Source organism: Bradyrhizobium sp. OK095, assembly GCF_900109945.1.
In the GTDB taxonomy this organism is placed as follows: domain Bacteria; phylum Pseudomonadota; class Alphaproteobacteria; order Rhizobiales; family Xanthobacteraceae; genus Bradyrhizobium.
In genome coordinates, this window is the sequence record NZ_FOBX01000023.1 from 1 (window position 1) to 57671 (window position 57671).

At 64.2% G+C, this 57671-nt stretch carries 47 protein-coding genes and 1 pseudogene (1 of these 48 running past the window's edge); 20 read left to right on the forward strand and 28 right to left on the reverse strand.

What is annotated here, in order from left to right; all coding sequences use genetic code 11:
- Window positions 1–166: 166 nt before the first annotated feature.
- The 6 genes from BMW89_RS35700 to BMW89_RS35725 all read right to left on the reverse strand — a co-directional run bounded on the left by BMW89_RS35700 (window position 167) and on the right by BMW89_RS35725 (window position 7184).
- A complete protein-coding gene (locus BMW89_RS35700) occupies window positions 167–1039 on the reverse strand; it encodes an amino acid ABC transporter substrate-binding protein (protein ID WP_092035024.1) in 873 nt (290 codons plus the stop codon).
- 72 nt (window positions 1040–1111) lie between these two features.
- Complete coding sequence (locus BMW89_RS35705; RefSeq protein WP_092035025.1) at window positions 1112–2182, reverse strand: NAD/NADP octopine/nopaline dehydrogenase family protein; 1071 nt, start codon at window positions 2180–2182, stop codon at window positions 1112–1114.
- Between the two features lie 53 nt (window positions 2183–2235).
- Window positions 2236–2964: an amino acid ABC transporter ATP-binding protein gene (locus BMW89_RS35710; protein ID WP_092035026.1), complete on the reverse strand. Its 729-nt coding sequence runs from the start codon at window positions 2962–2964 to the stop codon at window positions 2236–2238.
- On the reverse strand, window positions 2961–3617 hold the full coding sequence (locus BMW89_RS35715; RefSeq protein ID WP_092035027.1) for an amino acid ABC transporter permease: 657 nt from the start codon (window positions 3615–3617) through the stop codon (window positions 2961–2963). Before BMW89_RS35715 ends, BMW89_RS35710 begins: the two co-directional genes overlap by 4 nt.
- Window positions 3614–4432: an amino acid ABC transporter permease gene (locus BMW89_RS35720; protein ID WP_244547770.1), complete on the reverse strand. Its 819-nt coding sequence runs from the start codon at window positions 4430–4432 to the stop codon at window positions 3614–3616. The genes BMW89_RS35715 and BMW89_RS35720 overlap by 4 nt, the downstream gene beginning before the upstream one ends.
- A 109-nt stretch (window positions 4433–4541) precedes the next feature.
- The gene (locus tag BMW89_RS35725; RefSeq protein ID WP_244547771.1) at window positions 4542–7184 is read right to left on the reverse strand and encodes a bifunctional diguanylate cyclase/phosphodiesterase; all 2643 of its coding nucleotides are present in this window, start codon (window positions 7182–7184) and stop codon (window positions 4542–4544) included.
- A 239-nt stretch (window positions 7185–7423) separates the two neighbouring features.
- On the opposite strand from BMW89_RS35725, the gene BMW89_RS35730 reads away from it, so the two are divergent.
- Complete coding sequence (locus BMW89_RS35730; protein ID WP_092035030.1) at window positions 7424–8227, forward strand: PstS family phosphate ABC transporter substrate-binding protein; 804 nt, start codon at window positions 7424–7426, stop codon at window positions 8225–8227.
- 47 nt (window positions 8228–8274) lie between these two features.
- Here BMW89_RS35730 and BMW89_RS35735 read toward each other — a convergent pair whose 3' ends face one another.
- From BMW89_RS35735 to BMW89_RS35745, 3 genes and pseudogenes are all read right to left on the reverse strand, one after another.
- A complete protein-coding gene (locus BMW89_RS35735; protein WP_092035031.1) occupies window positions 8275–9285 on the reverse strand; it encodes a 2Fe-2S iron-sulfur cluster-binding protein in 1011 nt (336 codons plus the stop codon).
- 147 nt (window positions 9286–9432) lie between these two features.
- Window positions 9433–11181 carry an ethylbenzene dehydrogenase-related protein gene (locus BMW89_RS35740; RefSeq protein WP_092035032.1) on the reverse strand — a complete coding sequence of 583 codons (1749 nt, stop codon included), beginning with the start codon at window positions 11179–11181 and terminating at the stop codon, window positions 9433–9435.
- A gap of 192 nt (window positions 11182–11373) precedes the next feature.
- Window positions 11374–11573 (reverse strand): annotated as a pseudogene (locus tag BMW89_RS35745) (transposase); the annotation flags it as partial.
- Between the two features lie 116 nt (window positions 11574–11689).
- On the opposite strand from BMW89_RS35745, the gene BMW89_RS35750 reads away from it, so the two are divergent.
- Window positions 11690–12592, forward strand: coding sequence for a hypothetical protein (locus tag BMW89_RS35750; protein WP_092035033.1), 903 nt, complete (start codon window positions 11690–11692; stop codon window positions 12590–12592).
- 294 nt (window positions 12593–12886) lie between these two features.
- On the forward strand, window positions 12887–15592 hold the full coding sequence (locus tag BMW89_RS35760) for a T6SS phospholipase effector Tle1-like catalytic domain-containing protein (RefSeq protein WP_092035034.1): 2706 nt from the start codon (window positions 12887–12889) through the stop codon (window positions 15590–15592).
- Between the two features lie 265 nt (window positions 15593–15857).
- Here BMW89_RS35760 and BMW89_RS35765 read toward each other — a convergent pair whose 3' ends face one another.
- Window positions 15858–16634 (reverse strand): IclR family transcriptional regulator, encoded by a 777-nt coding sequence (locus BMW89_RS35765; RefSeq protein ID WP_092035035.1) that lies wholly within the window; start codon window positions 16632–16634, stop codon window positions 15858–15860.
- 145 nt (window positions 16635–16779) lie between these two features.
- Between BMW89_RS35765 and BMW89_RS35770 the strand changes: the two genes are divergently transcribed.
- Genes BMW89_RS35770 through BMW89_RS35780 form a run of 3 tightly spaced genes read left to right on the forward strand, consistent with a single transcriptional unit; the run spans window position 16780 to window position 20719 of the window.
- Window positions 16780–17571 carry an enoyl-CoA hydratase/isomerase family protein gene (locus tag BMW89_RS35770; protein ID WP_092035036.1) on the forward strand — a complete coding sequence of 264 codons (792 nt, stop codon included), beginning with the start codon at window positions 16780–16782 and terminating at the stop codon, window positions 17569–17571.
- A gap of 3 nt (window positions 17572–17574) precedes the next feature.
- Window positions 17575–19662 carry an acetate--CoA ligase family protein gene (locus BMW89_RS35775; protein WP_092035037.1) on the forward strand — a complete coding sequence of 696 codons (2088 nt, stop codon included), beginning with the start codon at window positions 17575–17577 and terminating at the stop codon, window positions 19660–19662.
- A gap of 22 nt (window positions 19663–19684) precedes the next feature.
- The gene (locus tag BMW89_RS35780) at window positions 19685–20719 is read left to right on the forward strand and encodes a tripartite tricarboxylate transporter substrate binding protein (protein ID WP_092035038.1); all 1035 of its coding nucleotides are present in this window, start codon (window positions 19685–19687) and stop codon (window positions 20717–20719) included.
- Here the strand turns inward: BMW89_RS35780 and BMW89_RS35785 are convergent.
- Entirely contained in the window at window positions 20691–21635 is a 945-nt protein-coding gene (locus tag BMW89_RS35785; RefSeq protein WP_244547773.1) for a cobaltochelatase CobT-related protein, read from the reverse strand. The genes BMW89_RS35780 and BMW89_RS35785 overlap by 29 nt on opposite strands.
- 233 nt (window positions 21636–21868) lie before the next feature.
- Between BMW89_RS35785 and BMW89_RS35790 the strand changes: the two genes are divergently transcribed.
- Window positions 21869–22510 carry a hypothetical protein gene (locus BMW89_RS35790; RefSeq protein ID WP_143062885.1) on the forward strand — a complete coding sequence of 214 codons (642 nt, stop codon included), beginning with the start codon at window positions 21869–21871 and terminating at the stop codon, window positions 22508–22510.
- 117 nt (window positions 22511–22627) lie between these two features.
- Here BMW89_RS35790 and BMW89_RS35795 read toward each other — a convergent pair whose 3' ends face one another.
- Window positions 22628–24217, reverse strand: coding sequence for a winged helix-turn-helix domain-containing tetratricopeptide repeat protein (locus BMW89_RS35795; protein ID WP_092035040.1), 1590 nt, complete (start codon window positions 24215–24217; stop codon window positions 22628–22630).
- A 189-nt stretch (window positions 24218–24406) separates the two neighbouring features.
- Here BMW89_RS35795 and BMW89_RS38520 point away from each other — a divergent pair, with 189 nt between their 5' ends.
- Complete coding sequence (locus tag BMW89_RS38520) at window positions 24407–27664, forward strand: autotransporter outer membrane beta-barrel domain-containing protein (RefSeq protein WP_244547774.1); 3258 nt, start codon at window positions 24407–24409, stop codon at window positions 27662–27664.
- 6 nt (window positions 27665–27670) lie between these two features.
- On the opposite strand, the gene BMW89_RS35805 is transcribed toward BMW89_RS38520, so the two are convergent.
- Together BMW89_RS35805 and BMW89_RS35810 are read right to left on the reverse strand one after the other, a co-directional pair.
- Entirely contained in the window at window positions 27671–28747 is a 1077-nt protein-coding gene (locus tag BMW89_RS35805) for a M48 family metallopeptidase (protein WP_092035041.1), read from the reverse strand.
- A gap of 28 nt (window positions 28748–28775) precedes the next feature.
- Entirely contained in the window at window positions 28776–29237 is a 462-nt protein-coding gene (locus tag BMW89_RS35810) for a DUF2846 domain-containing protein (RefSeq protein ID WP_092035042.1), read from the reverse strand.
- A 208-nt stretch (window positions 29238–29445) separates the two neighbouring features.
- Here BMW89_RS35810 and BMW89_RS35815 point away from each other — a divergent pair, with 208 nt between their 5' ends.
- The gene (locus BMW89_RS35815; RefSeq protein WP_092035043.1) at window positions 29446–30765 is read left to right on the forward strand and encodes an aminotransferase class V-fold PLP-dependent enzyme; all 1320 of its coding nucleotides are present in this window, start codon (window positions 29446–29448) and stop codon (window positions 30763–30765) included.
- A 37-nt stretch (window positions 30766–30802) separates the two neighbouring features.
- Here BMW89_RS35815 and BMW89_RS35820 read toward each other — a convergent pair whose 3' ends face one another.
- Window positions 30803–32113 (reverse strand): MFS transporter, encoded by a 1311-nt coding sequence (locus tag BMW89_RS35820; protein ID WP_092035044.1) that lies wholly within the window; start codon window positions 32111–32113, stop codon window positions 30803–30805.
- Between the two features lie 86 nt (window positions 32114–32199).
- On the opposite strand from BMW89_RS35820, the gene BMW89_RS35825 reads away from it, so the two are divergent.
- Window positions 32200–32796 carry a TetR/AcrR family transcriptional regulator gene (locus BMW89_RS35825; protein ID WP_092035045.1) on the forward strand — a complete coding sequence of 199 codons (597 nt, stop codon included), beginning with the start codon at window positions 32200–32202 and terminating at the stop codon, window positions 32794–32796.
- A gap of 53 nt (window positions 32797–32849) precedes the next feature.
- Here the strand turns inward: BMW89_RS35825 and BMW89_RS35830 are convergent, their stop codons facing one another.
- From BMW89_RS35830 to BMW89_RS35845, 4 genes are all read right to left on the reverse strand, one after another.
- Window positions 32850–33200: a type II toxin-antitoxin system RelE/ParE family toxin gene (locus BMW89_RS35830; RefSeq protein WP_092035046.1), complete on the reverse strand. Its 351-nt coding sequence runs from the start codon at window positions 33198–33200 to the stop codon at window positions 32850–32852.
- A gap of 6 nt (window positions 33201–33206) precedes the next feature.
- Window positions 33207–33494 (reverse strand): type II toxin-antitoxin system ParD family antitoxin, encoded by a 288-nt coding sequence (locus BMW89_RS35835; RefSeq protein ID WP_092035047.1) that lies wholly within the window; start codon window positions 33492–33494, stop codon window positions 33207–33209.
- Window positions 33495–33754: 260 nt separating this feature from the next.
- On the reverse strand, window positions 33755–34777 hold the full coding sequence (locus BMW89_RS35840) for an LLM class flavin-dependent oxidoreductase (RefSeq protein WP_092035048.1): 1023 nt from the start codon (window positions 34775–34777) through the stop codon (window positions 33755–33757).
- 300 nt (window positions 34778–35077) lie between these two features.
- Window positions 35078–35455 carry a Rid family hydrolase gene (locus BMW89_RS35845; protein ID WP_244547776.1) on the reverse strand — a complete coding sequence of 126 codons (378 nt, stop codon included), beginning with the start codon at window positions 35453–35455 and terminating at the stop codon, window positions 35078–35080.
- Between the two features lie 174 nt (window positions 35456–35629).
- Between BMW89_RS35845 and BMW89_RS35850 the strand changes: the two genes are divergently transcribed.
- Window positions 35630–36217 carry an NAD(P)H-dependent oxidoreductase gene (locus BMW89_RS35850; RefSeq protein ID WP_092035050.1) on the forward strand — a complete coding sequence of 196 codons (588 nt, stop codon included), beginning with the start codon at window positions 35630–35632 and terminating at the stop codon, window positions 36215–36217.
- A 240-nt stretch (window positions 36218–36457) separates the two neighbouring features.
- Here BMW89_RS35850 and BMW89_RS35855 read toward each other — a convergent pair whose 3' ends face one another.
- Window positions 36458–40396 (reverse strand): ATP-binding protein, encoded by a 3939-nt coding sequence (locus BMW89_RS35855; RefSeq protein WP_244547777.1) that lies wholly within the window; start codon window positions 40394–40396, stop codon window positions 36458–36460.
- 55 nt (window positions 40397–40451) lie between these two features.
- On the opposite strand from BMW89_RS35855, the gene BMW89_RS35860 reads away from it, so the two are divergent.
- The 4 genes from BMW89_RS35860 to BMW89_RS37625 all read left to right on the forward strand — a co-directional run bounded on the left by BMW89_RS35860 (window position 40452) and on the right by BMW89_RS37625 (window position 44635).
- A complete protein-coding gene (locus BMW89_RS35860) occupies window positions 40452–41828 on the forward strand; it encodes a beta strand repeat-containing protein (protein WP_244547778.1) in 1377 nt (458 codons plus the stop codon).
- 19 nt (window positions 41829–41847) lie between these two features.
- Complete coding sequence (locus BMW89_RS35865; RefSeq protein WP_244547779.1) at window positions 41848–42402, forward strand: hypothetical protein; 555 nt, start codon at window positions 41848–41850, stop codon at window positions 42400–42402.
- A 473-nt stretch (window positions 42403–42875) separates the two neighbouring features.
- Complete coding sequence (locus BMW89_RS35875) at window positions 42876–44066, forward strand: hypothetical protein (RefSeq protein ID WP_092035053.1); 1191 nt, start codon at window positions 42876–42878, stop codon at window positions 44064–44066.
- The gene (locus BMW89_RS37625) at window positions 44063–44635 is read left to right on the forward strand and encodes a tail fiber domain-containing protein (protein ID WP_143062886.1); all 573 of its coding nucleotides are present in this window, start codon (window positions 44063–44065) and stop codon (window positions 44633–44635) included. The genes BMW89_RS35875 and BMW89_RS37625 overlap by 4 nt, the downstream gene beginning before the upstream one ends.
- Before the next feature lie 242 nt (window positions 44636–44877).
- Here the strand turns inward: BMW89_RS37625 and BMW89_RS35880 are convergent, their stop codons facing one another.
- A complete protein-coding gene (locus BMW89_RS35880) occupies window positions 44878–46899 on the reverse strand; it encodes a YgiQ family radical SAM protein (protein ID WP_092035054.1) in 2022 nt (673 codons plus the stop codon).
- 84 nt (window positions 46900–46983) lie between these two features.
- Window positions 46984–47850, reverse strand: a complete 867-nt coding sequence (locus BMW89_RS35885) for a beta-keto acid cleavage family enzyme (protein ID WP_092035055.1) — start codon at window positions 47848–47850, stop codon at window positions 46984–46986.
- 156 nt (window positions 47851–48006) lie between these two features.
- Here BMW89_RS35885 and BMW89_RS35890 point away from each other — a divergent pair, with 156 nt between their 5' ends.
- Window positions 48007–48297, forward strand: coding sequence for a hypothetical protein (locus BMW89_RS35890; RefSeq protein ID WP_092035056.1), 291 nt, complete (start codon window positions 48007–48009; stop codon window positions 48295–48297).
- 195 nt (window positions 48298–48492) lie between these two features.
- Window positions 48493–48657 carry a hypothetical protein gene (locus tag BMW89_RS38250; protein WP_177196556.1) on the forward strand — a complete coding sequence of 55 codons (165 nt, stop codon included), beginning with the start codon at window positions 48493–48495 and terminating at the stop codon, window positions 48655–48657.
- A gap of 6 nt (window positions 48658–48663) precedes the next feature.
- Here BMW89_RS38250 and BMW89_RS35895 read toward each other — a convergent pair whose 3' ends face one another.
- Both BMW89_RS35895 and BMW89_RS35900 read right to left on the reverse strand, forming a co-directional pair.
- Window positions 48664–49329 carry a GntR family transcriptional regulator gene (locus BMW89_RS35895; RefSeq protein WP_092035057.1) on the reverse strand — a complete coding sequence of 222 codons (666 nt, stop codon included), beginning with the start codon at window positions 49327–49329 and terminating at the stop codon, window positions 48664–48666.
- Between the two features lie 8 nt (window positions 49330–49337).
- Window positions 49338–50750, reverse strand: coding sequence for an FAD-binding oxidoreductase (locus tag BMW89_RS35900; RefSeq protein ID WP_092035058.1), 1413 nt, complete (start codon window positions 50748–50750; stop codon window positions 49338–49340).
- A gap of 178 nt (window positions 50751–50928) precedes the next feature.
- On the opposite strand from BMW89_RS35900, the gene BMW89_RS35905 reads away from it, so the two are divergent.
- Window positions 50929–51813 carry a dihydrodipicolinate synthase family protein gene (locus BMW89_RS35905; RefSeq protein WP_177196557.1) on the forward strand — a complete coding sequence of 295 codons (885 nt, stop codon included), beginning with the start codon at window positions 50929–50931 and terminating at the stop codon, window positions 51811–51813.
- A 7-nt stretch (window positions 51814–51820) separates the two neighbouring features.
- Here BMW89_RS35905 and BMW89_RS35910 read toward each other — a convergent pair whose 3' ends face one another.
- The 4 genes from BMW89_RS35910 to BMW89_RS35925 are packed head-to-tail and all read right to left on the reverse strand — an operon-like array spanning window position 51821 to window position 54453.
- The gene (locus tag BMW89_RS35910; protein ID WP_092035060.1) at window positions 51821–53041 is read right to left on the reverse strand and encodes an MFS transporter; all 1221 of its coding nucleotides are present in this window, start codon (window positions 53039–53041) and stop codon (window positions 51821–51823) included.
- Window positions 53038–53367, reverse strand: coding sequence for a hypothetical protein (locus BMW89_RS35915; protein WP_092035061.1), 330 nt, complete (start codon window positions 53365–53367; stop codon window positions 53038–53040). Before BMW89_RS35915 ends, BMW89_RS35910 begins: the two co-directional genes overlap by 4 nt.
- Window positions 53364–53945 (reverse strand): isochorismatase family protein, encoded by a 582-nt coding sequence (locus BMW89_RS35920; RefSeq protein WP_092035062.1) that lies wholly within the window; start codon window positions 53943–53945, stop codon window positions 53364–53366. The genes BMW89_RS35915 and BMW89_RS35920 overlap by 4 nt, the downstream gene beginning before the upstream one ends.
- A 55-nt stretch (window positions 53946–54000) precedes the next feature.
- A complete protein-coding gene (locus BMW89_RS35925) occupies window positions 54001–54453 on the reverse strand; it encodes a MarR family winged helix-turn-helix transcriptional regulator (protein ID WP_092035063.1) in 453 nt (150 codons plus the stop codon).
- Window positions 54454–54882: 429 nt separating this feature from the next.
- Here BMW89_RS35925 and BMW89_RS35930 point away from each other — a divergent pair, with 429 nt between their 5' ends.
- Together BMW89_RS35930 and BMW89_RS35935 are read left to right on the forward strand one after the other, a co-directional pair.
- Window positions 54883–57216, forward strand: a complete 2334-nt coding sequence (locus tag BMW89_RS35930) for a TonB-dependent siderophore receptor (protein WP_092035064.1) — start codon at window positions 54883–54885, stop codon at window positions 57214–57216.
- 2 nt (window positions 57217–57218) lie between these two features.
- Window positions 57219–57671: the start of an extracellular solute-binding protein gene (locus tag BMW89_RS35935; protein ID WP_092035065.1), read on the forward strand. It continues 570 nt past the right edge of the window; 453 of the gene's 1023 nt are visible here — the first part of the coding sequence; its start codon is at window positions 57219–57221; its stop codon lies beyond the right edge, outside the window.

Genomic DNA, 57671 nt, shown 5'->3' on the forward strand with positions numbered 1-57671 from the left:
CATCGGCCACCTCGTCAGAGGCGTTCTGCCCGGCGAATGCAGCAACTACTTTGTTAATGCCGGATACGCTTCCATCAAAAAATGAAACGCTCTAGCCGGCGCCCGTCAGGCTGGCGGATCCGCTCTGCGGAAGGCGAGGCGAAACCGGCGCGATGTCAGGCCGGGCTCATTCGGCGTAGGACTGGGTGGACCACGCCGCCCTTAGTTTCGGCGAGACGTGAGCACCGAACTGTCCGAACCATTTGTTGAACAGCGCCTCGGCCTCGCCCGATTTGAACATCTTCCCCATGGAGTGGTTGACGATCCAGAGGATCGTCGGGTTGAGCTTGGGCACCATGAAGCCCTGGGGCGCATAGCCAAATTCGTCGCCGACGATTTCAAGCGTGTCCGGCTTCTTCGACTGCCGTATCAGCCCGAAGAAGGCGCCATTGTCGCTGAAATAAGCGTCGGCGCGCCGGGTCTCGACGGTGATCAGCCCGGCCGCGTGGTCATCGACGTTCACGATGCGGATGTTCAGCTTCTTTTCGGCGACGAGGTTTTTGAGGTCGGGCTCGCTACTGCCGCCGGTTGCCACGGCGACGATCTTGCCGTTCAAATCGTCATAGCTCTTGATGCCGGTGCTCTTGAGAACGAGCATCTGGCTCGACGAAACATAAGAGACCGACGAGAAGTCGACCTGCTTGTTGCGGCCGAAGGTGTTGACTGTGCCTTCGCATTCGAGGTCGATCGTGCCATTGGCGACGAGCGCCTGACGGTTCTGGATCGTGACCGGGACGTATTTGATCTTGATCTCCGGCAGCTTTAACTCGCTCTTGATGTCGTCGACGATGCGCGTGCAGAACTCGACCGAATAGCCGGTGGGATTCTTTTGGTCGTCGAGATAGCTGTAGGGAAACAAGGCGTCCCGGACGCCCATGGTGATGGTCTGGGTGTCGCGCAACTTCTTTACAATGGAGTCCACTTCCTGCGCCTCGGCAGACGAAGCCGCGAGACTGATGGCCAGGAACGCACCTGCGGCGGCAGCAAAATTGAGTGTCATGGGTCTCTCTCGGTTGTCGCGATCGCTCGCATGGTGATGCGCCCCCGCTGAGGGCAAGTGTCTAGTATGTGTCTAGTATCCTCCGCGTGCTCGCGCCTGGAGTTCCTCCCTCGTCATCTGCTCGAAGCCTAGCGCGGGCAAAAGGTCGTTATCTCCTGCGAAGTGGCGGCCGTAGGCCGCCGAAAGCATGGTCATCCCAGCCTCGTGCAACGTCGCTGGCCGCGCGACGAGCTGCCCGAGCAGCACCGTCGGCAGCAATCCGAAGGGCACGTCCTCGAGGACATAGCGGCTGTCCAGCGTCGCGGGGCCGAAGCCACCGCGCCCGCGGCTGTGTAGTTCGGCATTCATCTCGGCGATGCTGGCGACCGGAAGTTGATAGGAGTAGGCGTAGTGTTCGTGGATGGTCCGGACCGAAACGCCGAAGGCTTCGGCGATCGCCAGCCGTTCGGCGTCGAGCGCTTCCATCACACGCCCGACGGCGGGCGTGACGTTCTCCGCCTGCCCCCAGCGCTCGCCGCGCTCCATGCGCGTCAGGTTGAACAGGGCGATGGCGAGGTGGTTCTGCGGGTTGAGGTTGCTGAGCGCGATGGCGAGCAGCCCCTCGCGCTCGACGAAGCGGTCGCCAAACAGCGCGGCGCAGAGCGCGAGACCTTCGGCGCTGCCGCTTTGCGGTACCGTCGCGAGATCGATCTTCGAGCGCACCGAGTTAACGGCGACCTCGGTCGGCGAAGTCTTACGGCCGGTCGTCAGCGTCGTGCCCCAGGTGACGATAGGTGAACGGACTCCACGCGCCGCGAGCTGCCGCGAAAGATAGAGCGCGCCAAAGGAAGCGTGCGAGCTGATGATGATCGGCTGTCCATCCCGCAGGTGCAGCGCCGCGACATCGAGGGCCATCCTGTGGGCATAGCCCGGCATCGCGAGCATCACGACGTCAGCGTCGGCGATGGCTTCGGCGGCACCTTCGGCGATGCGCGGATGGAAGCTGGTCTCGATCGCCATCGTTGCCTGCAGCGGCTCTCCTGCCGCGAGGGCTTCCGTGCTCCGGCCGGAAGGCGACCACAGCATCGGGTCATGCCCGGCCGTCTTGAGATAGGCGGCGGCGCCGCAGGCGGCGGAGCCAGCTCCAAGAATACTTACGCGCATCGTGCGAGCGCCTTTTCTGGGTCTGATTTGGGAAGGGCGATCATCTCAGCCGCTCAATGCGTCAGGACGTTGGCGAGGAACTGTCTGGCCCGCTCCGAGGCGGGGGCGGTGAAGAACTGGGCCTTGGGCGTGTCCTCCACGATCTGGCCGCGGTCCATGAACAGCACGCGATCGGCGACGCGCTGGGCAAAACCCATCTCATGGGTCACGACCATCATGGTCATGCCTTCGAGCGCCAGCTCCTGCATCACTTCCAGCACCTCGTTGATCATTTCGGGGTCGAGCGCCGAGGTCGGCTCGTCGAACAGCATGGCCTGCGGATCCATGGCCAGCGCGCGGGCGATCGAGACGCGCTGCTGCTGTCCGCCTGAAAGCTGGCTGGGTCGGCTGTCCCGCTTGTCGCCGAGCCCTACTCGCGCCAGAATTTTCTCCGAGCGCGCATCCGCCTCCGCGCGCGAGCGCTTCAGCACATGGATTTGGGCCAGGCTGACGTTCTGCAACGCCGTCATGTGTGGATAGAGTTCGAAGCTCTGGAAGACCATGCCAATGCGAGAGCGCAGGGCCGGCAGGTCGGTCTTGGGCGAGGCGACGGAGACACCGTCCACGGTGATCGTGCCGCGATCGAACGGCACGAGCCCGTTGATGCATTTGATTAGCGTGCTCTTGCCGGAGCCGGACGGCCCGCAAACCACCACGACCTCGCCGAGGCTGACGGTCGCGGAGCAGGCGCGCAGGATGAGCTGGTTGCCGTAGGATTTGTGCACGTCTTCGATGACGATCATGACGGAAGGCCCTTCCTGTAGAACTCGGCGGCCTTCGTCGTGCCAAGGCAAATCACCAGATAAACCACCGCGACCAGCGCATACATCTCCGTGGCGCGCCCGTCGCGGGATGCGACGACGCTGGCCGCGGTCAGGAAATCATGCAGCGAGACGACATAGACCAGCGACGTGTCCTGGAAGACGATGACGATCTGGTTCAGGATCAGCGGCATCATCGCCCGCAGCGCTTGCGGCAGGATGATGAGGCGCAGCACCTGGACGCGCCGCAGCCCGGTCGCCAACCCCGCATCACTCTGTCCATTGCGAACGTTTGAGATGCCGGCGCGGACGATCTCGCAGTAGAACGCCGCCTCGAACAGCACGAAGGCCAGCAGTGCCGAGGTGAGTGACCCGACCGGCCTGCCGATGACGAGTGGCACGAGGAAGTAGAACCAGAACAGCACGAGCACCAGCGGCAGCGTGCGCATCACAGTGACGTAGGTCGAGGCGGAGACGGAGAGCAGCCGGTGCGAGGACAGCCGCATCAGCGCAAGCCCGAAGCCCAGGATCAGCCCCCCGACGGTCGCGACCAGGACGAGCAGCGCGCTGAGCGCCATGCCTTCCGCCAGAAACGCCGAGGAGCGGGCGATGATGCCCCAGTCGAAATCGCTCATGCCGGCGTCTTTCGCAGGGCTGCGCCGCCGATCCTGATGTCGATGAAGCGCATCAGTCCAGTCACGCACAGGCCGATGACGAGGTAGCCGATCGTCGCGAAGGTGAAGGCCTCGAAACCCTGGAAGGTGTAGTTCTCGACATGGCGGCTCTGCGCGGTGAGTTCGAGGACGCCAATCGTGAGGCTGAGAGAGGAGAGCTTGACGGTGATCAGGAATTCCGAGGTCAGCGGCCCGACGATAGCGCGCAGGCCCAGCGGCAGCACGATCAGCCGGTAGGCCTGCGCCGGGCGCAGCCCCGTCGCCAGCGCTGCCGGCATCAGCGGGGCGCCCACCGCCTCGATTCCGGCGCGGACCTGCTCGGCGACGCGCGAACCTGCAAAGAGGCCGATCGCCACGACTGCAGTGACGACCTCCGGATAGGGCAGATCCCGCTTGAGCCAGAGCCCGAATGAATCGGGGACGACTTCAGGTAGCACGAAATACCAGAGAAAGAGCTGCACGAGTGGCGGAACGTTGCGGAAGACGTCGATATAGATTCCGGCCAGCAGCCGGGCACTTCGCGAAGGGGCGCTCCGGGCGGCTCCGGCCAGGAGGCCGATCGTGAGCGCGACGGCCCAGCTGGCAAGGCTGATAATCACGGTCCACAGCAGGCCGCTCCACAGCCAACCCATATAGGTATCTTTGAAGAGGATCGACCAGTCCCAACGGTAATTCATCTCGCGGGAGCCCTGTCGGGCAATATCTCCGCGCTGCAGCGCGGGTCTCGGTCGTCCATTGGCGCCCCTTGAATTCCACTCCCGGAATGATTCCGCCATCGATTGAATATTGTCAAACGTGCCGGTTACAGGCGGCGGGCCAATTGGCACCATTCTGGAAGGAGGCGCCTACGATCGGGAAGCCCAAGAACGTTCAGCGTGCGCACCGTCAGCGTCGCGCGTTCCAGCCGGCCGCAGTCTGCCGCTCCGCTCCGTTTCGCCTGGGCACGACTTCGACCGCCGAAGCCAAAAGGCTCGGCCGGAGCAGGACGGCGAACTCTTCGAGTGGTAGCGCCGGAGAAAAAATATAACCTTGCGCCATGGTCGCGCCGTTTTCGGCCGCGAACCGAAGGTCTTCGGCCGTTTCGACGCCTTCTACGACCGTTTCGAACCCCAATTCGTCCGCAAGTCCGAGCGCCAGGCGAAGGATCGTCTGCTTTTCGCGGTCTTCCGCGACACCCGCCACGAGCGTGCGATCGAGCTTCACGGCGTCGAAGGGGAGCCTCGCCAACGTCGAAAGATTCGAATAGCCGGCTCCGAAATCGTCCATTGCGAAGCGTATGCCCAATTGCCTGAGCAGGCTTATTCTCTCGCGCACGACATCAGGATTGCGCATCGCGACCGACTCCGTGACCTCGATCTCGAGGTGTCGCGGCGGGAAGTCGGCCTCGCGAACGGACGTGACGATATCCTTGATGAATAGCGGGTCCTCGATGTCCGACGCCGCGACATTGACGGCGAGCACGAGGTTCGAGCCGGCCCGGATCAAGCCCCCGATTTCGGCGAGCGCGCGCCTGAGCACGAAGCGGTCGAGCTCCATGATGAGGCCGATCTCTTCCGCGATCTTGATGAAGCGCTGAGGAGAAATGTTGCCCTCCTTCGGGTGATGCCAGCGCGCCAGCGCCTCCACCCCCAGGATGCGGCCATCCGCGCAGGACACCTTGGGCTGGTAGTGGACGACGAGCTCTTCATTGCGGATCGCCAAGGCGAGATCGGTTTCGAGCGCATGGCGGGAACGCGCGACCTCTGCGAGATCCGGAGTGAAGAACGCGTAGGTATTGCGTCCCGAGCTCTTCGCGACGTACATCGCAAGGTCGGCGCGGATCAGGAGATCGTCATAGATTGTGCCGTGGGTCGGATAGATCGCAATGCCGATGCTGACGCCGATGGTCGCATGGTTGTTCTGGAGCTTGAAGGAAACCTGCAGCGTCTCGATCATCTCGCGGGCCCCGAGGCTCGCTGCCTCGACCGTCTTCACCCCAGCGATGATGGCGACGAACTCGTCGCCCCCGACCCGGGCGAGCAGACATTTGCCGGGAGCGCCCTTGGACGTCAGAAAATTGCTCAAGCGCTCGGCCACCAACCTGAGCAGTTCGTCGCCAGCCTTGTGCCCGAAAGTGTCGTTGATGGATTTGAAGCCATCGAGGTCGAGGAAGAACAACGCTCCGCCCTCTTGCGCGTCGATGAGCGCCGGCGCATCGACGCGCATCTTCTCCCGATTGGGAAGGCAGCTCACCGTGTCGTAGAAAGCGAGCTGACGAATTCGTCGCGTGCTGGCCCGCAAATGCGTCAGCATTCGCTCGAACGCGAGGCCGAGGCCGAGAACCTCGCCGATGCCTGTTGCGCGGAACGGCACGTCGAGATTGCCACCAGCGATTTCCTGGGCGGTCTTGGCGAGCGCCGAAAGTCCTTTGGTGAGGTGCCTCACGGCGGCCAATAGTGCGACGACCAAGGCACCGAGCGCCAGCGCCGCAGATGCCAGGAACTGCCACATCAGCGAACGTGTATGGGCTGCGCCAATCTGGAACATCTGATCGCGTGTCGTCGTCACGAGCGATGCGCTCGCGAACGTACACACCTTGAGCGTCGCCTCGTAATCGACACAGCGCGCGACGTAGTTGCCGTCATCCGAGTGCTGCAGCCCGGTCAAACGCGTCCTGGCACCGCTGAATCTCGCCCCTTCAGGCCCCGCGGAAGACACGATCTCGTTGTCACCCGCAATGATGACCACGCCGGCATTGGCCAGCGACGTGAAGTTCTCGAGAGTCCGCTCCGTGCGCCCGAGTGGTCGGATGGCGGCAAGCGCGCCGATGAGGTCGCCGAAGTCGTCGAACACGGGCTCGATCGCGGTGTGGGCTATGGTGTGGCGCTGCGGCAGGCCGAGCGCTGACAATTCGCCCAATTTGAGCTCATAGGTGCCTTCCTCACCCTGCGGGTGCGAGCGGCTATTATTCTTGAGGATCGCGCCGAGATTGACAGAGAGGGCGGGACCCTCGAGCGCCCGGTTCAGCGCGAGGAGGTCGAGGGGCGTGTTGGCGCCGATCACACGACCGGTTTCGTCGAAGGCGATCAGCCTTTCGAAGCCGGAGGTCGAAGCAACGATGCTGAGCAGTTCGCGGATAGTCACATCGTTGTTCGAGGCGACCGCCTTGGCCACGTCGGCGCGCTGGGAGATCTGACGCAGGCGAGAGGCGGTTTCCGCGCCCAGGACCTCGATTCGCGCTCGCGCCAGCTGCGCCTCGCCGTCGAGGCGATGAGCGAGTTGGTCTTCCGAGAGATCACCCAGTGCTGCAGCCTGGTGCCTCAGTTGCTGCTGCAGGCGTAGCGCCGTCAAGCCACCGATAAGGCCGAGCCCGAGGACGCCGGTCGCGAGCACGACGGCAACAAGGCGCATGGCGATAGACGAGGGCAAACCCGGAACCCCGGACGGAACGGCCCAACGACGCCAGCGGGGTGGCGCCCTCGATGCCTTTGCAATATCCGCGTCAGTCGCCACCACCGCCAGCACCCTGAACTTGCGGGGGCCGGTCAATGTCGCTTACTGAGGCCCCCAACTAAGCGTTTTCGGGCCGACCCTAGACGCGTGAACCATTCAAAATCGTCTATTTCTCGTCTATTTGTGGCTGGTTAATTAGCAACCGGTTTTTCGAAACCATCGAATTTTATGCATTCTGTCCGTAACAGATAATTTCAGAAGGCACGGCATTGCGACAACAGATGGTTTAGGTTTCTTTGCCAGATTGCGCACCTCGTGGTTCGAAGGGATTTGCAATGGCATTTGCGAGGATCACGGCGGCAATTTTGGGCCTCTGCCTTGTGGGGGTGAATGCCGCTAGCGCCGAAACACGCAAACTCGACATCGTCGGGACCGGAGACGGCATCGATGTCCTGCGCGTCATCGCCGCGAGCTTCATGCAGCAGGAAGGATCGGCACGGGTCGAGGTCCCGCCGAGCATCGGTTCTGGCGGCGGCATCGCGGCCGTGGGGTCCGGCAAGGCGACCTTGGGGCGCGTCGCACGCCGCCTGACCGACGCTGAAGCGGCTTCCGGCATCGTCTACAAGGCGATCGCCCGCCTGCCCTCGGCTTTCATCGTCCATCCCGGCTGTGGAGTGAGTGCCGTCACAAGCGATCAGCTCGTTGGGATCTATTCGGGCCGCATCGCAAATTGGAAGGAGCTGGGCGGCGCCGATATACGCATCCGCGTCGTGCGGCGCGAGGACCAGGACAGCACTCTCACCGGGCTACGGGCCAGCATGCCCGGCTGGCGGGATCTCGAGATCACCGAGAAATCGAAGACGGCAACGACCACACAGGAAGCGATCGAGACGGTTCGCGATGTTCAAGGAGCGATCGGCTTCGGTCCCTTCTCGCGGCCGTTGGAACAGGGGCTCACGGTACTTCGCGTGGACGGCCACTACCCGACCGACGCGGATTATCCCTCGAGCGTGGTGCTGGCGCTGATCCATTTGAATACGTTGCAGGATCCGGACGCCTTGGCCTTTCTACGCTTCACCGATACGCAGAAGGCGGCCGACGTCGTCACCGGCCTCGGCAGTTTGCCCGTCAAGCCGTGAGCCGCCGGGGCTCGCTGGCCGCCGGCGCTGCCGAGCTCGGCATCGGCTCACAGACCGGGGCGATGAGGCTGCTCCCGGCCTCGCCATAGATGGGTGATTTTGTCCATCAGCGATGAGGTTTGAGAGCTCGGCAGGAAAGGATCGGCGTAGCATTGCGCATTGGCCGAGCGCGCCTTGTTCTTCACGATCTCGACGAGACCAACGGGGCCGGCGACGTAGACCGTATCCTCCAGCCCGAGCAGGGGCAGGTAGTGCGATGGGCGCCCGGGCCTGATCGGCAGGGTGGATCCGACCTCCGTCGTCGCGATGACGTCGCGGACACCGTCGTCGATCAGCCACTGCAACGAGGGAAGCATATAGAGGTTATCGGCATCCCGGCTGCCGGCGACGACCGCAATCTCGCGGTTGCGCTGGGTCGAGCGCGCCGAGCGGGCGAGTGCCCAGATCGGGGCCCAGCCTGCTCCGCCGGCGACCAGCACCAGCGGCCCCTGGCCCTGTCGCAGATAGGCTTGTCCGAAGGGGCCTTGCACATGCGCCGCATGGCCGGGCCTGATGGCCTTGCCGATCTGCCCCGACACGGTGCCGTCGGGCAGGCGCCGGATGTGGAAGACGAGTTCGACTTGCTTGGAGGAACCATCGAGCCTGAAGGTCGGGCTGAACTCGCGCGCGGGATAGCCGGAAAACTTGACGCGCACATATTGGCCCGGCCGAAACTCGAGCGGCGCCGAGGTCGTCAGCACGACCTCGACGATCTCCGGCGAGAGCTCGTTGATCTCGGTGACGGCGCATGCCCGCTTCATCGGGAGCGGCAATTCTTCGAATTCGATCTCCGCATCGCCCGCGACCGCGGCCTGGCAGGCGAGCACCGTGCGGCCATGGCCCGTGCCGCCGTCATCGACCGAGCCCGAAACGACCGTCACCCGGCAGCTCTGACATTGTCCCGATCTGCAGTCGTGTGGAATGAGGATCGAGCCGCCGAGCGCCGCGTCGATCAGGCTTTCGCCGGCGCGGGCTTCGACGGACTTGCCGTTGAGGACGAGCCGATAATGCCTCTTCATCGCGAGGCCTCTCGGCGCTGCGAATTTCGGCGAGCAGGCCGCTGCTCGCCGAGCCAGAATGCGTTGCGCGGATGAGGGCGAAGCCATGCTTCGGCGCAGCCGCGCCGTGGTGGCCTCCGGTCGCGCTCGTCGCCTCCCATGAGATGCCTATTTCTGCGTGACGACAAGCACCGGGCGGTTATGGGTCGCATGCCGCGTCTGCGTATGGTCGAAGACAGCGACCCACATGTAGAGATCGTGCCCTGGCACGAAGGCTTTGTCATATCTGCCATCGCTTTTCATGTTGCGCGTCAGCTCGAGCGTCCAATGTCCGTTGCTCCATTTTGAAACACCGGCGATATTGGCCCGCTCTCCGTCGTTGTCGCCAGCAATAATCACGCCGGGCAGGATCGTGCCGACGGGAATCCTCGCGTCGGCCTCTGGCGTGTAGGGTTCGCTCTCCCGGTCGAACATGTACCAGCGGCCGTTCTCGTCGTCGCTGCTGTTGGGATCGAGATTGAATTTGCCGAGGGCTGCGACCTGCGCCTTCCAGTCCTTGGGAAGCCGCTGAACCGTGACGGGCCCTTTGTCGTTGCTGCGGATGAACTTGAAGTTATACGAATAAAGAGAGCGACCGGGCTTGTTCCAATAGCCGCCCTGGTAGCGGGCATCGTAATTTTGCTCGTCCAGGGTCGGAGCGTAGGGCGGACCGATATATTGGCTGTCGACACGCCCGAGCAGGCCCCCGCGCGACGCCTTCCACTGCCACATGTCGATGTAGCTGCCATCCGTCGTGAAGTGGAAGCCCCGGCCGTTGATCGGCATCGGTTTGCCGGGCAGCGGGTTGACGCCGAGACTCGTCGCGCCTGCGCCGCCGAGCGATGGATTATCCGATAAAATGACCGACAGTTTATCCTCGTAGAAGTCGACGGCGTCTTGCAGGCCCGCACGCTCGTCGAGGACGTGCCAGCCATCCTCTTTCTTGATGATCGGAATGCGGCGCAGCGAGCGCGTGGGATCGTCCCAGCGGAAGGCGAAATAGATCTTCTGCCCGTCGTGCAGGGCGCGCACCTCCACGACCGATTCGCCCGATCCGTCGAGATTGGCACCCTGCTGCGTGCGGATGACGACGGGGCGCGCGCGCGACCAGGCGGGATCGCCCATGGCGCCGTCCAGCTTGGGCGCCTCGCTCACCCGTGCGACGACGAGCGTATCGCGCGTCGCCCAGTCGAGCCCGGCGACACCGCACGCGACTGCCACCCCGATTGCAGCGGCGACGAGAAGAGGCCTCGGCCGCACGGCCTTCGTGATCGCGAGCGGCTCCGGCCGAAACAGGCGGAAGATCTGCAGCCAGCCGCCATAGAGAAAATGCGCGGCGATATGCGCGAAGATATAGACGAGCCCGACGAAGGCGGCGGTCGAGTGGAGATAAGCCCACCAGCCGCCATAGCCGAGATACATCATGACGCCCGTCCCCGTGAGGAAGATCACGAGCGCATAGACGAACCAGTGCAGGATGACGTTGACGGCTCCCCATTTGAGGCGAGCCGGAGCGCGCATCGCGAGGATCCGCGTCTTCTTGGGGCTGTTGCGCTCGACGAGGCCGCTGCGCGCGAGGTAGGCGACGTAGGCCGCCCCGCAGAAGAAGACGGCGAGCCCTGCGAGCAAATGCCAGGAAAAGATTTCGCCTTGCGGCAGGACTGGAGCGAGCCATTTCGAGAACGGGGCGCTCATCGCGTCCGCTGCGATGCGTATGCCGGTCACGAGGCTTACGATGAACGCGATCGCGGTCGCCCAATGGAGCGTTATCGTCCCGACATCCGTGCGTGGCGGGCTTTCTCCAGTCTTTGTTTGAGCGAGGTTTCTTTCGGCCAAGGCGTCGGCGTTCTTTCGAGCGGTGACATCGTTCATTTGCATAAAGCTTACCCATGGTAAACCGGCAGAGCTACAGTGTCCGCTTTTCGCTTCTCCCCGGAAAGGCGGACAGCTGCGATCAAGCTACCTAGCGATATCTTAAGCAAGTTATCAACTCTGGCGAGATGGCTCGTTTCGCGACAACTCGTCCCGGGTCGGCCGTCCTTTGGACATTCGAGAGGGCGCGAGCATCACCTGGTCGAAGGCGATCAGGCGGCTGTTGGCGATGGCAACGCGGTGGGTGTAGCGCGACAGATAGGCGAGCACGGCCTCGGGCCCGCCGAGCGGGCGCTTTGCCTAGACGACCCACTCCGCTTGCGCAGGGCGCCAGAAAGGCTGCGAAGCATTTGGGATTTGGCGAGATGGGCGTGGTCGCCGAAGAAGCCAAGGCAGCCGGCAACGATCATGATCCCAATCAAAGCGGTAGCTTGAATTTATATAACAACTTCAATTATGTATGAGTTCGCGCGTTGTTTTGAATGGCGCGCCATTTGCGAGAGTAAGTCGTCCCATGCCTAGTATCGATCGTCTGCTCTCCTGCCTCCTTCTCTTCCTTGCATTCGCAGCCGTCCCGGCGCTTCCCGTGCGCGCGGCCGAAACCTGCCCGTTCATCAGCGCCCAGGATCTCGCCCGCGCCATGCCGGCGCTCAAATGGTCACTGATTTCAAATCAGGACGGCCGCGGCTGCATCTACCAGGGCGGGCGCGGCGACACGATGATGCTGACCGTGTTCCGCAATCCTGACAAGGACCGCGCCCGGGAATTGTACGCGACCTTCGTCAAGACGCTTGGCGAGCGCATGCCGCTCAACGCAGTCACGGGGACCGGCGAGGAAGGTCAGGGCGGAACGACCGCCGCCGGCGCGGAGCGCCAGGAGGCCTCGGTCGTCGCCTTGTCCGGCGACTACATCCTGCAGATCAGCATCTATCCGACCGGCCGGCGTGCCGACGGCGCGCTGCTCGGACCGATCACCGAAGCCGCGCGAATTGCCATCGCCAGCGTGGGCAAGAGCAGCGAGCGGTTCGGCAATTGCGAGTGGCTGACTGCCGCGGATGCCGACGGCTTTCTCGACAACGGCACGCTGACGGTTCAGCGGACCGGCGCCGGCAGCTGCATGATGTTCGATCGCGAGGCGAACACCATGACCGTCGCGGTGATCGCGACCTCGCGCGACACCGCCGTCGGCATGATGAAACGTCCGGGCCCGTGCAAACATGTGGCGATAGCCGAGCTCGGCAGTGAAGCGTTCGGCGAGCATTCCTGCACCAAGGGCAACGGCAACGCCGTCACCATCTATGTCTGGAAGAACGGCAGGCAGGCTTCGATCCTGTTCGCGCCCGTCAAGCCGCATCCCGAGTCCGGCTCGGTCGAGCGCCTCAAGGCGGTCGCCGGGCGCGTCTATGGAAAATTGTAACGGCGCCGGCGTGACATGGCCGGCGTCCGCCCGGAATTCAGCTGGATAGAACGTCAGACTGCGAATCCGAGGGGAGGACGTTCGATCGTTCCCGGAGAAGGTAATCGCGGTGTTATGGCGCACCCACGTCGTGCTTGACCAAAAAGCCAGCACAACCTAGAGTTTGGTGCAAGTAAGCCGGGGGGCTGGCGGGCAGCAGAGTGAGAGCGCATACGACGCCGGTCCGCCCGGCGATCTGGCTGCGCGCTGGACCGATCTTCCTGTGCGAAACGAACGTATTCGCGAGGGGACAGGATGGCTCAGGAGTCCGCTCTTACGTCACGTGAAGCTGTCGACGACAGACCAAGCGCGACCGGCGTCTCCGCGACGGCATCTTCCGAACGCAAGATCGTCATCTTCGCCGACGGAACGGGAAATGCGTTCTCGACGCAGGAGTCGAACATCTGGCGCCTTTACGAAGCGCTCGACCGCACGAAGCCCGATCAGGTCGCCTATTATATCAAAGGTGTCGGCACCGCCGGTTGGAAGCCGTTTGCGGTTCTCGACGGCATGACGGGTATCGGCGTTCCGTCGAATGTTCGCACGCTCTATCGCTTTCTGTGCTGGAACTGGAAGCCGGGCGACAAGATCTACATTTTCGGCTTCAGCCGGGGCGCCTTCACGGCACGCACGCTCGCAGGGTTGATCGCGTCGGAAGGTCTCGTTCCCACCGCGATAGGCGGTCAGGGCGTCTCGCAATCCGATATGGAACGCAATGCGATGTCGGCCTGGCGAGCTTATCGCAGCAAGAGCGTGAAGTCGTGGCAAGTGTGGCCGACCGTGTCGGCCGCCCGATGGTTTCGCGATGTGATTCTCTGCGCCAAGCAAAAGACGATCGGGAAGCTGCTCGGACATCGCTCGTATGACGAAGTCCAGGCAGAGATGAAAGAGGATGCGGAAATCGCCGAAAGGAGGCGGGACAACGTTCACGTCGAGTTCCTCGGCGTGTTCGATACGGTGGAAGCGTTCGGCGTGCCGATCGAGGAGCTCCGCGTCGCGATCGACTACGTGATATGGCCGATCTCTTTCCGCAACGGGAAGCCCAATCCGAAGATCAAACGCATTCGTCATGCGCTGGCCCTCGATGATGAGCGCACGACTTTTCATCCGATTCGCTTCGACCATAGCGACGAGACAGACGCGCAAAAGCAGGCTGGACGCATCAAGGAGGCCTGGTTCGCCGGCGTACATTCCGATGTCGGTGGCGGTTATCCGGATGGCAATCTGTCATATGTCCCGCTGACCTGGATGGCTGGCCAGGTCGAGAACGATTTGCGTTTCCAGCCCAACCGTATCGATCACTTCCGCGCGTATCAGTCGGTGATCGGGCCGGTGCACGACTCGAGGGCGGGTACCGCGATCATGTATCGCTACAGTCCGAGGCCCATAAAGGGCGGTGCTGACTACGGTGGATCACCGGTGGTTCACCACAGTGTCGTTAGCCGCATGTTGTACGGCTGCGACAATTACGCGCCGATCACCCTTCCGGCTGATGCTCGTGTCTGGCTGCCGGGTACGACCGGTGACACCGCAGATCTAGCGCAGCCTGCGCAGCAGCGTACTCAGACGGACTTGCAGCCGCTGGTCGACGCGAGCAAGGCTCGTCAGGAGAACGCAGCGGCAGGGAAGGAGGCAATTGGGCAGTTGCCGCCTCCCGAGTCAAAGATCGTGCAGCTTACCCTCGACATTGTCTGGTGGCGCCGCGTCTCCTATTTCGTGCTGCTGTTTCTGTTGGCCGTGGTGCTCGCATGGCCGAAGCTCACCTCGGAGATCGTCGCAGGCCTGAGATCCCTGGCTGAATTGGTGCGTCTTGGCTGGCTTTTTGGAAGGTTGGAGGAGGGCAACGACAGGATCGTTCGCGTGCTCGAACTTCCATTCGATGTCATCAAGACGTTTCTGCCCTCGGCAGCGGGCGTATGGGTCGATACGGCGCGGACATATCCGCTGCTGACCATCGTCCTCGCGCTCTTGATCTATTTCGCGCTGCGATGGGCGACATCGCTTCGCGATCAAATCCACGCCCGTGCACGCCTGGCATGGTTTCATCCGGGTCGGAAGGTCGCAGACGATGAACGCAAGGCGACGTTGAAAGAAGAACGGGATCCCTCGCTCAGCTTTGCCCGTAAAAGACGTCAGGGGTGGCTCTCCAACGGCCTGGCGAAGCTGTTCTCGACATGGATATTCCCGGGAGCGCTTCTGCTCAGCCTGTTCGCGGCGCTTGTGGTCGTCAGCGGCCGCTCGGCGTTCAACTGGTACGCGGGTCGCGGAACGCCCATGTGCGCGAGCGCAGGCGAAGATGTCGTAACCGAGCAGTTAGTGCAGGCAAAGGGTCTGTTCGCGACAAGCTCGATGTGCTGGGGAAGCGGCCTTTTCCTCGAGAAGGATCGCAAGTACCGCATACTCATCAAGGTGAAGGAGCCCTGGTTCGATCGCACGATCATGTCGGGCGCGAACGGCTTCCGGCGCTCGCTGTTCAGCGCGCACGGGCTCGCTCTGCCAGTTCGCCGGTGGTACGGAGCCGACTGGTTCCAACCAATCGCGCGTGTCGGCAAGTGGGGTACCGAAGAGCTTCCGCTTGTTGCCGTCAATCAAATGCCGGCGGATGAGTCGCCACGAAAGAGTCCTCCAAAGCTCGAGAACGATCTTCCGGATCACGTGGACTACAGTCCGACCGCCAAGATGACGGAGGACAATCGAAACCCGGGATGCCGCTTGCTCGCGTTCGATCGGATCGATCCGTCGGCCCTGCCCAAGGCGAGGGAGACCTGGAAGCAACAGGGATTTGCCGAGGAATTTGTGGCGGAGTTCATCGCGCCTGAATCGGGCGAGCTGTTCCTTTATCTGAACGACGCTATCCAGATCTTGCCCTTCCTCGGACCTTATGACTGCTATTACGGCAACAACAGTGGTTCTGCGGAGGTTTTCCTGAAGCGCGTGCCGATGCCGTCGATGTCGAATTGAGCTGGGTGGTCGGGGAATGAGCCAGCGGTAAGGTCTTGCTCGCGTGATGTCCCGTCCTTGGTCAGTTCGACGTCCATCGCCGGTGCGTGCCTTTCGCCGACATAGGCGTCCTTGTCCTCCGGCACCGGCTGTCCGCACGCCGCCAGCAATGGCAGGGCCGCAAGGAATAACCAAAGACGTTCGCTCTCTCATATGTCGCTCGACAGTAATTGGCGCCACTGAGATGCGGTCGCCTCCTTCTTCGTCGGCCATCGCGTCATTCGGGTTAACGGCCCGCAAGCACCTCCTTGCACTTGGCCGCGAAGGCGTTGAGGTACGCGCCCATCTCGCTCGCCAGCGCGTCGGACCGATCGACGTTTTGCAGGCTCATGTTGAGGACGTAGACCGGAAGCCCCTCAAGCACGATGGGCGTTGCGACGGCAAGAACGGCAGGTTGCCACGACACGGCACAATAGCCGTCGCGTTCGACGGAGCCGATCGATGTCCTGAGGTCCGCGAGCAGCGCCTTCGTGGCCGCAGCGCTGCGCCGTCTGAACAGTTTCAGCAATCGCTCGCGCTCGGCCGCGGTAATGCCGGCGAGATAGGCACGACCGAGCGACGTCAACTCCATCGGCACCTGCTGCCCGGCGACCACGTTGCGCAGCGCCGCGCGGGGGCTGTAGCGGATCGATTCGAGATACACCATCATGGTTCGATCCGCGGTCGCGAGCCCGACGTTGAGCCGGCGCTTCGCAGACTCGGCCCGCATCATCGCTCCGATCGCGTTGAGCACGGGTGATCCTGTCCGCATCGCGTGGCCGATGCTGATGACGGACGCGGCAAGGCGGTAGGTCCGCTCGGCGCGGACTTCGTCGAGCATCCCGGAATTGACCAGCGTTCGTGTCAGTCGGCTGACCGTCGATCGCGGCAATCCGGTTCGCTCCGCAATCTCGCCGTTGCCGAGCGTGTCGACGCCGGGACGGAAAGCGCGCAGGATTTCGACGCCCCTTTCGAGCGACCGGTTGCCATCGACCCCGCCCGCATATCTGCGCGCCTGCGCCACATTCTGCCTCCCAAATCATTCCCATGAAGTCATTTCCACTAAGTGGAATTAGGGGGATGTTCCGGAGGTTGCAAGCCGCTATAGGCACAGGGAAGAAAAATGCCCGGCCGCGCACGGCTCAACGACTCCAGCCACGGAGCTTGCCATGTCCTATCAGCTGATCGAATTTTCGGTCGAAGCCGGTATCGCGACGATTGCTTTCAACCGGCCGGAACGGCGCAACGCCATGAGCGACGACATGCGCGCCGAGTTCGTCAGTGCGCTCGAAACCGTGTCCCGCGATCAAGCGATCAAGGCCCTGGTGCTGACCGGGCGCGGCAACGCCTTCTGTGCCGGCGGTGATATCAGCGGCATGAAGCGCCGGCTCGCGGCGCCGCAGGGTGAAGTTGCATTCAACGGATGGAGCCGGCAGCAGGGCGTGCACCACGTGCAGTCGTTCCTGCTGGGCCTGCCGAAGCCGACCATCGCCGCCGTCAACGGCGCCGCGGCGGGCCTCGGTGCGGACACCGCGCTGGCCTGCGACTTCGTCATGGGGACGGAACGATCGAAATTCACCTGGTCCTACATCAAGCGCGGCTTGATACCCGACGGCGGCGGCCTGTATTTCCTGCCGCGCCGGGTGGGGCTTCCGAAGGCCAAGGAACTGATCTTCACCGGGCGCATGGTCGAGGCCGACGAAGCGCTCTCGCTCGGCATCGTCGATCGCAAGGTGGCCTCGACCGAGCTCCTGCCGGCCGCGCAGGCCTGGGCGGCCGAACTGGCTCAGGGGTCTCCCACCGCGCTGGCGCTGGGCAAGAAGATCCTGAATGAAACCTTTGAACATTCCGCGCACGACATTTTCAGTCTCGGCAGCCAGGCGCAGGCCATCTGCTATACGAGCGCGGAGCATCGGGACGCCGTGGCGGCGTTCCTCGCGCAATCCGCGTCGAAGGATTGAGCGATGGATGCGATCGAACGCCTGATCCGACCGCGCAGCGTCGCAATCATCGGCGCGTCAGGAGACCCGAGCAAGACGTCGGGGCGGCCTGTCTCTTATCTCAGGAAGCATGGCTTTGCGGGTGCGATCTATCCCGTCAATCCGAAGGTCGCAGACATCGGCGGTCTGGCCTGCTACCCCGACGTCGCTTCGCTGCCGGATGTGCCTGACGTCGGCATTGTCTTGCTTGGCGCGGAGCGCGCGCACATCGCGGTGCGCGAATTGTCCGAGCGGGGCGCTGCCGCGGCGATCGTTCTTGCCAGCGGCTACACCGAAACCGGAGCGGAAGGCGCCGAGCGTCAGAAGCAGCTGATGGAAGCCGCCGGATCCATGCGGCTTCTCGGGCCGAACACGATCGGCCTCGTCAATCTCACCGACAACATCGTGCTGTCGGCCTCCGGCGCGCTGGCGATGGATCACTTCCCGACAGGCGCGATCGGGCTGGTCTCGCAAAGCGGCGGCATTCTCGGCGCCTTGTTGTCGCGCGCGGCGGCGCGCGGGGTCGGGCTGTCAAAGCTGGTGTCGACCAGCAACGAAGCCGATCTCGAACTCGCCGACTTCATCGACTTTCTTGCCGACGACAGCGCGACCAGGGTCATCGCGCTCTATGTCGAGGCGATCCGCAACCCGGGTCGCTTTCGGGAAGCGGTCCTCAAGGCGCGAGCTGCCGGCAAACCCGTCGTCGCCTTCAAGATCGGGCGATCGGAAGCGGGTGCAAAGGCGGCCGTCTCGCACACAGGCGCGCTGGCGGGCTCCGACCGGATGTACGACGCCCTGTTCAGGCAGCTCGGCGTCATCCGCGCGAAAACGTTTGAAGACCTGCTCGACATTCCCGCAGCCCTGGCGGCGGGACGGAAGCTTTCCGGCCGGCGTGTGGCGATCCTTACCTCGACCGGCGGCGCCGGCACGATCGTGTCCGACAGTCTCGGCGTCGCCGGCTTTACGACACCCGCTCCCGACACCGAGACGGCTGCGCAATTGCGCAGCCTCCAGTCGGGATCGCACGCCACGCTCGATCGTAATCCGATCGACGTGACCTTGGCGGGTCTGCAGCCGGATCTGCTTCGCGCCGCCATCCGCATCCTGCTCGCAAGTCCATCCTACGATGCGCTGACCATTATTGTCGGCTCCTCAGCCGTGGGATCGCCGACCCTGATGGCCGACGCCATCCACGACTGCCTGCCGATGAGCGACAAGCCCGTCATTGCCTATGTGAGTCCCCACGCCCCCGACGTGGCCTCCGCCCTCACCCGGCGAGGCGTTCCGGCCTATACGTCCGCCGAGAGCTGCGCTGCTGCGCTCGACGGGCTTTTGCAGGCCGCAATGCCGAAGCAAATCCAGACATCCGGCGCGATCGCGCCGGCGGTCGATGTCAGCGACTTTCCGGCTGGATCGCTGGATGAGGCACAGGCCAAAACCTTGTTCGCCCGTTTCGGGGTTCCCGTCGTGGCGGAGAAGATGGTCGCAACATCGGCCGAAGCTGAACAGGCGGCGCGCCACTTTGGTGGCCGGGTCGTGCTCAAGATTCTTTCGCACGAGATCGCGCACAAGAGTGACGTCGGCGGCGTCGCGGTCAACCTGACCAGCGATGCGATTGGCGACCGCCTGACCGTGATGGCGGAGGAGGTCGAGGCCAGGACCGGAAAGCGATCCGAACGGTTTTTGGTTCAGGAGATGATCTCGGGTGGCGTCGAAATCATTCTCGGGATGCATCGCGATCCCCTGGGGACAGCGATCCTTCTCGGCATGGGCGGCGTCACCGCCGAGCTGTTCAAGGACACGACGATGCGTCTGCTCCCGCCGGAAGGCGGCCTCGATCTGTCCGAGGCTCAAGCGATGGCGCGCGATCTCGTCACATGGCCGTTGCTGGACGGTTTTCGAGGCCGGCCGAAATGCGATGTCGAAGCGCTCGCGAGAGCGATCGTCGCTTTCTCGCGCATGGTTGCGCAACTCGGCGACCGCCTCGCCGAGGCTGAAATCAATCCGGTGTTTGTGCTTCCGGCCGGCCAGGGCGTGAAGGCGGCAGACGGATTGGTTGTTCTCAATGTCTGAACGAAATCGGGTGGAGCTCCAGATGGCCATTGGCGAAATCATCAATTACGACGGCGCCCGCAAGAAGGGTTTCGCCATGCGGCGTTGGTTAGACCTCGTCATCCTCGCCTGCACCGTCTTGCCGCTCGTCGCAGGGCTGGGAATTGCGCCGGCGCGCGCCGAATATCCCGACAAGATCGTCAAGATCGTGGTGCCTTTCGCAGCCGGTGGCGGGACCGACATCATCGCGCGAACGACGGCGCAGGAAGTCCAGGCGGACCTGGGCAAACCCGTCATCATCGAGAACAAGCCGGGCGCCGGAACCATCATCGGAACCCAGACCGTGGCCACCAGCGAGCCCGACGGCTATTCGCTGCTGATGGCGACCTTCGCGCACGCGGTCAACCCGAGCCTGTACAACAAGCTGCCGTTCGATCCGCACAAGGATTTCGCGGCGGTCTCGCTGATCGCGCGGTCTTTCAATATCGTCGTCGTCAATCCGATATCGAAGATCAACTCGATCTCCGATTTGATCACTGAAGCCAAGGCCAATCCGGGCAAGCTCAATTTCGGGACGTTCGGCACCGGCACCTCGGCTCATCTCGCGGGCGAGCTGTTCAATGCGATGGCGAAGGTCAAGATGACGGCGGTGCCCTACAAGGGCGCGGCGCCAGCGATCAGCGATCTCCTGGGTGGACAGATCGACGTGATGTTCACCACCGTGGCAAGCGCAGCCTCGCTGGTGGCCGCAGGTCAGCTCCGGGCGCTGGCTGTCACATCCGCCGAGCGTTCGACGGCATTTCCGCAGTTGCCGACCGTCGCCGAGGCGGGGGTACCGGGCTATGCCGCGGAGTCGTGGTACGGATTGTACGCTCCGGCCAAGACACCCGCTGCCGTGATTGCGCGCTTGAATCAGGCGGTCGCAAAGGCGGTTCAGTCCGGTGGCTTCAAGCAACTCGAGGCAAACGAAGGCCTCATCATGGTTGGCGGCTCTCCGGAACAGCTCGATCGCTATGTCGGGCAGGAGGAGGACCGCTGGCGCAAGCTGGTCAAGGACGCGAACATCGAGGTGCAATAAGCAGCCGGTTGATGAGCTGAACCAGGGTGTTCTCCAGCTCTTCGGGAGAGCTGATGGTGATGCCTTCCTTGTAGCACTGCTCGACCGGGTGGCCGATGCCGATGGCCGCAAGCCTGATGTCGCCGGCCTGCTCGATCTCGCCGGTGACGCGACGCAAATGGCGGTCCAGATAGCCCGCGCCATTCGCGAGCAATGTGGAATCATCGACCGGCGCACCATCGGACAGCACGACCAGATATTTCCGCTGTTCTTCGCGCCGGCGCAGGCGCGACGCAGCCCATGCGATGGCTTCGCCGTCGATGTTCTCCTTGACGAGGTCGGGCCGCAGCATGGCGGCACAGGTTCGCGCGCTCAATTTCTCGCCCGCGCTGCAATAGATGACGTGCAGCAGGTCGTTCAGGCGCCCGGGATAGGGGGGCTGGCGGTCGCTCAGCCATTTTTCGCGGCTCCGGCCGCCCTTCCAGCGCGCGGTCGTGAAACCGAGCACTTCGTGCTTGGCTCCGATTCTGTCGAGCAGGTCGGAGGCGACCAGCGCAGCCCTGGCCGCGAACAGCATCGGTTGTCCGCGCATCGACCCGGAATGATCGATGAGCAATGACACGATCGTATCAGCAGCATCAGGAGCGGGGCTGTCTTGCGGCTGGGCCGTCGCCATGCGCGCACGCTGTGCAGCAAGGTCCGCTTCGAGGGCGTACAGCGGTCCGGGATCGACCGCAGGAAAGCGCTCGGCCCAGCGCCGGTCAGACTCGGGGAGCTCCGCCAGAACCGCATCCAAATCGTCGGCCTTGGTCTCCACGTCAAAGTCTCGGGTATAGACCTGATAAGGCCTATCGGGATCGAGCCGGACCGCGCGTTGCCGCGATCTCCGAAGCGATGGCAAAAAGCTCAACGCCATGAGAGCAACGAGCGCCGTCAAGAAAGCATTACGCCAAAACAACCCGGGCTCCAGTGATCTCGACTGGCCTGCATGATGGCCTCAGTGTGAGCCCGGTGCAATTGCGCTCGTCAGTGCCTGCAATTCGTCCCGCACCCGGCGCAAGCCTCACGCAAGCATGCGCGCCGCGTTCAAACGCGGATCGCGCAATTCCGGGTTGAGTTTGCGGCGGGCGCAATTATCATCCTGCTCCCGCTCCTCGCCAGAAAGCCCAGATGTCCGATCCTCGCACACGGTCCGCGGCCTGCAATTTGATCTGTGTCGTCGCCGCGATCCTGCTATCCGCCCTCGCCGCTCATGCCGGAGAAGCAAAATGGTCTCCATTGTGGGACGCCCTGGCGAAGCGACCCGATGCAAAGGTCATTGATGGCGTCAATGACAAGGGCGAGGCGACGCGGCGTATCGAGCTCGCATCGGGGGTGTCGTTCTCTTTGGAGCACCATGGAGATCGGATCTCGAGCGTGGGGACGGACACCAGCGGGCGCGGCGCTGTGCAATGCAGCTGGGAGATCTATGTCGGCGTTCGCGCCTACACCGAAGCCTGCTTCCCGGGCGAAGACCGGAGCTTTGAAGCCGATCTCGACGACGCGATCGATCGCATGAACGATTTTATCGTCGAGAACAGCCTCGTGCCCGTGACCAAGGCGCAGCTCCAGGACGCTGTCGGGCTGCGCAAACGGCAGGCCATAGAATCCGTGAGCGGGCCATCCGAGGATGATCGCCGCAAGCGATGCGAAGCCAATGCTGTCGGGCCCATGGCCAGTGCGTTCCGGTCGACTTCGCACGACAAGCGGGTTTCGACCTTGAACACGCTGTTGTCGGCCAAGCGGCCGCCGGTGATGAACCCCTGCCTCTGATTGCCGCCTCACCTCCTGGCCGAAAATTTCGGCATCCCGGAGCAGGAGCTGGCGCGCTTCGCGCTGAGGGGGACGATCATCACTGCGCCGGCGTGATGGCCGGCCGCTCCATGCGGATCACTCAGGCAATCCCGCGCGCCGCAATCCTTCGCCGTATCGCCACGCGTCGTCCTGGCGGCGATAGGGGCCGTAGATCGCCTCAAGGTTGGACACGCGCTCGCCGGGATTGATCTGGAGCAGGCGGGCCACGGCCTTCTGCGCCGGCGCAAGTTGTCCGGCGAACGCATCCGCGGATGCACCGATGCGTAGCGCCGGCAGCAAATTCGGAGTGCCGCGCAAGGCCGCATTGGCCCAGGATGAGGCCTCGGTGTAGCGGCCGGCGAAGAAGTGGGCGTGAGCGGTCGCCACCTGCATCAGCGGCATCAGCGGATCGACCGGGCTGAGGCGCATCGCATACATGAGGTGCGCGACGGCGGCTTCAGGCTCACCCATCCAGCTCTTGATGAAGCCGGCGAAATAGGACGCCCACATCATGTTGGGATTGACGGCAAGCGCCTGCTCGATGCAAGCCGCGCCCGCGTCGAGGTCGCGGACGACATAGGCCAGTGCACCGGCGCTCGTTGCCAGCGCCAGCGCGTCGTCGCTGCCGAGGCGAATCGCATGACGGGCCAGCCGGTCGGCTTCGGCGATGTCGCGCGCGAGATCGTCGGTCGGCCACCGGTTGGTTCTGTCCTTGACGTAGCAATACGCGGCCATGCCGTAGGCGGATGCGAATTCCGGATCGAGCTCGATCGCGCGCTTGAACATCTGCAGGGCCTCGACATTGGCTTCGCGGATGGTGAACCGGTAGATCGCAGCGATGCCGCGCAGATAATATTCGTAGGCACCGAGGCTTTCGGTCGGCTTGCGCTTGGCGCGCTCGATCGCGGAGTGCTCGAGCTTCGGCACCAGCAGTCCGACCACCTGCCGTGCGATCTGGTCCTGCAAGTCGAAGATATCCTCGAGCGCACCGTCGAACCGGTCGGCCCACAGATGCGCGCCGGTCGACGCATCGATCAGCTGCGCGGTGATGCGCACCCGGTCGGCCGATCTGCGCACGCTGCCCTCCAGAACGAAGCTGACACCCAGCTCGCGGCCGATCTGCTTCACGTCGACGGAGCGGCCCTTGTAGGTGAAGCTGGAATTGCGCGCGATCACGAACAGGGAGCGAAAGCGCGACAGCGTCGTGATGATCTCCTCGACGACGCCGTCGGCGAAATATTCCTGCTCCGGGTCGCCGCTCATGTTCTGGAACGGCAGCACCGCGACGGCGGGCTGAGCCGGAAGCGAAAGCGCATCAGTTGCCGCACCAAAAATCGGGGATGGCGGCTCCGCGATTACGGAATCGTGCGCGTCCGCGCTCAGCGGACCGGCAAACCGGTAGCCATATTTGGGCAAGGTCTCGATCCAGCGTTCGCCGCCCGGCTCCTCGCCGAACACCCGGCGCAATGCCGCAACCTGCACTGGGAGATTGCTCTCCTCGACGATGAGGCCGGCCCACGCCGATTTGATCAGCGCATCCTTGGAGACCGGAACCCCCGCCTGTTCCACCAACACGCGCAGCACGGCGATCGCACGCTGGCCGAGCGCGACGGGAGCACTGCCGCGAAACAGGATTGCGGCGTCCGCATCGAGACGGAACGGACCGATGAAGTAAGTCGTGGTCATCGCGCGATGCTTAAGAACTTTTTCAGAACGACACCATGACTTTGGGAGTAGCCGGGCGCAGATATCAACCACCCCGATTGCAGGGCACCCATCCGGTCGGATTCCGGCCGCAAAATCAAACAGGTGCGACGCATCGTCCCAGTCTCCTGCTGGAGACGTTCAAGCTCGCGCCGGCAGGCCGGACAAACAATGCAGCAGCAGATTCAACACTCGCGCCCGAGCCTCGGGCGCGCCCGTCTGGTCGCCATGGTTTTCGCCGGCGTTCTGTTCGCCGGCATCACCGGTCATTCCGGCAGCGCGCTGGCCGCGTGCACCGTATCGGGAGCGGCCACGTTCGGGCCGAATACCGTCACCTGCGACACCACGGTGACACTTCCCACGTTGAACATCGACGCGGTTACGACGCCGTCGACTGACTATCACCAGCAGTTCACCACTGGTGGAACCGTGACCGGCACGGTCAACGCCGGCCAGGTGGTCAGCGGAGAGGGGCTTTGGGTCGCGACGAGCGAGTCCGGAGCTGACCTCTCGTTCACCAACAATGGTTCGGCGACGGGGGCGAGCGACGGCCTTCATCTCACGGCCAGCGGCGGAAACGTCTTCTATTCGGGCAATGGCAGTGCCAGCGGCAGTGCCACAGGTACTGCGGGCCTCTTCGTTGAAACAAGTGGAAGCGGCACCATCGCTGTCGGCACGAGTGGCACGCCTGTCACGGCGAGCTTTTCCGGCGCCTCCGGCCTTCTCACTCAGTCGGGCTCCGGCGCGGTCAACGTCTTCCTGAACGGCGGCAGCTTGACGGCGATGGACACGGTTGGCGCCGGCTTGTCCATGCTGGGCAGCGGAAACCTCTCTGCCGCGCTGACCGGCACCACGACGGTCACGAATGCCAGCGGTGCTCCCAATGCCACGGTCGGCATCAAGGCTGCGTCGTTTGGCGGTGCCATCGACATCAGTTCGAATGCCAATATCGGCGGCGCTGGCGCAGCGTTCGGAGTCGGCATTCAAGGGGCCGGGACCGGCGCCGGGACGATCAGCCTGTCCCAGACCGGCGGGGCGATTTTCGCCGAGACGGGCGGCGTATTTGCATCAAGCACCGGCGCCGGCTCAGTCTCGATCAATACCAGCGCAGGCAGTTCCATCACCTTGTCCCGCGGCAGCGGTGTCTGGGCCTATGCTGGCGGCGCCGGCGCAGCCAGCATCACGACCGCAGGCACGATCAGCGGAGCGCTGGTCGGCGTCGATGCGAACATCAACAACGTCGCCAACACAAGCGACGTCACGGTCGCCGTGAACGGCAATGTCACCGCCACCTCGATCGGCATCAGGGCCTGGACCACGGGAACCGGAAATCTGGATATCTCGGTCGGCGCCGGCACCACGGTCCAGGGCACCACCGGTTTCGGCGCGCAGCTCCAGGGCCACGCCGTCATTACGGTCACCAATAACGGCGCGATCGTTGGCCTTACCGGCCTCGCGACGACGGGCGGCAGCACCACAATCACCAATACCGGCAGCATTGCCGGCACCGGCGGCACAGCGGTGAACCTCGGCGGCGCCAACAACCTCTTCATCATGAGCGGAGCGGCCGCCGCGCTGACCGGCCGGGCCGTCGGCAGCGGCACCGACACGTTCCGCTTTGCAGGCACGGGCAGCAACAGCTTCGACGCCAGCCAGATCGGTGCGGGCTGGGCGCTCGTCGACAAGGCCGGCGCGTCCATCTGGACGCTCACGGGCACGTCGACCTTCGCCGGGCCGGTCACAGTCAACGGCGGCACGCTGGCGGTGAACGGCGATCTCTCCGCAGCCGGCAGCCTCACGGTGAATGCCGGCGGCACGCTCGGCGGCAACGGCACCCTCGGTGCCGTCGTCGTCAATGGCGGCACGCTGGCGCCGGGCAATTCGATCGGCACGCTCACCACAGCGAGCCTGACCATGACCGCGGCCTCGACCTATCTGGTGCAGGTGTCGGGCGCGACCTCCGACAAGACCCTCGTCACCGGCATCGCCAACATTGGCGGCAAGGTGGTGGTGGATCCGCTGACGCGGCTGTCGGCGACGACGACCTATACGATCATGACGGCAGGCACGGTGAGCGGCACCTTCTCCGGTGCGGAATTCCTCACCGCGACCAGCTTTGCCCGCAACGCGCGGCTCGCCTATGTCGGCAACGACGTGCTGCTGACGCTCGATCCCGGCTCGCTGTCGTCCTCGCTGCCGGGCAACGCCAACATCAACCAGCGGAACGTCGCCGCGGGCATCGACAACGGACTGCTTGGCGGAGGCGCGCTGCCGGCCGGCTTCAACGCGCTGTTCGCGCTGTCGGGCACCCCGCTGCTCAATGCGCTGACGCAGGCCTCGGGCGAGACCGCGACCGGCACGCAGCAGACCACCTTCAATGCCATGAACATGTTCATGGGCCTCTTGACCGACCCGTTCGTGGCCGGCCGCGACGATCCGCGCTCGTCCTCCGTTGCTACGACGGGTTACGCCGCTGACGACAGCGACGCACTCGCTTTTGCCGATCGCAAGCGCACGGGCGCCGAGCGCGACGCCTATGCCGCGATCTCTCGCAAGGCGCCGCAGGCGCAGGGCTTTGAAGCGCGCTGGAGCGTGTGGACTGCTGGCTTCGGCGGTTCGCAGACCACCGATGGTAACGGTGCGCTCGGCTCCAACACCGTCACCAGCCGGATCGCAGGCGCTGTGGCCGGAGCCGATTACTGGTTCTCGCCCTCCACCGTGGCGGGCTTTGCGCTTGCCGGCGGCGGCACCAATTTCTCGGTGGCGAACGGCGGCACCGGCCGCTCCGACCTGTTCCAGGCGGGCGCCTTCGTGCGGCACAATGTTGGTCCGGCCTATGTCACCGGCGCGCTCGCCTATGGCTGGCAGGACATCACCACCGACCGCAATGTCACCATCGCCGGCACCGATCATCTCCAGGCGCGTTTCAGCGCGAATGCGTATTCCGGCCGGCTCGAAGGCGGCTACCGTTTTGTCGCGCCGTGGATCGTCGGCGTCGGCGTCACACCTTATGCGGCTGCCCAGTTCACGACGTTCGATCTGCCCGCCTATACGGAGCAGGTCATCACCGGCAACAACACCTTCGCTCTCGGCTACGCCTCCAAAAACGTCACCGACACGCGCAGCGAGCTCGGCCTGCGCACCGACAAGTCCTTCGCCGTGACCGATGGCATCGCCACGCTGCGCGGCCGCCTCGCCTGGGCGCATGATTTCAATCCCGACCGCGCGATCGGCGCGACCTTCCAGGCGCTGCCCGGCTCCAGCTTCGTCGTCAACGGCGCGGCGCAGGCCGCAGACGCCGCGCTCGTCACGGCGTCGGTGGAAAAGACATGGTGGAACGGCTGGTCTGCCTCAGGGACGTTTGAAGGCGAGTTCTCGAACGTGACGCGCAGCTACGCCGGCAAGGGCGTGGTGAAGTACCAGTGGTGACGCAGCTCACCTGCCGACGGTAACCCAGGCCTGTGCCTTCTTCCGCCATTCCTCGTCAAAGCGGGCGGCGATGTCCTTTGCCGCATCCGGCGAGAGAAGCCGGTCGATGGCTGATGCCTTGACCTCGTCGATATCAGGGACGCCGGCATATCCGAGATTGGCCAGCCGCTTGGCAAATGGCGGATGCGTCGCGTCCGCATCGTGCTCGCGGGTCAGACCGGCGAGCGCGGCTGCGGCCATCGGCTCCGGCGACCTGATGTCCCCAAGCTGCCTGAAGACACGCTCGAACGGCGGGCGTGGCGCATTGATGGCGCCCAGCATCTCTTTCTCGAGAGGGGCGAATACGAGATCGGTGAGACGGGTTCCGCACGCCTCCGTCAGCACCAGGGCGCGTGCCATCTCAGCGCGTCCAACCTGCTCGGCCGCGCCGAGATCGGCGTAAAGCTCGTTCTCCCGCGACAACGCGCGATATTCCTTATCGAGCCATTCGAGCATGGAATGGAGCACGGCCCTCGCGATGCGTCCGGTGATGGTCCAGTCCGGATTGGCGTAGAAGAGCACGTTCTCGGACGCTGCAATGAAATCCGCGAGGTTGATGCTTCCCGAGGTGTGCCGAAGCCGGGCATGGGCCACCTCATGGGCGATGATCGCGCGAAGCGCAGGCTCATCCAGGATGATCAGCAATGGCAGGCCGACGGTCATCGTGACGTGCCGCCCGAACAGCCCGGCATACCGGCTGACCTCGCCGATCGAGGCGTTGAAATCGGTGTTGATCAGCAAGCTGCGGTTCGACCGGACAAAGCCTGGATCAATCTCCTTCCACGCCGCCCAGAGCCCCGGGGCGGTCTCCTCGTTCACCTCAAAAGTCCGGTGCTTTCGCGTGGGCAGAAACAGAAGTCCGATCGCGAGCGCCATTGCGGCCGTGAAAATGGCGAACACGATCGGAGCCGTCGCCAGCGTCGTGATCGTGTAGCGATCGAGGGACGCCAGCCAGACGGCCAGGATCGCGCAGGCCAGCGCCACAACCGGAAGAACGGCGTAGCGGCCGAGACGCAGGATGATTTTCAGAACAAGGCGTCTCATCCGCGCTTTAGCAGCGGAATGATTCCAATCACGCCTTGCCGCATGAGCCGCTGCTCTGATGCAGGCTCGAGACGTCGGCGCGGCCCTGGCCTTCGGTCACCTGGATCAGCGTGATCGCGCCGGGCGTCAGGATTCCCATCTGCGGCTGGGCGGAGAGGTAGGTCGTGGTGCCGGCGCGCAGATCGACGCTGACCTTCTCGCTGCCCTGTCCGAACAGATTGCTGCTCAGCGGCAGATTGTTGACGGCGACCTCGTGACGGCCCGGAGGCAGATCGCACGACAAGAACCCCGCGGCCTGACTGCCGCCAATCACGCGCCCATCGAGGGCGTAGTTGGGCATGACCGCAAATCCCAGGGCCGACGAGCGATAGACCACCAGGCGCGCCGTATTCGACTTGACGCTATCAGTCAGTGCCGTGCTGCCCATTGGCCCCGATGCGCAGCCCGCAAGCAACGCGGCTACGACAACGACCCCCACACCCAAACGCATTCTCGCGCCCCACAATTCCAACTGTCCCCGCGGGCATCATTGGCCGGGGTGGTAGCTGAAGTCAATCTCGACCGCAGGTCGTGCAACGGCAGATCGGCTCAGGCGTCGAAGTCGCCGCCGAAGCATCGCCGATCATCGATCTGTCATCGCTCCGTCATTCGCGCTCTATTGATCGCTGCTCCTTATCCCACGCATCGTGGAGACTGATATGCACCTGACTGAGACACTATCGTCCGACCGCCGGTCGATCCTGAAGGGCCTCGCGGCCGCAGCCGTCGCGTCGCTGGCGTCGCCGGCCATGGCGGCCGAGGGCCTGCCGCCGCAACCGATTGGCCCCGCGGCCGCAATCGCCACCGACAACGCCTATTGGGCGGCCGTGAAGGGGCTCTATGCGGTGACGCCTGACATCGTCAATCTGGAGAACGGCTTTTGGGGCATCATGGCCGAGCCGGTGCGGCGTGAGTTCATCCGCCAGTCCGACATGGTCAACTTCCAGAATTCCTACTACGCGCGGCAGCGCGCGGGGGCGGATTTCGACGCCGTGCGCGCCAAGGTGGCGCAGGCGGTTGGCGCGGCGCCCGAAGAGATTGCGCTCACGCGTGGTGCGACCGAGGCGTTGCAGCTGCTGATCAGCGGCTACAACAGGCTGAAGCCCGGCGACAGCGTGCTCTACGCCGACCTCGATTACGATTCGATGCAGTATGCGATGAACGCGCTGAAGGGCCGCCGTGGCGTCGACGTCGTCAAGTTCGATATCCCGGAGCCGGCCACCCGTCAGGGCGTGCTCGACGCCTATGCCCGCGCCCTGGAGGCCAACCCGAAGACCAGGCTGCTGCTCCTCACCCATGTCAGCCATCGCACCGGCCTCGTCATGCCGGTCGCCGAGATCGCCCGCATGGCCAGGGCCAAGGGCATCGACACCATCCTCGACGCCGCCCATTCCTGGGGGCAGATGGAGTTCAGCGTGGGGGAGCTCGGCGTCGATTTCGTCGGCTTCAACCTGCACAAATGGATCGGTGCGCCGGTTGGCGTGGGCTTCCTCTACATCAAAAAGGACCGTCTCGCCGACATCGACCGCGACATGGGCGACGAGGATTTTTTGGAGACCGACATCCGCTCGCGTGTGCACACCGGCACGGCCAATTTTGCGACAGTGCTGGCGGTGCCGGCTGCGGTGGCGCTGCATCAGCAGATCGGCGCGTCGGCGAAGCAGGCCCGCCTGCGGTATCTGCGCGACTATTGGGTCAGCCGCGTGCGTGGCTTCAGGGACATCGAGATCCTGACGCCGGATGAGCCCGGTTCGTATGGGGCGCTCACGTCGTTCCGCCTCACCGGCAAAACCAGCAAGGCCGACAACGACGCCACCGTGGCGAAGCTCAGGGACGGCTACAAGATCCTGACGGTGCGCCGCGCGGGCGTCGCCAGGGGCCAATGCATCCGCGTGACGCCGGCGCTCTACACCGATGAGTCCGATCTCGATCGCTTCGTCGAGGCGCTCGCCGTCATCACGGGCACGAAGGCGGGGTGAGCCGCGCGCCGGCAGCGCGCGACATCGATGCATCCCCTCACGCCGCAGCGAGTGCGGGCTGCACGGGCCGCCGGCCGATCATCAGCGACAGCAGGGCTGCGACGAGGCCCGTTGCGCCTGCGATCATGAAGGCTTGCCGATAGTCGCCCTGTGACGAGCGCATGAAGCCGGCGAAGAAGGCGGCGCAGGCCGCTCCCAACTGATGGCCGGCGACGACCCATCCGAAGATCAGCGGCGCGTTCTTGTCACCGAACGTCTCGTTGGCGATGCGCACGGTCGGCGGCACGGTCGCGATCCAGTCGAGCCCGTAGAACGCGGCGAAGACCGTCAGGCTGACCAGGGAGAAATCCGAGTAGGGCAGATAGATCAGCGACAGCCCGCGCAGGCCGTAATAGAAGAACAAGAGCTTGCGCGGGTCGAAACGGTCGGTGAGCCAGCCCGACAGCGTGGTGCCGAACAGGTCGAAGAATCCCATCAATGCGAGCAGGCTCGCGGCCTGGACTTCGAAAATGCCGTGGTCGCCGCAGAACGCGATCAGATGGGTACCGACGAGGCCGTTGGTGGTGAAGCCGCAGATGAAGAAGGTCGCGAACAGGAACCAGAAGGTCGGCGTCTTCGCCGCGCGGACGAGGTTGCCGATCGCCGCGACGAACGGATTGCCCTGTGCAGGGCTTGCGGGCTGATCCTCATGCGCGCTGCCGTAGGAGCGCAGGCCGATCGACGCCGGCCGCTCCGGCACCAGAAAATACACCAGCGGAATCAGGGCCGCGCAGCACGCGGCGACCGTCAGCACCACCGGCTTCCAGCCGCCCCATTCGACCAGCGCTGCGAGGCCCGGCATGAAGATGAGCGTGCCGGTGGCCGTGCTCGCCGTCAAAAGTCCCATGACGAGACCGCGATTGCTGGTGAACCAGCGGTTGACGATGGTGGCGCCGAGCACGTTGGCGACGGCGCCCGAGCCGATGCCGGAGAGCAGCCCCCAGCTCATGAACAATTGCCACGGCGCGGTCATGAAATAGCTCGCAGCCGTCGAGACCGACATCAGCGCCAGCGCGCCCAGCACGGTGCGGCGGATGCCGAAGCGCTGCATCACGGCTGCGGCGAACGGGCCTGCGAGGCCATAGAGGAAGATGCCGACCGCAGCCGAGGACGAGACCAGGCTGACGTCCCAGCCGAACGCCTTTTGCAGGGGCAACATCAGCACGCCCGGCGTCGAGCGCAGGCCCGCGGACGCCAGCAGCGCCAGGAAGATCACGGCGACGACCACGAAGGCGTAGCTCTGGCCGAACGGCCGCTTGGAGACGGAGGCGGATTGAACGGAGGCAGATTGAATAAAGGGTTCGGGCATGTTACTTACCGGTACGTATTGCGATGCGGCATTAGTACGTACCGGTCAGTAACATTGTCAAGCCCATCTGGAAGGCATCGGAGCCGATGAGGAAAAAAGTCCAAACGTCCGCGCAGGTGCCCCTCCGGGCCGCCGACCGGATTCGCGCCTCCGCAAGCGAGCTGTTCTACCGCGAGGGCATCCGCGCCGTCGGCGTCGACGAGGTGGTGGACCGGGCCGGTGTGACCAAGCCGAGCCTCTATCGCAGCTTCGCCTCCAAGGACGATCTCGCCGCCGCCTATTTGCGTGATTACGATGTGAGCTTCTGGGAGAATTTCGAGCACCCCGGCGGCAAAACCTACAGCAACGCGCGCGACCATGTGCTCGCCTATATCAGCCAGCTGTCGGCGCGCGCTGTCGCTAAGGGCTATCGCGGCTGCGGGCTGAGCAACGCCGCGGTGGAATATCCGGCACGCGACAATCCGGCGCGCCAGGTCGCCGAAGCGCACAAGAAAGTGTTTCGCAAGCGCCTGCGCGAACTCGCAGCCGGCATGGGGGCGCGTCACCCGAACGTGCTGGGTGACGCTTTGCTGCTGCTGATCGAAGGCGTCTACGTCACCGGCCAGCAGTCGGAGGACGGCCCCGCGCAGTCGGCGCTGGCGGCGGCGAAGCTGCTGATTGAGGCGAGTGTGAAGGCGGGGTGAGGGGAGCATCCTGTCTGCGAAAATGCGGGCCCGTAGCTCGGCTGGGGAGGAGACTATGCGCCGCTCTCGTCGGTCGGAATGTGACGTCGAAAGTCCATCCTGTCATGGAGGATGCGCACGATTTCGATCGTGCTCTCCGGCGCGACGCGATACATGAGGAAGTGGCTTCCGCGCCGACCGCGTCGTGCAACGTGGAGGGTACGAAGACCCGGCGCGATCTCGTCTCGGGCTTTGGAGCCTGCAACCTCAGGGCCCTTGGCGAGCTCGCCAATCGCTTGAATCAGCACGTCCCGATAGATGCGCGCTTGTCGCGATCCGAAATTCTCAGTCGTCCATTTCAAGATATTCGCAAAATCGACTTCCGCGGCGGCGCCGAGGCGGACGCGCCATTGTTGCCGGGCCATGCGGCTTTATTCGGCTGTTCCGGAAATGACCTTCTCCGAGAGGTCAGTCAGATAGGTCTGCAGGTCCTCGATCGTCCCGAATTCCTTGAATTCGCCTTGCTCCAATGACCCAACGCCAAGGCGAGCCGCGGCGCGTAGCGCCTTGAGCTTGCCGGCATCCTCGGCTTCGCGTTGCTCGACCAGCCGCAGTCCTTCCCGCATTACCTCGCTGGCATTCTGATAGCGCCCGGACTCGACGAGGGTTTCAATGAATTCCTGTTGGCGTTTCGTCAGCACAACGTTTCTCGTCGGCATCGTCGTCCTCGCTGTTCGAGCCCTTATGGCATAATCTGCCACAAGGGGCTTGTCGCTTCAACCTCGTGCGCGGGCCGACGAAGTCGATCTGATCCTCGCGGTCGCGAGATCGGCGCGATGAACGCAGCGGACGACCAGGACGCGCGGCTGGCGAAGGATCTTGGCCGATATGCGAGCCACCCGCGTTTAGCGGTGTGGCTCGAGAAGATCAGGGGTCGGCAAGAGCTGGTCTGACTTGCGCAGCGAACAGGCCGATTGCCTCACCGCCACCCCAGCGCCGGTGCGACGTGCTTCAAGATCGCCTCGATCGCATGCGCGCAGTAATCGACGCCGAGCTGGTTCGGAATCGTTAGCAGCAGCGTATCCGCCTCCGCAATGGCCTCGTCCTGCCGCAACTGCTCGATCAGTGCATCCGGCTCTGCCGCGTAGCTCCGCCCGAAGATCGCGCGCGTGCGCGGGTCGATGAAGCCGATCTGGTCTTCGCCGCCGCGCTCGCCGCCGAAATAGGCGCGGTCGCGATCGTCCATCAGCGCAAAAATGCTGCGGCTGACCGACACGCGGGGCTCGCGGCTGTGGCCGGCCTCTTTCCAGGCAGCACGATAGCTACGGATCTGGGCGGCCTGCTGCACGTGAAAAGCCTCGCCGGTCTCGTCGTTCTTCAGCGTCGAGCTCTGCAAATTCATGCCGTGCATCGCCGCCCACACCGCGGTCGCGTTCGAGCCGGCGCCCCACCAGATCCGTTCACGCAGGCCCGGGGCATGCGGCTCGAGCCGCAACAGTCCCGGCGGGTTCGGAAACATCGGCTGCGGATTGGGTTTTGCAAAACCTTCGCCGCGAAGCAGGTCGAGGAAGACCTCGGCGTGGCGCCGGCCCATGTCGGCATCGCTCTGGCCCTCGGCCGGGCTATAACCAAAATAGCGCCAGCCGTCGATCACCTGTTCGGGCGAGCCGCGGCTGATGCCGAGCTGGAGCCGTCCGCCGGCGATGAGATCGGCGCTGCTTGCGTCCTCCAGCATGTAGAGCGGGTTCTCGTAGCGCATGTCGATCACGGCCGTGCCGATTTCGATTGTGCCGGTTCTTGCGCCGACGGCGGCCAGCAGCGGGAAGGGCGAGGCCAGCTGCCGCGCGAAATGATGGACGCGAAAATAGGCGCCGTCCGCCCCCAACTGCTCAGCCGCAACGGCAAGCTCGATGGATTGCAGCAGCGTATCCGCGGCCGAGCGGGTCTGCGATTGCGACGAGGGTGTCCAATGCCCGAAGGACAGAAATCCGATTTTCTTCATGGGCAACATTTAATGATCGCCGGGACGGCGTCAACCGTCCGCGCTTGCGCACGATGCACTGGCGCGGGGGCAGGTCTCTGCGCGTGAACTCGCAGACCGAGCCGATGTCGCGCGCATCGCCGATCCCAAACAGGCATTTCGCCGGGCGCGCGTTTGCCGGCGCAGCGAAAGCGAGAGCTGCGAGGAGCGCCGTAAGGAACGGGCCCAATGCTCGTCGCATCACCAGCTCCGTTGCTCCGGCGGGGCCGGCGCATCTGCGGTCCCATTTCGTAGGGAAGCTCAATTTCAGCGTAACCATGGTCAGTCGTGGATGATCGCCATTGCTTCGATCTCGACCCGTGCGGAAGCTGGCGTGAGGGCGCTGACCTGAACGAGCGTGCTCGCGGGACGGATTTGATCGAAGGCCTCGGAATGAGCGCGGGCAACATGTTCGGTGTCGGCCAAGTCCAAAACGTACACCACCGTGCGAACGACGTGGTGCATTCCTGCGCCGGTCTTGGCCAGTGCGTCGGCTATGATCACCAGCGCGGCCTTGGCTTGGGTGTACGCATCGCCGCCGAGTTGCAGCGTGCGGGCCGTCGTACCCGACACAAAGACCTGGTTTCCGACGCGGACGGCTCGCGAGTATCCGTATCTGTCTTCGAAGTCGTACCCCGACGAGACGTTCTGTCTTGGCAAGCGAGTGCTCCTGCATGGTTCGGTGGGCGCTCGACATTCATAGCCGAGGCGATGCGGAAAGTCGTCAAGGGCGCACCCAGTTGCCTGCCGTTGACCTTGGAGTGCTCTTCGGTACGATCGTCCCATCAGGCTGCCGGCCTTTTGCGGTGGTCCGTCGGAGGTTTCTGGTCTTTCATGCGGTGTTTGGTCGTCACGGCACACCCGCTAGCGAACAGTCTCTGCCAGGCGCTTGCGGATGCGGCGACCAGCACGCTGAGTGAAGCCGAACACGAGTGTCGACGCGTCGATTTATATCGGTCCCAATTCTCCCCACTGCTCACGTCAGACGAACGAGCGAGCTACTACGGCAGGTTCGTCGCATCCGGGGTCACCAAAGAGATAGAGGACCTGCTCTGGGCCGAGGTCATCGTGTTGGTCTTTCCGACGTGGTGGTTTGGGCCCCCAGCTATTTTGAAAGGCTGGTTCGACAGGGTTTGGGCGCCCGGCATTGCGTATGACCACGCTGCCGATCTCGGCGCCATCCAGCCGCGCCTGCGTCGGCTCCAGAAAGTGGTCGCGATAACGACCTTGGGTTCTCCCTGGTGGGTGGACTGGCTCGTGCTCCGACAACCCGTCCGGCGCATTCTCAAAACGGCGATACTTCGTACCTGCGCGCCTCAGGCCTCCCTCACTTTCCTTTCATTCTACAAGTGTGAAAGGCTCTCGTCGCAGTCTTTCGATGCTGCGTTGGTCCGCGTCAAAGCGGCACTCAAGGCTCTATAGACACTTCAGCAAGCGGGACTTCTGCGGGGGCCGCCGAGCGGGTCTGCCTCGTGATCCCGTGAGGCCGAGCGGAACAGCCTGCGCGCGGGACGCGGTGTGAAGCTGGAGGATATCGATACGGAGTAGCGGGAGGGACCACTCCACGGCCTCCCGACAATGCCACTATGCGCCTGTCCTGCCCGAGGGGGCGAGAACGGCCGAGGGTCCAACTCTTCTTTCGGACCTCAGGCGGTGGAGTGCTCACTCTTCAGACATTTGGGCGAGGTGCGGCACCCGGTTCAATTCCGCTTCGGCCTGCTCCAGCCAGAAGCGCATGTCCATCGTCCGGTACATTGTCGTTGCGGCGATGAGCTGGCCACGGGCTTGATCCGGCCGGCCGGCGTGCAGATAAAGTTTTCCGAGGCCGTGATGGCAGCGCGCCAAGAGCGGGCGCAGGTCGAGTTCGGCGGCGAGCGCGAGCGCCTCGCGGTAGTGGGCTTCGGCCAGGTCCGGGGAGCTGTCGCCGCTGGAAGCGTCGCCCAGAATGCGCAGGGCGGCTGCCTCGCCGCTGCGCTGGCCGTTTTCACGGGCCAGCGTCAGCGCCCGCTCGGCAGATTTGAGAGCATCCGCCTGCCGGCCGGCGAGCAGGTACGCTTCCCCCAAAGGCGACAGGAACAGCGCCTGGGCAAATCGATGTCCCATTTTCTCGAAGGCTCCCAGCGCCTGCTCCATCAGTAGCAGGCCTTCGGTGCTTCGCCCCAGCAGCGAATATGCGTGACCGAGGCTTCCGGAATTGCCTGCGACGAGAAGTGGGAGATTCCACTCTTGTGCCACCGTCAGTCCGCGCTTCAGCACGACGACGGCGCGGCTCAGCTCTCCCCGTGATGTCAGCAGATCGGCAAAACACCAGCTGACGATGCCGAGGCTGTAGGGGTGATCGACCATCCCCGCGAGACGGATGCCTTCCTCGCCATGAGCGCTCCCGCGCTCGAACTTGCCTTGGTCGGTATAGATGCGGGTGAGAAAGGCGTGGGCGGTGACCGCCGGAAACCCGGCAAGGGAAAATTGCTGCAGACTCAGCTCGCCTTGGAGCAGCTCGAGCACGTTGAGATAGTGAGATTCGGCCTCTCCGTAATGCAGCGTCGAGAAGCAGGCCAACCCGAGAAACAGCGACGCCGAGACACGGAGCGAAAGATCGCCGAGCTGCTCTGCAAGAAGATGGGCATCCCGCCCGAACGTGACGGCGTCCTGTGGGCTGCCGCTCAGGCTGAGCGTCTGGCACATGTGAACGGAAGCGAGGCAAAGCCGCCGGGGATCGTCGAGATGTCTGGCCAGCGCTTCAGCCTCGCGAAGATAGCCGATGATGCGTGCGAACTGGCCGAGCGGAAAGAGTGAGTTCTTCAGGTCGAAGCGAAGATCGATCGCCTGTTCCATCGTTTCCCGGGTTTGAGGCGGCGTCTCGAGACCATGCAGCGCCTGCTCGAAGAAACTGGCCGCCTCGCGATTGGCCCAGCGCGCTTGCGCGAGCCGCCCCGCCTTGACCCAGTGGCCGTTCGCCTCGCGGGCACGTCCGGCCTCGGCGAAATGATGTGCGACGATCTCGGGCTGGCTTTCGGCCAGCTGCGGGAAGTTGTCGATCAGGCGGCTTCCGATATCCGCATGCAATTGCTGCCTGCGGCTCCTCAGCATCGTGACATAGGCGGCATCCTGCACCAGCGCGTGCTTGAAAGTGTAGCTCGCTTGCGGTGGCGAGCCGCGGCGGCTGACGAGGCCGGAGGCCGTCAGCCGTTCAAGCGCGGCGTCCAGGTCCACTGGAGGCAGCGCCGATATTGCGGCGATCAGCTCGTAGGAGAATTCCCGCCCGATGGCCGCGCCGATCGAGGCGACATCCTTCGCCGCGCCGAGCAGATCGAGGCGAGCTGCCAGCGAGGCCTGCAACGTCGCTGGAATGGCGAGCGACGTCCGCGCTCCCTCCCGCTCCTGCTCGAGCAACGTGCGGGTCAGTTCCTCGATGAACAGCGGTATGCCGTCGGTGCGCGACAGGATCTGCTCGACGAGGGTCTCTGGGAGTGGCGTGTCCCCGGCAACGCCATCGATGATACCGGCGCTGTCGCTGCGGCCAAGACGGCTGAGGGGCAGCAACGTCACATGCGGCTGGCCGATCCAGGACGGCTGGAATTCCGGCCGGAGCGTGACGAGCAGCAGCAGCGGCAGATTTGCGGCGCGGGCCGCCATCGCGTCGAGCAGCTCGAGCGATGTCGGGTCGATCCAGTGCGCGTCCTCGATCACGATCAGCCTGGGCACGTGTGCCGCCCCGGCCGAAAGCTGATTGAGGAGCGTGTTGAGGGTCTTCTCCCGCTTCTCCTGCGGGCTGATCGTCAAGGCCGGATAGCGTCCGTCCATGGGTACGCCGACAAGCTCGGCGAGGAGCGCGACGTCGAGCGGCAGATTTGTCGTTGCCGGCGCGAGCACGGCTTCCAGCCTGTCGATCCGTGTGCCCGCGCTGCTGCCCGACTCGAAATTTGCCGCTCGCTCAATCTGGGTGATGAACGGGTAGAGCGCGCTGTGCGTATGATGTGGAGAGCAATAATAGCGCAAGCGGCTGTGTTGCTCGTCCTCGAGCCTTGCCAGGACACTCTCGACGATCCGCGATTTGCCGATGCCGGGCTCGCCCGAGATCAGCACCACGCGACCCGCGCCGGACTTCGCCTGATGCCAGCGGCGCAGCAGCAGCTCGATCTCTTCCTGGCGGCCGACGAGGGCGGACAATGGATCGGCGCGCCGCGCATCGAAACGGCTGACGCCTACGGCCTCGCCAAGCACCCGCCACGCGGACACCGGCTGTGGCAAGCCCTTGACTTCGAGATCCGGAAGCGCGCGCGTGTCGAACAATTGCCCGAGCAGCCGCCGCGTGCCGGCTGCGATCGCGATCTCGCCCGGCGCGGCCGCGGTCTGCAACCGCGTCGCCAGGTCAGGCGTGTCGCCGATCGCAACATGCTGCCGCATATCGCCGGGCCCGGGTTTTTCGCCGATCACGACAAGGCCCGTTGCGATCCCTACGCTTGCCTGCAGCGTAGCGCCGGCCGGCGCACTCAAGGTCGGGACAGCATCGACAAGGGCAAGGCCGGCCCGCACGGCACGCTCGGAATCGTGCTCGCGGGCTGCGGGATAGCCAAAATAGATCAGGACACCATTGCCCTGGTGCTGAGCAACGAAACCGTGAAATTGCGCTGCAATACCAGCGGCCAGTTGATGGAAGGCGACGATCTGATCATGGACGTCCTCGGGGTCGCGGGCTGCGGACAGCGGCATCGCGCCGACGAGATGGCAAGCCATGATCGTCAGCTGGCGCTGCTGACGGCCGCCCGGCTGGAGCGATAGCGGTGGCGCATCGACGTCGAGTGCTGCGTCAGCTACGGCTTCGGTCTCCCGCTCGGTCTCACGTGGGGGTGCCGTGCCGGATGGTTTGGCGTTGCGGAGTTGCGTGGCGAGCGACTGGGTCACCGCGTCGGGCTCGGTGTTCAGTTCGCGCCTGAGCAGCGTGACCAGGTCCTGGTAGTGCTTGAGCGCTTCGGCCTTGCGCCCGGTGGCGGCGAGCGCCTGGACCATCAATCGATGGGCGTCCTCGCGCAGGCCATTCACCGCGATGGCGCGGTTGGCATTCCTGAGCGCGGATTCCGCATTTCCTGATTGCAACGCATGCTGGCCGTGCCTGACCATGGAATCGACCGCAAGGCCTGCCAGTCGCTCTCGCTGCTGGTCGCGCCATTCCGACCATGCGTCTTCCTCGATGTTCAAATCCGTCAGCAGCGGATTGCGATGGAGATCGGCAGCCGCAGCCAGCGATGCGCGGCTTCCCTCGACAATCAAGCTCTCGAAGCGGACCGCATCGCAGTCGATCACGCCCGGCGCGAGCCAGACGTCGTTGTCGTCGCTGAAAAGGGAGTCCTGGCCCAAAATCCGGCGTAGTCGCACAAGGCTCTGGCGCAAATTCTGCCGGGCTTGGGTCTCGAAATGCGAGCCCCAGAGCAGGTTCGCCAGCCTTTCTCGCGGCTGGGGGTGGGGCGCTGTGCAGGCCAGGTAGGCCAGCAATCCAGCGAGCTTCCTGGCGGGCAACGGGATCACGCCGTCGTTTGTGGTCAGTTCAAAGCGCCCGAACAGCGAAAGACCAAATCTCGGAAGCTGCACGCTGTCTCTCATTCCATTAACATGCACGGCACGGCAATTGTGGCCCTGGAAACACACCTTACACGCTTTGACGTCGTTTGAATGTCGCGCAAAGCAAGAGTCACGCTGCTGTCACGCTCGACTGACGCCGGCATTGACGGCGCTCGACCTACAAACCCTCCGCGACGCGCGCTCTCCTATGGCGAATTGGGGAGATGGTGGGGGACTAAACATGAATATTTCAGTCGTATTCCGGACGCGAGCAGCCGCTTTCCTTGCAATCGGGCTCATCGCCGCGATCGCGACCGGTGCGGACGCTCCGCAAGCCCGGGCCCAGTTCGTGTGCGTCGATACCGCTGCCTCCGCCCAAGGCGCGACGGCAACCGGATCGAACGGCAATTTCGCCTGCGGACCCAACGCCGATGCGACCGGCACAGGCGGAAACAACAACGCAATCGGGACCGGCGCCAACGCCAGCGGCAACATCAGCGGCAACCTCGCCGTCGGCCTCGGCGATGCGAGCGGGAACAGCAGCTCCAATACCGCAACCGGAAACAATACCAGCGCCAGCGGCAACAACAGCAGCAATACGGCCACCGGAGCAGGCGCCATTGCCTCCGGCAACGCCAGCCAGAATATCGCGACCGGCTTTATCGCCAGAGCCAATGGCGACGGAAGCAACAATATCGCCACAGGTAGTCTCGCGAATGCCGTCGGCGATAACAGCAGCAACATCGCGGCCGGGAGCCAAGCCAGCGCCGGCGGGAATAACAGCGCGAACGTCGCGACCGGTGGTCTCGCGAATGCGAGTGGCGTCGGCAGCGCCAACGTCGCCATGGGGCTCAACGCCAACGCGAGCGGAAACGGCACCTCCAATATTGCGGTGGGCAATAGCGCCAACGCCACCGGCGCGAATTCGTCCGCCTTAGGCAGCAGCGCGTCGGCGACCTTCGCGAACTCAACGGCGATCGGCCATGACGCCATCGCGACGCGCGCCAACCAGCAGGTCTTCGGCACCGCGACCAATACCTACACGATGGGCGGCATCACCTCGGCCGCGAGCACGGCCGCGCAGTCCGGACCGACGCAACTCGTCACTACGGACGCCGCCGGCAACCTCGCCTCCACGTCGCTGGCCGCGCTCGGGATCGCCAGCTCCGGCGAGATCGCGGGCATCAACAATCAGCTCGCCGGCATCAATGCGCGCCTGAATGAGCTCGACGGCAAGACCGGCAAGGCGATCAACGGTGTTGCGATGGCTTTTGCGATGTCCGGCTCGCCGTGGCTAATGCCGTCCGAGAAAATCGCGGTCACCGCGAACTGGGGCACGTTCCAGAACACCAATGCGCTCTCCATGAGCGCCGCGCTCCGCGTCAGCGAGCATGTGCAGGCCAGCGGCGGCCTGACCTATGGCACGAACGGCGGCGGGTTGGGCGGACGTGTCGGAATGCGTGTCGGCTGGTGAAGGCGGGCGCGGCCAGTCCATGCAATTGATCGCGCGTGCCTTGATTGCGCTGGCGCTGCTGCTGTCGTGCAGCAACGGCCCGGCGGACGCTCAACAGAAAACGCTTGCGCCGGCGGCCGTGCCTGCGCAGCCGTCGCTGCCTGTCACGCTGGAGCAGGCGCTCTATCTGATCCGTTCGACGCTGCTGACGCTCAACGATGCCAACCGCACCGGCAATTACACCGTGCTGCGCGATCTCGCCGCGCCCGATTTCCAGGCGCGCAATACCGCCGCCGATCTCGGGTTGAATTTTCTCGACCTGCGGCGCCGCAATTTCGATCTGTACGGTGCGGCATTGCTGCCGCCGCAATTCACCGAAGCGCCATCGCTCGACCCGCGCGGAATGCTGCGCCTTGCCGGTTACATTCCGACCCAGCCGCAGCAGATCAAGTTCGATCTCGTGTTTCAGATCGCCGCCGGACAATGGCGACTGTTCGGGATCGCTATCGCCACGCCCGAAGCCGCACCCCCGCAGCCGCAAGCCCAGGCGGCTGCCGCGAAACCGGTCGCGCCTGCGCAGAAGAAGTCACCATGAGGCACCAAACAGCCGCACCGGCGCAGCCGCGCGGCCAGCAGATTCGCAGCCGCGACCGTCATCGGCTGGAATTCTGGATTGCTCACCGACGGAACTCAAAAAGGAAATCAGGATCATGATGCTTCGAATAATGATCGCGGCGGCGTTGCTCGCTGCGACCACTGCAGGCCCGGCTGCGGCTTACAGGATGTCTCCGTCGATGGCCGACCCGGCAGTAAGGAAGAGCATACCCCCGGGGCCACCAATCAAGCCCGCCCCCCCGCCGAAGCCGCCTGCGCCTGCGAACGGCAAAAAGCCGTAACCACGCTCCCGCGTATCGAACAGCGAGGTCGCCGGGGCTCTGGCGGCCTCCCTTCGATCTGATCCATTCCGGCTGTAGCCCTTGTAAGCTCCCCATGCGCGCGCGCCCACACGTTCGAGAAGGATGGAAACACGCTCCATCACGACGCTCAGACGCGCTCCCGTCTTTGGCAGTGCTGGCGATCATTTGTGCGGCAGCGATCTCCTCCGCCGCGAACGCCGCGGAATCTGCGCATCCGAACTGGTCTCTGAGTGCCGATCAGGAGTTGCGCTATTCCAGCTGGAGCGGAACGAGAGGTTTTCCCGCCGGCGGCTCGACATCGCCAGGCGCCGGCGCGCAGCTCTATGCACCGCTGACGATGCAAGCGACCGGGCAGCCGCTTGAGAGCATGAAACTCGAGCTGCTGGCCAAGGGCGGCTCTGTCTGGTCGCGGCAATCAACGCCCGGATTGAGCGGTACGTTGGCGACCAAGACCGATACGGTCGTCTCGGGGACAGCAACCTATCTCGGCATTCCCGGCCTTCAGCCTTTCATCGCCATGAACCTGAACCTTCCCACCGGGACGACAGCGCTCTACGGCATCGCGGCAAATGCGCGGATGGATCCTGACATCGTCGATCTCGCAACGTTCGGCGAAGGATTGAACGTCGGCCCGACCGTCGGCGTCAACATCCCCATCTTGGATGCGCTGATCCTGACATTTGGCTCCGGCTACACCTGGCGCGGCGGGTATCGTATGGAGGCGCTGCTCGATCCCGCGAATCTGGAGCAGGCAACCACACTGGTGGGGCCAGGCCGGATCGCAACGCAGACTGCATCGCTCGGTTACCAGCAGACGAAGCTGACCCTGCTGGCTTCGGCGTCCTATGCCCACGAAACCACGACCTACCTCGATCACGTCGCATCCTATGTGCTCGGCGATCGCTACACATTGTCCGCAACGGCCGGATATTCATGGACGCAATCGTCGAGCACGACATTCACGGCGACATGGACGAATGCGGAGAAGAACAGGGTTCTCGATCCGGCTCTGATGGCCGTCATCCCCGAGTCGTTCCGCTCCAATAGCGCCGTGTATCGGTACCGCCTCGAGCAAAGCTTTGCGAGCGGCAACTGGACCGTGGCGCCGATGGTGAACTACATGCGGCGCGATCAAAATTCCTACAATCCGGTCACGCAGCAATTCATCCCGGCAAAGACACGCATCGGGACAGGGGGCTCCGCTCAGTACGCGATCAGCGAGGGGACGTCGTTGAAGGCGAGCGCGGAGCACTTCTGGATCAATGAGAACCACACTGAACTGACGCCGGACCTTCGCGTTCGCGGCTGGATCGCGATATTGGGCGGGAGCATGAAATTTTGACGCGACACACTATTGGATGGAACGGTCTTACTCTCGCCGCGGCATTCGTCACCGGCCTGTCGATGTCCGATCCGGCGCAGGCTCAAAGACGATGCCCCGAGGGCAGGACTGCCGGTGGCGCATGCGTCAATGGCGGGCTCGCGAGGTCAATGCGCCAGCGCGCGATCATTTTCACACAGCCGAAATTATCCTCCACCGGCGCGCCGGCGTCGCAGAGCCGGGGCGAGAGTCAGGACACGGGTACATCGAGATCGATCGAGCGGTCTTACAACACGAATGGACCGCCCCCTCCGCAACCGTTGCCCGCCGTAGTTGCCGCACCGTCACCACCACCACCGCCCGTGACGTCCGATCGGCGACTCAAGCGCGATATTCTCCGGGTCGGGTGTCTCGATAGCGGAATTTGCCTCTACCGATTTCGCTATCTTTGGGACGATAATTTCTATGTCGGCGTGATGGCCCAGGAGGTCGAGCGGATCGCCCCGGATGCCGTGCTGCAAGGCGCGGATGGCTACCTTCGTGTCCGCTACGACCTGCTCGGACTGCGGTTTCGCAAATGGGGCGAATGAACTTCCGGGAGGAACTCACGCGCATATTTCAATAGTGGCATCATGCGCCTGTTTTGCCCGACGGGTCAAGTTTGTTGCGGTTTTTCAGAAATTCTGTACTCGAACAACAGGCTCGGGCGCGATGAAGAGCTAGTCAAATCTCATTGCTGTCTAAGGCGTTGATTTCGTTATCCCCGGCTACTGTGCATGGGGTTGTTTTCGAGATTTTTGTTTTGAGGGTCGAAAGCGCACGGCTTCCGCCGCTACTTCATCACCCGCAGATTCTTGGTCGTGAATCGCTGGGTCTTGTCTCCGGGACGCACGGGCCGCCGTGTGCCGGCGGCCTTGCCGGTGCCGGGGGGCTGATGCGCGGGCACGAGTTGCTCGGGGCGGGAGCCGATCAGATCGGCGCGGCCCATCGCTTTCAGCGCCTCACGCAGCACCGGCCAATTGTCGGGGTCGTGATAGCGCAGGAACGCCTTGTGCAGGCGGCGCTGGCGCAGGCCCTTGATCGCTTCGACCTTGTCGCTGCCGCCGCGGCGCACGCCGCGTAAGGGGTTGACGCCGGTGTGGTACATCGCCGTCGCGGTCGCCATCGGCGAGGGCAGGAAGGTCTGTACTTGATCGGCGCGATAGCGGTTCTTCTTGAGCCAGAGCGCGAGGTTCATCATGTCCTCGTCGGTCGTGCCCGGATGCGCCGCGATGAAATAGGGGATCAGGTAATATTTCTTGCCGGCCTGCTCGGCCGCGGCATCGAACATCCGCTTGAACTTGTCGTAGGCGCCGATGCCCGGCTTCATCATCTTGTCGAGCGGCCCGCGCTCCGTATGTTCGGGCGCGATCTTCAGATAGCCGCCGACGTGATGTGTGACGAGCTCCTTGATGTATTCGGGGCTCTCGACCGCGAGGTCGTAGCGCACGCCGGACGCCACCATCACCTTCTTGATGCCCTTGGTCTCGCGCACCTTGCGATAGAGCCGGATCAGATCGTCATGCGAGGTGTTGAGGTTTGGGCAGATCTCCGGGAAGACGCAGGACGGCCGCCGGCACGCGGCCTCGACCTTCGGGTCCTTGCACGCCATCCGGTACATGTTGGCGGTGGGGCCGCCGATGTCGGAGATGACGCCGGTGAAGCCCGGCGTCTTGTCGCGGATCAGTTCGATCTCGCGCAGGATCGAGCCCTCGGAGCGGTTCTGGATGATGCGGCCCTCATGCTCGGTGATCGAGCAAAAGGTGCAGCCGCCAAAACAGCCGCGCATGATCGTCACGGAGAATTTGATCATGTCCCAGGCAGGAATTTTTGCTTCGCCGTAGGACGGATGCGGCGCGCGCGCATAGGGCAGGTCGTAGACCGCGTCCATCTCGTCGCTGGTGAGCGGGATCGGCGGCGGGTTGAGCCAGAGATCGCGATCGCCGTGACGCTGCACCAGTGGGCGTGCATTGCCGGGATTGCTTTCCCGGTGCAGCACGCGCGAGGCGCGGGCATAGGCTTCCTTGTCCTGCTCGACCTGTTCCAGTGCCGGCAGCCGGATCACGGTTAAGCCTTTCGTCCGCGATGCGCCCTCGTCGGCGGAATCGAGATCGTCGGCGTGCAGCTCCGAATAGTCTTCGGGCACGCGGCGGAACAGCGCGACGCCGCGGATGTCGTCGAGCGCGCGCGGCGCTTCGCCGGCGGCGAGCCGCTGCGCGACTTCGACGACGGCGCGCTCGGCATTGCCGTAAAGCAAGAGGTCGGCCTTGGCGTCGGCCAGCATCGAGCGGCGCACCTTGTCGGACCAGTAATCGTAATGCGCGATCCGGCGCAGCGAGGCCTCGATGCCGCCGAGCACGATCGGCACGTCCTTGAACGCCTCGCGGCAGCGCTGGGCGTAGACGACGGTGCAGCGGTCCGGCCGCTTGCCGCCTTCGCCGCCCGCCGTATAGGCGTCGTCGCTGCGAATGCGACGGTCCGCCGTGTAGCGGTTCACCATGGAATCCATGTTGCCGCCGGTGACGCCGAAGAACACCTTTGGCTTGCCCAGCACCTTGAACGGCTCGGCCGAATGCCAGTCCGGCTGCGAGATGATGCCGACCCGAAAGCCCTGCGCCTCCAGCAGCCGGCCGATGATCGCCATGCCAAAACTCGGATGGTCGACATAGGCATCGCCCGTCACCAGCACGATGTCGCAGGCGTCCCAGCCAAGCGTGTCCATCTCGGCGCGGCTCATGGGGAGGAACGGCGCCGGCTTGCGCGGCCGGGCCTGCGCCATCAGGGGCTTTTCGGCGGTGATGATTTGGATGTCCATGGCGCCTACGCATAGGGCTCTGGGCCTGCGAATACAACCGACGGACGCGTGAAAGATGACGGTTCCGCTGGGCGCGCGTGCGCGTTAACCCTTCGCCAGCGCCCGCCGGACCTCGGCAGTCGTGGCCGGCTCGCCGCCATGCTCGCGCACCAACCGCACGGCGTCCTCGACCAGGCGGAGATTGGTCGCGGTCGAGCCCAGCAGTGCATCCTCGAGCCCGACGCGGACATGGCCGCCGCGGGCCACGGTCTCGGCGATCAGCGGCGTGACATCGACGCCGAGGCCGGAGACCATCCAGGGGGCGCCGGCGGCTTCCTCCTCCGCGAGGGTGACGAGCGCCGCAAGGCCATAAGGCTTTGGCGGAAAGCAGAACGCAAACTGCTGCGAGAACATGAAGCGGTAGACCGGCATCTTCACGCCGCTCGCGCGGGCCAGCGCCGCGCCGGCGCGGATGAAGCCGGGCTCGTAGATCGCGAAAGCCGGGTGGATGCCGTGGCGCGCGGCAACGCTGAGCCCGTGGCGAATGTGGGTCTCCGGATTGAGATAGGTCTCCGCCGGCTTCGCCTCTGCATTGGTCGCGGTCAGCGTAAAATTGACGCTGCCGGGATCGACCACCGCGAATTCAAGCAGGCCACGTTCAGCAAGCCGCTCGATATGGGCGAAGCGCGCCCTGGGGTCGGCGACATTGCCGCGCGCATCGAGGCCGGGGATGGAGGGATAGACGGGCACGTCGACCTTGGCGCGAATGCCTTCGATGATGCGGGCATAGACCTGCCAGTCAAAAGTCTGCGGCCCGCCGCCGTCATAAGCGTGGGTGTGAATGATTGCCGCGCCGGCCTCCGCGCAGGCGATGCCCTCGGCGATGATCGCGTCGATCGTATCAGGGATGCCGGGCTGAAGCGCGCGGCTCCACGGCCCGTTCAACGCCGCCTCGATCCAGACCTTGTGCATGGCGCGTCTCCCTGATCCGTCCGAATGAACGGTGCCTGTTTTGCAAGACCGTATCACGGCCTCGTCGCGAGGCCAGCGCCGTCGGCTGTGTGACGCCGTCCACATACCGCTGAGCTGCGCCGCGTCATCCTCCCGACAGTATCAAGGGAGATATCCATGTTTTTTCTGATCGATGCGCTGCTGATCCTGGCGATGTTGTTCTTCCTGTTTCTGCCGATCACCGATCGCAGGACGGTGCAGATGCGACTCTGCATGGTCTGCGCGTTGCTGGCGGTGTTCTCGGTTTCGGTCACCCGCACGCCTGTCGTGCCGGTGTTGCTCGCGAGCATCGCCTCGCCGCCCGGAACGGTGCGCGTGCCGCATATGCATTTCAGCGATCCGTCTTCCGAATTCTCGCCGCGGCCGGCATCGGATATCCGATTGCTCCATGGGCAGGGAAATTTCTAACGGAGGTCATCGCGCAGCATTTTCGCTGCAACTGGTTCCATCAGATCCAGTTCATTTGCAGGAACCAACCGCGCTCGCGAACATTCTGATCAAAGGACCGTTGCGAGCCTCGCTTGCGCGCGTCCTGACCATCCCGGCGCCAGTGCCGTAACCGGATTTTGCTTCGACACTTCGCTTCGGAGCGATGGGGGACTCGTGAGTACGGTCATAGAGAACTTGCTCGCACGGAAGCAGAAGCTCGTCGAGGAACTCGAGAAGGCGCAAGCCGTCGAAGATCGCGACAGGATCGAGCGCCAGCTTGAGCAGATCAACACCGCGCTGGATTTTCTGGACCGGCCGGGATCGAAGGACGGGCGGTAGACCCGCTCAATCCACCTTCAGCGCTTTGGCGTAGACCACACTGGAATTGGTGATGTGCGTCGTCATCGCTGCTTCGAAGGCCGCGAATTCGCCGCGCGAAAACAAATCTAGCAGCTTGCGGTGCTCGTCGAAGGACGAACGGGTGCGCACGTCGATCGGCGAGGTCAGATTGGTGCGAAGTGCTGCGACACGGCCCGAGACGAGCTGGTAGGATTCGACGAGATAGCGGTTGCCGCAGTGCGCGAATAGTCCCTCGTGGAAGGCAGCATCGGCGCGGCCATAAGCGATGTTGTCTCGCGCCTCGACCGCCGGCTCCATCGCGGCGATCGCCTCGCTCATTGTCGCGAGCGCGCCATCGCGATCATGGCGAAAGGCAAGCTCGGCGGCTTTGGGTTCGAGCGCGATCCGGAAGGTGCAGAGCGCAGTGATGTCGTCCGCGCTCGGCGTAAAGACAAAACTGCCGACCTGCGGCCGGATCACCACGAGGCCTTGCGCCTGCAACTGGCCCATCGCCTCGCGCACCGGGGTGCGGCTGACGCCGAAGGAATTCGCCACCATCTCCTCGGAGATCGCTGCTCCCAGCGCGAACTCGCCGTCGATGATGGCCTGGCGCAGCCGCTGCATCACCCGCTGCGACAGCGATTTCGGCGTATCGAGCTTCAGCGAGCGCATCTGCTCTCTCAGATCACCTTGCCGGGATTGAGCAGATGGTCGGGATCGAGCGCTGCCTTCAGCGTCCGCATCAGCGCGATCTCGGCCTCGCCCCTCGCATGGCCCAGCCACTTCTTCTTCAAGGTGCCGATGCCGTGCTCGGCGGAGACGCTGCCGCCCATCTCGCGCACGAGGCCATAGATGATCGCGTCCATCTCCTCCTTCGGCTGCTGCTCGACGGAAAGACCGGTGACCCAGGAGACCAGATGCAGATTGCCGTCGCCGATATGGCCGTAATAGACGCTCTCGCATCCCTTGATGCCGGAAGCCAAGGCCGCCTTGCAGCGCGTGGCGAACTCGTCCATGCGCGCGACCGCAAGACCGATGTCGTAGGAGATATGCGGGCCCAGCACCTGGCCGAACTCGGCGCAGATGTCGCGCACGCGCCAGAAGGCCTGCGTCTGCGCCAGCGATTGCGCCACGGCGGCATCCGCGAGCATTCCGCGCTCCATCAGCTCTTCGAGCCAGGCCTGGAAGCGCGGCGCGTCGATACTCTCGTCGGTGCCTTGCGCTTCCACCAGCACGTAGAGGCCGTGGCCTGCGGCGACCGGCGGCTTCACGCCGGCGCGATTCGTGATCACGTCCCAATAGTCCGGCCACATCACCTCGAAGGCCGACAGCAGCGGGCCTAGTCCGCTGCGCGCGGCATCCAGCAGCGCGATCACCGCGGCATAATCCTTCAGCGCGCAGAGCGCCGCCATGGTCGAGCGCGGCTTCGGAAACAGTTTGAGCACGACGCGGGTGATGATGCCGAGCGTGCCTTCCGAGCCGATGAAGAGATGCTTCAGATCGTAACCGGCATTGTTCTTCATCAGCTTGTTGAGGCTGGTGATGATGGTGCCGTCGGGCAGCACCACTTCGAGGCCGAGCACCAGCTCGCGCGTCATGCCGTATCGAATCACGCGGTTGCCGCCGGCATTGGTGGAGAGATTGCCGCCGATCGCGCAGGAGCCGCGCGAGCCGAGGTCGAGCGGAAAGAAGAAGCCGGCCTCGTCCGCGGCTTTCTGAATCGTCTCCAGCGGCGTGCCTGCTTTCACCGTCATCGTCATCGAGGCGCGATCGATCTCCTCGATGCCGGTCATGCGCTCCAGCGAGATCGCGACCCAGTCAGCTTCGGGCGAGGCGCCGCGGCACAGCCCGGTCAATCCGCCCTGCGGCACAAAGGGCAGATGCGCCTGCCGGCAGGTCAGAATCGCATCGGCAACACCTTGCGCATCGAGCGGACGGATCACCGCGCGCGGCGTCTGCGGCAGGCTCGCGCTCCAGTCATTGCAATTGCGCGCGGGCACCTCGCTGCCAACAAGCACGGCAGCAGCTCCAAGCTTGTCGCGCAGGGCGCCGAGCAATTGGTCGGGACGCTCAATGGGGGTCACCATGTTCATGCGAGACCTCCTCTGTATTCGGCTGCGCCTCATGCGCGCCGTGACGGTGGAAAGGATTTGCGTCCGTGTTGTATGTAAGGTACAAGATGAAAAGTAAAGCAAAAACAACGACGCGGACGGCCCTCAAGATCGTTGAAGATCAGTGGCTTAGTCCGAGGTCGCAGCAAAGGGCGGTGTGATGACGGAGGCAATTCGCGGGTTCTGGGTGGCGTCGGCAACGCCGCTGGCGACGGACGGCAGTGTGGACTCCGCAAAACTCGCCGCGCACGCCAAGCAGCTCTTCAGCAAAGGTGTCGACGGTGTCGTGCTGTTCGGCACCACCGGCGAGGGCACCTCGTTCAACGTCGCCGAGCGCGTCGCGACCATCGAGGCCGTGCTCAAGGCTGGTATTGCACCGGAACGCATCGGCATCGGCGGCGGCTTTCCAGCCATCACCGACAGCATCGCGCTGACGCGTGCCGTGCTCGGCCTCGGCCTGCGCCACGTGCTGCTGTTGCCGCCCTACTTCGACCGCAACGTCACGCCTGAGGGCATCGAGGACGCGTTCGCCGCGATCATCGACGGCGTCGCCGACGATCGCCTGCGTGCCTATCTCTATCACATCCCGCAGGTCTCGGGCGTCGCGATCCCGACCAGCGTCGCTGCCAACCTGCGCAAGCGTTACGGCAAGGTGGTCGCGGGCCTGAAGGACTCCAGCGGCGACTTCAAGCAGTTCCAGGCGTTCCGCGCCGCGGCGCCCGAGCTCGCCATCACCGTCGGCAATGAAACCGACATCACGCGTGCGATTGCCGCTGGTGGCGCCGGCACGATCTGCGGCATGGCCAATATCGCGCCGGAACTGGTCAAGGGCATGGTCGACGGCAAGGACGTCGAAGCACGCATGCAGGCCGCGGTCGATATCGTGGTGAAGTCACCCTCTTTCCTCGCGACGCTGAAGGCCATTCTCGCGGCGCAAACGGGCGATGCAAGCTGGCTGCGCGTGCGGCCGCCGCTGCGGGCATTGTCTGACGGCGCTGCGCTCAAGGCGAAGCTGGACGAGCTGACCAGCCCTGCCATCGCGTGAGCGCGCTCTAACCGTCCACGGCGCGCGCCGACATGGCGCGCGCCGCGACGAGCGCGGCCGCAAAGCCAGCGATCGCACCGACGCCGAGTGCCCAGCGCGGGCCAAGATTGTCCGCCACCCATCCGACGATTGGTGCGCCGATGGGCGTGCCGCCGAGCGCGACGCCAAGGCGCAACGCCATGACGCGTCCCCTCATCCTCGGCTCGGTCGAGAGCTGCATCATGGCGTTTGAGGTATTGGTGACCGTCAGCGCGGCAACGCCGATCACGACAAGGGCGGCGGCGAACAGCCAGTAGCTGGGTGCAAGCGCGGCCAGCGTGCAGCCCGCCCCGAAAGTTGCAGCCCCAAGCAGCAGCGAGATGAACCGCGGCTGGGCGCGCCCTGCGGCCAGCAGCGCGCCCGAGATCGTGCCGATCGCCATGATCGACGACAGAAGGCCAAAGCCGCGCGCATCGGTGTGGAAGACGGTGACCGCCATGGTCGAGATGAAGATCGGGAAGTTCAGTCCAAACGTGCCGATCAGGAACAGCATGATCATGATCGCCCTGAGATCCGCGCGCGACCAGACGTAGTGAAAACCCTCCGTCATGCCGCCCTTGGTCCGGACGGCCCGCGGGTTCGGGCGAAGCTCCGAGCTGCGCAGCAGGGAGAGTGAGCCAAGGACTGCCATAAAGGATGCTGCATTGAGCAGGAATGCCCAACCGGTACCCACCGAAGCGATGACGATGCCTGCGATCGCAGGCCCGACCATCCGCGCGGCGTTGAACGAGGTCGAGTTCAGCGCGATGGCGTTGGAGAGGTCGCCGTCGCCGACCAGCTCCGCGACGAATGTCTGGCGCACCGGCGCGTCGAAGGCTCCGGCACAGCCGAATAGGAATGCGAGCAAATAGACGTGCCAGAGCTGCACCAGCCCAGTGACGGTGAGAACGCCAAGGACCAGCGCCAGCACACCCATCGTCGCCTGTGTCGCGATCAGAAGCCGTCGCTGGTTGAAGTGGTCGGCCGCAAAGCCCGTCCACGGCATCAGCAGGAGCTGTGGTCCGAACTGGAGCGCCATCACCACGCCCACAGCCGACGCATTGTGCTGTGTGAGCTCGGTGAGAACGAGCCAGTCCTGGGCGGCGCGTTGCATCCACGTTCCGGTATTGGACACCAGCGCGCCCGCCGCCCAGACGCGGTAGTTGTAGTTCCGCAGTGAACGAAATGTGCTCGCGGCCGCCACGCTCACGAACCCGTCGGTGTATTGCCGCCGTGGAACCGGCCGAAGTGCCGCGCGCAAAACAGGCTGAGCGCGAGGGCGCCGAGTCCGAGCGCGGCGACGTCGCGTGTGTCCAGCAGGGTAAACTCTCCGACCCGACAAACGAGGAGATATCCGACGATGACGTTGAAAAAGCCCCAGAGCACGTTGACCGTCGACGAGGATAGCCCTTCTCCTCGCGGTTGTGCGAACGGGCTCTGAAACGGCTCTCCGCGCAGGCCGCTGACGAGATGCGGAATGGCGTTCGCCAGAAATGCGCCGCCAAAGAAATAGGAAACGAGATGAAGCCAGTTCATGCCTGCGCGCTCCGTGTTGCCAACAGTTCGATGATCGCCTGCGTCGAGCCGCTCTCGCCGAGCCGCGGAAAGACGTTTGCGAGGCTGTAATCGTGAGCCTCGGGACGCGGGTCGGTCATCGCGTCGGTGGCCAGGGTGACATTGAAGCCCGCCTCGTAGGCCTGGCGCGCGGTGGACTCGACACCGGTGCCGGTCGCGACGCCGGCGATGACGACCTGCGTGACGCAGCGCGATCGCAGCTGGCTTTCGAGATCGGTGCTGGCGAATGCACCCCAGGTCCGCTTGGTCACGGCGATATCGCCGGGCTGCTGATCAAGCTCCGGAATGAGAGAGGTCCATCCGTCGGGGAACGGACCACCGGAACGTGGCCGCTCGGTGCGGCCCGGCGCTCCGCCATCGACGTTGACCAGCACGACCGGCAGGCGATGCCGCCGAAACGCAGCGGCCAGCGCGCAAGAGCGCTGCACGACATCGCTCACGACGTCGCCTATGGCATGGACAAGAGTCGAGCCGACGATGCCGCGTTGCAGGTCGACCACAATGAGGGCGGTGATCGGGTCGAGCGTCGTGAGAGCCATGATTGTATCCTTCCGGCGGCCGCATGTTCCGCACGACCGATGCGGCAGAGCCGCGTCAATCGTCGACAAGCCGCTTGAGCAGAGAAACGGCGGCCGCCAGTTCGTCCTGCTCCCGTAAAGAAAGCCGTGTCGAAATGGTGCGCGACAGCCAATCCTGCCGGACGGCGCGACCGACCCGGATCCGGTCGCGGCACGCCTTTGTCAGTGACAGGATGGTTTGACGGCCATCCTCCGGATCGGCGGCGCCAGTGACCAGTCCCGCGGCCTGAAGAGCGGCGACTGCGGTGCTCATCGATTGCGGACGCATCCCCTCGGATCGTGCCAGGCTCGATACCGTTGCAGGGCCATCCTTCTCCAGACGCAGCAGAATCGACACCTGTGAGGGAGCCAGGTCGCCCTGACCCGCCTGTTCCCGCAATCGGCGCTTCAGCTTTCCAACCAGCGAACGAAGGTCTTCAGCGAGCGCGCCGGCGCGTGCGGAGGGGCGTTGGTCCGATGAACTGGTCATGCCGGATCGATTGGCATATATGAAGTAAAACTGTAAAGATTATCTGCGCAGTTGTTCTGAACAAAATGTCGTGAACAGGGGGCGCTGCCGCCGCGATGACGACATGGAGAAGTTGAGCGCGGTCGCTCGTGATCCGGATGATTGTGCGACATCACGTCGCGTCGCCGCGCGCTCGCCGAAGATGTCGCGTCATTGATGACGGTGATCGGCATCTACAATGTGCAGGCGTGCTCAACTCGCGTGTCTTCCAATCACGACGCTGCGATGTCTGCTCACGAAAGCATCGCAATCCGGATCGATGCGTCGTCATCCGATCGTGACTGCACTTAGAACGATTCAACACTAGAGCGATTCAACGTCCCTTACGGTTCTCTTCGCGGACAGCGGCTGTTACAGGCCCGCACTTCAACGTTCTTGACTTGAAGTGGAATGAAAGTGCGTGCCCATCTGGATGGCCAGCGTGTCCGCGGCCGTCGTCATCGTGCCGGCAAGAGCCGTGCAGGTCTTATCATCGGTGCAGTGGTGTTGCTCGCCGAATCCCTCTCCAACACGACGCGTGCGCAGGCGCAATCGTCGTTGCCGCCGGTGGCGGTCGAAGCTCCTGTGCAGCGGCCGAAGCCGGCGCGCGCATCGGAGCAGTCTCCGCGACGCGCGCAAATCGCCGCGCGACAGCGCAATCGCAATCCCGCACCGGCCGCACCGACGCTCTCGGAGCGCGCAGCCGCTGCGGCCGCCGCACAGCAAGCCGCCAAGCTCGGCTACCGTGCGATGCCGAGCTCGACCACGCTGCGCAGTGGCGCCTCGCCGCTCGACACCTCGCAGTCCGTCAACGTCGTGCCCGAACAGGTGTTGAAGGACCAGCTCCCGCGCAACATCGACGATGCGCTGGTCAATATCAGCGGCATCACCCAGACCAACACTCTCGCCGGTACCCAGGACGCGGTGATCCGTCGCGGCTTCGGTGACAACCGCGACGGCTCGATCATGCGCAACGGCATGCCGCTGGTTCAGGGCCGGAGCCTCAACGCCGCGGTCGAGAGCGTCGAGGTGCTGAAGGGACCCGCCTCGCTGCTCTACGGCATCATGGACCCCGGCGGCATCGTCAACACCATCAGCAAGCGTCCGGAGCTCTACCAGCACGGTTCGGTCACGCTGCTCGGCTCGACCTTCGCCAACAACCGCAGCGGCGCCGACGGCACGCTCGACATCACCGGTCCGATCGGCGACGGCGGTCTTGCCTATCGCTTCGTTGGTTACGGCGTCAGCGAGGACTATTGGCGCAATTTCGGCCGCCACAGGGAAATGCTGGTGAACCCGTCGCTGGCCTGGTACGGCGACACCACGACGGTCCAGCTCACCTATGAGCATCGCGAATTCATCTATCCGTTCGACCGCGGCACGGCCTTCGTCAACGGCGCGCCGCTGGCGATCCCGAAGACGCGTCGGCTCGACGAGCCCTTCAACAACATGTGGGGCACCTCGGACCTGGTGCAGGCCTCGGTCGAGCAGAAGCTCGACGACAACTGGAAGGTCACGGCGGCCTACAGCTACAATACCGAGACCTACAGCGCCAATCAGCTTCGCATCACCGGCGTCAATGCTGGGACCGGCGTCGAGACCCGCAGCAACGACGGCACCCAGAACTCGCTGAGCAACGCCAGCTACGGCACCTCCTATCTGCAAGGTGACGTCTGGGTCGGTGGCTTCCGCAACGAGATCCTGTTCGGCGGCGAAGCGCTGTATCGCACCATCGATCGCCGCGACCTGATTCGCCAGGCGACGCCGAGCTTCAATTTCTACAACCCGGTTTACGGCCTGGTCTCACAGCCGGGCACGACCGTCTCGGCGACCGACAGCGAGCAGACCGACAAGCTCGGCACCCGCGGCTTCTTTGCCCAGGACACGTTCCATCTGACCAATTGGCTGTCAATGGTTGGTGGCGTGCGCTGGATGGAATACGAGCAGCTCGCCGGAAAAGGCCGGCCTGTCTTCGTCACCAACACCAATTTGTCGGGCGACAAGGTGCTGCCGCTCGGCGGCATCATCGTCAAGCTGAACGATCAGCTGTCCTATTATGTGAGCTATACGCAGTCGCTGAAGCCGACCTCGGTCATCGCGGCCTTCACTACCGGCTTCGTCGTGGATTCCACCATTGCGCCCGAGGAGGGAACGCAGTGGGAGACTGGTCTGAAGTTCGACGTCAACAAGCGGTTGTCGGGCACTTTGGCAGTCTACGACATCCAAAAGAAGAACGTGCTGGTGCTGGATGACATCGGCGGCGGCAAGTCGGCGGCGCGCGCGTCCGGTGCCGCGCGGTCGCGCGGTGTCGAGCTGGACGTGACCGGCAAGCTCACCGACCAATGGAGCCTGATCGGCAGTTACGGCTATACCGACGCGCGCTTGATCAACGACCCGGCCGTCGGCAACGCCAAGCTGCTGAACGCCGCGATGAACACGGCTTCGCTCTATCTCGTCTACGATTTCGGCGACGCGCTTCCCGGACGCCTGCGGCTCGGCGGCGGCGCGCATTATGTCGGTGACCGGCCGGGCGATTCCGCGAACAATTTCTTCATGCCGGCCTATACCGTCGCGGACGTCTTTGCGACCTACGACACCAAGGTCGACAAGCTGCCGGTGACCTATCAGTTCAACGTCAAGAACCTGTTCGACAAGCTCTACTATACTTCCACCACCGGGAACGCTCTGAACGTCGCGATCGGCGATGCTCGACGCTTCTCGCTGTCGGCAACGGTGAAGTTCTAGCGATGGCCGTGCGGCACAAAGCCATCGCGATCCTGGTCGCGCTGGCGTCTGCCTGCACGGCGGCTGCGGGCCGCGCCGAGGAGATTACGCTCTATTCGACCAGGGAGGCTGCCCTGGTCGCGCCTGCCGTTGCAGCTTTCACGGAAACCAGCGGCATCAAGGTGAATGTCGTCTTCGTCGAGGACAGCCTGGTCAAGCGCCTGGTGTCGGAGGGCGGCGCGTCGCCGGCCGACGTGCTGGTGACGATCGGGCTTGACAAGACCACGCAGCTTGCCGGCCGCGGCCTGACCCAGGCTTTCGCGTCATCGCGCATCGAGCAGGCTGTTCCGGCAAACCTGCGCGGTGACGGGGCGCAGTGGGTCGCGCTCGCTGTCCGCCCGCGCGTCGTGTTCGCACGCAAGGCCGATGCGCTCGCGTCAATCGACTATGAAGATCTTGCCGCTGCTAAATGGCGC

Bases quoted from the DNA above. Each gene is read 5' to 3' on its own strand.
- BMW89_RS35890 (WP_092035056.1), top strand. From the start codon at position 48,007: ATGTTTTTTCTGATCGATGCGCTGCTGATCCTGGCGATGTTGTTCTTC.
- BMW89_RS35805 (WP_092035041.1), bottom strand. From the start codon at position 28,747: ATGAGACGCCTTGTTCTGAAAATCATCCTGCGTCTCGGCCGCTACGCC.
- BMW89_RS38520 (WP_244547774.1), top strand. From the start codon at position 24,407: ATGCAGCAGCAGATTCAACACTCGCGCCCGAGCCTCGGGCGCGCCCGT.
- BMW89_RS35900 (WP_092035058.1), bottom strand. From the start codon at position 50,750: ATGAACATGGTGACCCCCATTGAGCGTCCCGACCAATTGCTCGGCGCC.
- BMW89_RS35810 (WP_092035042.1), bottom strand. From the start codon at position 29,237: ATGCGTTTGGGTGTGGGGGTCGTTGTCGTAGCCGCGTTGCTTGCGGGC.
- BMW89_RS35930 (WP_092035064.1), top strand. From the start codon at position 54,883: ATGAAAGTGCGTGCCCATCTGGATGGCCAGCGTGTCCGCGGCCGTCGT.
- BMW89_RS35855 (WP_244547777.1), bottom strand. From the start codon at position 40,396: ATGAGAGACAGCGTGCAGCTTCCGAGATTTGGTCTTTCGCTGTTCGGG.
- BMW89_RS35880 (WP_092035054.1), bottom strand. From the start codon at position 46,899: ATGGACATCCAAATCATCACCGCCGAAAAGCCCCTGATGGCGCAGGCC.
- BMW89_RS35770 (WP_092035036.1), top strand. From the start codon at position 16,780: ATGTCCTATCAGCTGATCGAATTTTCGGTCGAAGCCGGTATCGCGACG.
- BMW89_RS35915 (WP_092035061.1), bottom strand. From the start codon at position 53,367: ATGAACTGGCTTCATCTCGTTTCCTATTTCTTTGGCGGCGCATTTCTG.
- BMW89_RS35885 (WP_092035055.1), bottom strand. From the start codon at position 47,850: ATGCACAAGGTCTGGATCGAGGCGGCGTTGAACGGGCCGTGGAGCCGC.
- BMW89_RS35700 (WP_092035024.1), bottom strand. From the start codon at position 1,039: ATGACACTCAATTTTGCTGCCGCCGCAGGTGCGTTCCTGGCCATCAGT.
- BMW89_RS35820 (WP_092035044.1), bottom strand. From the start codon at position 32,113: ATGCCCGAACCCTTTATTCAATCTGCCTCCGTTCAATCCGCCTCCGTC.
- BMW89_RS35735 (WP_092035031.1), bottom strand. From the start codon at position 9,285: ATGAAGAGGCATTATCGGCTCGTCCTCAACGGCAAGTCCGTCGAAGCC.
- BMW89_RS35865 (WP_244547779.1), top strand. From the start codon at position 41,848: ATGCAATTGATCGCGCGTGCCTTGATTGCGCTGGCGCTGCTGCTGTCG.
- BMW89_RS35830 (WP_092035046.1), bottom strand. From the start codon at position 33,200: ATGGCCCGGCAACAATGGCGCGTCCGCCTCGGCGCCGCCGCGGAAGTC.
- BMW89_RS35895 (WP_092035057.1), bottom strand. From the start codon at position 49,329: ATGCGCTCGCTGAAGCTCGATACGCCGAAATCGCTGTCGCAGCGGGTG.
- BMW89_RS35825 (WP_092035045.1), top strand. From the start codon at position 32,200: ATGAGGAAAAAAGTCCAAACGTCCGCGCAGGTGCCCCTCCGGGCCGCC.
- BMW89_RS35925 (WP_092035063.1), bottom strand. From the start codon at position 54,453: ATGACCAGTTCATCGGACCAACGCCCCTCCGCACGCGCCGGCGCGCTC.
- BMW89_RS35760 (WP_092035034.1), top strand. From the start codon at position 12,887: ATGGCTCAGGAGTCCGCTCTTACGTCACGTGAAGCTGTCGACGACAGA.
- BMW89_RS35720 (WP_244547770.1), bottom strand. From the start codon at position 4,432: ATGGCGGAATCATTCCGGGAGTGGAATTCAAGGGGCGCCAATGGACGA.
- BMW89_RS35790 (WP_143062885.1), top strand. From the start codon at position 21,869: ATGTCCGATCCTCGCACACGGTCCGCGGCCTGCAATTTGATCTGTGTC.
- BMW89_RS35840 (WP_092035048.1), bottom strand. From the start codon at position 34,777: ATGAAGAAAATCGGATTTCTGTCCTTCGGGCATTGGACACCCTCGTCG.
- BMW89_RS35715 (WP_092035027.1), bottom strand. From the start codon at position 3,617: ATGAGCGATTTCGACTGGGGCATCATCGCCCGCTCCTCGGCGTTTCTG.
- BMW89_RS35730 (WP_092035030.1), top strand. From the start codon at position 7,424: ATGGCATTTGCGAGGATCACGGCGGCAATTTTGGGCCTCTGCCTTGTG.
- BMW89_RS35775 (WP_092035037.1), top strand. From the start codon at position 17,575: ATGGATGCGATCGAACGCCTGATCCGACCGCGCAGCGTCGCAATCATC.
- BMW89_RS35740 (WP_092035032.1), bottom strand. From the start codon at position 11,181: ATGCAAATGAACGATGTCACCGCTCGAAAGAACGCCGACGCCTTGGCC.
- BMW89_RS35905 (WP_177196557.1), top strand. From the start codon at position 50,929: ATGACGGAGGCAATTCGCGGGTTCTGGGTGGCGTCGGCAACGCCGCTG.
- BMW89_RS35920 (WP_092035062.1), bottom strand. From the start codon at position 53,945: ATGGCTCTCACGACGCTCGACCCGATCACCGCCCTCATTGTGGTCGAC.
- BMW89_RS35780 (WP_092035038.1), top strand. From the start codon at position 19,685: ATGGCCATTGGCGAAATCATCAATTACGACGGCGCCCGCAAGAAGGGT.
- BMW89_RS35705 (WP_092035025.1), bottom strand. From the start codon at position 2,182: ATGCGCGTAAGTATTCTTGGAGCTGGCTCCGCCGCCTGCGGCGCCGCC.
- BMW89_RS35795 (WP_092035040.1), bottom strand. From the start codon at position 24,217: ATGACCACGACTTACTTCATCGGTCCGTTCCGTCTCGATGCGGACGCC.
- BMW89_RS35750 (WP_092035033.1), top strand. From the start codon at position 11,690: ATGCCTAGTATCGATCGTCTGCTCTCCTGCCTCCTTCTCTTCCTTGCA.
- BMW89_RS35835 (WP_092035047.1), bottom strand. From the start codon at position 33,494: ATGCCGACGAGAAACGTTGTGCTGACGAAACGCCAACAGGAATTCATT.
- BMW89_RS35850 (WP_092035050.1), top strand. From the start codon at position 35,630: ATGCGGTGTTTGGTCGTCACGGCACACCCGCTAGCGAACAGTCTCTGC.
- BMW89_RS35815 (WP_092035043.1), top strand. From the start codon at position 29,446: ATGCACCTGACTGAGACACTATCGTCCGACCGCCGGTCGATCCTGAAG.
- BMW89_RS35710 (WP_092035026.1), bottom strand. From the start codon at position 2,964: ATGATCGTCATCGAAGACGTGCACAAATCCTACGGCAACCAGCTCATC.